This is a genomic window from Oceanibaculum indicum P24 (assembly GCF_000299935.1).
Taxonomy (GTDB): Bacteria; Pseudomonadota; Alphaproteobacteria; order Oceanibaculales; family Oceanibaculaceae; genus Oceanibaculum; species Oceanibaculum indicum.
Genome location: NZ_AMRL01000002.1, coordinates 1 through 57,041 on the forward strand (window position 1 = coordinate 1; position 57,041 = coordinate 57,041).

At 66.0% G+C, this 57,041-nt stretch carries 49 protein-coding genes and 1 other RNA gene (1 of these 50 running past the window's edge); 20 read left to right on the forward strand and 30 right to left on the reverse strand.

Annotation, left to right across the window (positions count from 1 at the left end):
• Positions 1-1,480: GumC family protein (locus P24_RS01915; RefSeq protein ID WP_008943002.1), on the reverse strand; the 1,480-nt coding region annotated here is incomplete at its 3' end.
• Between the two features lie 40 nt (positions 1,481-1,520).
• Entirely contained in the window at positions 1,521-2,066 is a 546-nt protein-coding gene (locus tag P24_RS01920) for a polysaccharide biosynthesis/export family protein (protein WP_192813218.1), read from the reverse strand.
• Between the two features lie 468 nt (positions 2,067-2,534).
• Between P24_RS01920 and P24_RS01925 the strand changes: the two genes are divergently transcribed.
• Positions 2,535-3,785 carry a hypothetical protein gene (locus P24_RS01925; protein ID WP_121221588.1) on the forward strand — a complete coding sequence of 417 codons (1,251 nt, stop codon included), beginning with the start codon at positions 2,535-2,537 and terminating at the stop codon, positions 3,783-3,785.
• Between the two features lie 22 nt (positions 3,786-3,807).
• On the opposite strand, the gene P24_RS01930 is transcribed toward P24_RS01925, so the two are convergent.
• From P24_RS01930 to P24_RS01940, 3 genes are read right to left on the reverse strand one after another with little or no spacing between them, the layout of a single operon-like run.
• Entirely contained in the window at positions 3,808-4,782 is a 975-nt protein-coding gene (locus P24_RS01930) for an NADPH:quinone reductase (protein ID WP_008943005.1), read from the reverse strand.
• Positions 4,782-6,059, reverse strand: coding sequence for an MFS transporter (locus P24_RS01935; RefSeq protein ID WP_008943006.1), 1,278 nt, complete (start codon positions 6,057-6,059; stop codon positions 4,782-4,784). The genes P24_RS01930 and P24_RS01935 overlap by 1 nt, the downstream gene beginning before the upstream one ends.
• A 7-nt stretch (positions 6,060-6,066) precedes the next feature.
• Positions 6,067-7,800 (reverse strand): IlvD/Edd family dehydratase, encoded by a 1,734-nt coding sequence (locus tag P24_RS01940; protein WP_008943007.1) that lies wholly within the window; start codon positions 7,798-7,800, stop codon positions 6,067-6,069.
• Between the two features lie 139 nt (positions 7,801-7,939).
• On the opposite strand from P24_RS01940, the gene P24_RS01945 reads away from it, so the two are divergent.
• Positions 7,940-8,617 carry a GntR family transcriptional regulator gene (locus P24_RS01945; RefSeq protein ID WP_008943008.1) on the forward strand — a complete coding sequence of 226 codons (678 nt, stop codon included), beginning with the start codon at positions 7,940-7,942 and terminating at the stop codon, positions 8,615-8,617.
• Positions 8,618-8,837: 220 nt separating this feature from the next.
• Here the strand turns inward: P24_RS01945 and P24_RS01950 are convergent, their stop codons facing one another.
• The 7 genes from P24_RS01950 to argH all read right to left on the reverse strand — a co-directional run bounded on the left by P24_RS01950 (position 8,838) and on the right by argH (position 19,043).
• Positions 8,838-10,280, reverse strand: a complete 1,443-nt coding sequence (locus tag P24_RS01950; RefSeq protein WP_008943009.1) for a multicopper oxidase family protein — start codon at positions 10,278-10,280, stop codon at positions 8,838-8,840.
• Between the two features lie 4 nt (positions 10,281-10,284).
• Positions 10,285-11,784 carry a glycerol kinase GlpK gene (gene glpK / locus P24_RS01955; RefSeq protein WP_008943010.1) on the reverse strand — a complete coding sequence of 500 codons (1,500 nt, stop codon included), beginning with the start codon at positions 11,782-11,784 and terminating at the stop codon, positions 10,285-10,287.
• Positions 11,785-11,822: 38 nt separating this feature from the next.
• Positions 11,823-13,319 (reverse strand): glycerol-3-phosphate dehydrogenase, encoded by a 1,497-nt coding sequence (gene glpD, locus P24_RS01960; RefSeq protein ID WP_008943011.1) that lies wholly within the window; start codon positions 13,317-13,319, stop codon positions 11,823-11,825.
• A 116-nt stretch (positions 13,320-13,435) separates the two neighbouring features.
• Positions 13,436-16,057, reverse strand: a complete 2,622-nt coding sequence (locus tag P24_RS01965; RefSeq protein WP_008943012.1) for a TIGR02302 family protein — start codon at positions 16,055-16,057, stop codon at positions 13,436-13,438.
• A gap of 90 nt (positions 16,058-16,147) precedes the next feature.
• The gene (lysA, locus tag P24_RS01970; RefSeq protein ID WP_008943013.1) at positions 16,148-17,446 is read right to left on the reverse strand and encodes a diaminopimelate decarboxylase; all 1,299 of its coding nucleotides are present in this window, start codon (positions 17,444-17,446) and stop codon (positions 16,148-16,150) included.
• 20 nt (positions 17,447-17,466) lie between these two features.
• Complete coding sequence (gene lptM / locus P24_RS20240; protein ID WP_192813219.1) at positions 17,467-17,619, reverse strand: LPS translocon maturation chaperone LptM; 153 nt, start codon at positions 17,617-17,619, stop codon at positions 17,467-17,469.
• Positions 17,616-19,043 (reverse strand): argininosuccinate lyase, encoded by a 1,428-nt coding sequence (argH, locus tag P24_RS01975; RefSeq protein ID WP_051013061.1) that lies wholly within the window; start codon positions 19,041-19,043, stop codon positions 17,616-17,618. The genes lptM and argH overlap by 4 nt, the downstream gene beginning before the upstream one ends.
• Before the next feature lie 39 nt (positions 19,044-19,082).
• Between argH and P24_RS01980 the strand changes: the two genes are divergently transcribed.
• Positions 19,083-19,673 carry a TlpA disulfide reductase family protein gene (locus tag P24_RS01980; protein ID WP_008943015.1) on the forward strand — a complete coding sequence of 197 codons (591 nt, stop codon included), beginning with the start codon at positions 19,083-19,085 and terminating at the stop codon, positions 19,671-19,673.
• On the opposite strand, the gene P24_RS01985 is transcribed toward P24_RS01980, so the two are convergent.
• From P24_RS01985 to P24_RS02015, 7 genes are all read right to left on the reverse strand, one after another.
• Positions 19,674-20,543: a 3-hydroxybutyryl-CoA dehydrogenase gene (locus P24_RS01985; protein ID WP_040706262.1), complete on the reverse strand. Its 870-nt coding sequence runs from the start codon at positions 20,541-20,543 to the stop codon at positions 19,674-19,676.
• A gap of 135 nt (positions 20,544-20,678) precedes the next feature.
• Complete coding sequence (locus tag P24_RS01990) at positions 20,679-21,629, reverse strand: electron transfer flavoprotein subunit alpha/FixB family protein (protein WP_008943017.1); 951 nt, start codon at positions 21,627-21,629, stop codon at positions 20,679-20,681.
• Between the two features lie 25 nt (positions 21,630-21,654).
• Positions 21,655-22,404: an electron transfer flavoprotein subunit beta/FixA family protein gene (locus P24_RS01995; RefSeq protein WP_008943018.1), complete on the reverse strand. Its 750-nt coding sequence runs from the start codon at positions 22,402-22,404 to the stop codon at positions 21,655-21,657.
• 141 nt (positions 22,405-22,545) lie between these two features.
• Positions 22,546-23,127: a cob(I)yrinic acid a,c-diamide adenosyltransferase gene (locus P24_RS02000; protein ID WP_008943019.1), complete on the reverse strand. Its 582-nt coding sequence runs from the start codon at positions 23,125-23,127 to the stop codon at positions 22,546-22,548.
• 10 nt (positions 23,128-23,137) lie between these two features.
• Complete coding sequence (locus P24_RS02005; RefSeq protein WP_040706312.1) at positions 23,138-23,329, reverse strand: twin transmembrane helix small protein; 192 nt, start codon at positions 23,327-23,329, stop codon at positions 23,138-23,140.
• Positions 23,330-23,379: 50 nt separating this feature from the next.
• Entirely contained in the window at positions 23,380-25,086 is a 1,707-nt protein-coding gene (locus P24_RS02010; protein ID WP_008943021.1) for an acyl-CoA dehydrogenase family protein, read from the reverse strand.
• 99 nt (positions 25,087-25,185) lie between these two features.
• Complete coding sequence (locus P24_RS02015; RefSeq protein ID WP_237740149.1) at positions 25,186-26,088, reverse strand: methyltransferase domain-containing protein; 903 nt, start codon at positions 26,086-26,088, stop codon at positions 25,186-25,188.
• 118 nt (positions 26,089-26,206) lie between these two features.
• Between P24_RS02015 and P24_RS02020 the strand changes: the two genes are divergently transcribed.
• Complete coding sequence (locus P24_RS02020) at positions 26,207-27,145, forward strand: AEC family transporter (RefSeq protein ID WP_008943023.1); 939 nt, start codon at positions 26,207-26,209, stop codon at positions 27,143-27,145.
• Between the two features lie 146 nt (positions 27,146-27,291).
• Here the strand turns inward: P24_RS02020 and P24_RS02025 are convergent, their stop codons facing one another.
• From P24_RS02025 to P24_RS02045, 5 genes are read right to left on the reverse strand one after another with little or no spacing between them, the layout of a single operon-like run.
• Positions 27,292-30,099 (reverse strand): ATP-dependent DNA helicase, encoded by a 2,808-nt coding sequence (locus tag P24_RS02025; protein WP_008943024.1) that lies wholly within the window; start codon positions 30,097-30,099, stop codon positions 27,292-27,294.
• A gap of 21 nt (positions 30,100-30,120) precedes the next feature.
• On the reverse strand, positions 30,121-30,903 hold the full coding sequence (locus tag P24_RS02030) for a methyltransferase domain-containing protein (RefSeq protein WP_008943025.1): 783 nt from the start codon (positions 30,901-30,903) through the stop codon (positions 30,121-30,123).
• A 12-nt stretch (positions 30,904-30,915) separates the two neighbouring features.
• Positions 30,916-32,307: a sensor histidine kinase gene (locus P24_RS02035; protein ID WP_008943026.1), complete on the reverse strand. Its 1,392-nt coding sequence runs from the start codon at positions 32,305-32,307 to the stop codon at positions 30,916-30,918.
• 9 nt (positions 32,308-32,316) lie between these two features.
• Positions 32,317-33,738, reverse strand: coding sequence for a dihydrolipoyl dehydrogenase family protein (locus tag P24_RS02040; RefSeq protein ID WP_008943027.1), 1,422 nt, complete (start codon positions 33,736-33,738; stop codon positions 32,317-32,319).
• Entirely contained in the window at positions 33,735-34,475 is a 741-nt protein-coding gene (locus tag P24_RS02045) for a TVP38/TMEM64 family protein (protein ID WP_237740150.1), read from the reverse strand. The genes P24_RS02040 and P24_RS02045 overlap by 4 nt, the downstream gene beginning before the upstream one ends.
• A gap of 202 nt (positions 34,476-34,677) precedes the next feature.
• On the opposite strand from P24_RS02045, the gene P24_RS02050 reads away from it, so the two are divergent.
• The 3 genes from P24_RS02050 to P24_RS02060 all read left to right on the forward strand — a co-directional run bounded on the left by P24_RS02050 (position 34,678) and on the right by P24_RS02060 (position 38,589).
• A complete protein-coding gene (locus tag P24_RS02050) occupies positions 34,678-36,273 on the forward strand; it encodes a lysine--tRNA ligase (RefSeq protein ID WP_008943029.1) in 1,596 nt (531 codons plus the stop codon).
• A gap of 92 nt (positions 36,274-36,365) precedes the next feature.
• A complete protein-coding gene (locus P24_RS02055) occupies positions 36,366-38,261 on the forward strand; it encodes a DNA polymerase III subunit gamma/tau (protein WP_008943030.1) in 1,896 nt (631 codons plus the stop codon).
• A 4-nt stretch (positions 38,262-38,265) separates the two neighbouring features.
• On the forward strand, positions 38,266-38,589 hold the full coding sequence (locus P24_RS02060) for a YbaB/EbfC family nucleoid-associated protein (RefSeq protein ID WP_008943031.1): 324 nt from the start codon (positions 38,266-38,268) through the stop codon (positions 38,587-38,589).
• Positions 38,590-38,816: 227 nt separating this feature from the next.
• Here the strand turns inward: P24_RS02060 and P24_RS02065 are convergent, their stop codons facing one another.
• Positions 38,817-39,992, reverse strand: coding sequence for a 2'-deoxycytidine 5'-triphosphate deaminase (locus P24_RS02065; RefSeq protein ID WP_008943032.1), 1,176 nt, complete (start codon positions 39,990-39,992; stop codon positions 38,817-38,819).
• A 189-nt stretch (positions 39,993-40,181) separates the two neighbouring features.
• Here P24_RS02065 and rpmH point away from each other — a divergent pair, with 189 nt between their 5' ends.
• Genes rpmH through argB form a run of 6 tightly spaced genes read left to right on the forward strand, consistent with a single transcriptional unit; the run spans position 40,182 to position 44,643 of the window.
• Positions 40,182-40,316, forward strand: a complete 135-nt coding sequence (gene rpmH / locus P24_RS02070) for a 50S ribosomal protein L34 (protein ID WP_008943033.1) — start codon at positions 40,182-40,184, stop codon at positions 40,314-40,316.
• Positions 40,317-40,365: 49 nt separating this feature from the next.
• The gene (gene rnpA, locus P24_RS02075; protein WP_008943034.1) at positions 40,366-40,833 is read left to right on the forward strand and encodes a ribonuclease P protein component; all 468 of its coding nucleotides are present in this window, start codon (positions 40,366-40,368) and stop codon (positions 40,831-40,833) included.
• Positions 40,830-41,147, forward strand: coding sequence for a membrane protein insertion efficiency factor YidD (gene yidD / locus P24_RS02080; protein WP_008943035.1), 318 nt, complete (start codon positions 40,830-40,832; stop codon positions 41,145-41,147). The genes rnpA and yidD overlap by 4 nt, the downstream gene beginning before the upstream one ends.
• 6 nt (positions 41,148-41,153) lie before the next feature.
• Positions 41,154-43,004 carry a membrane protein insertase YidC gene (gene yidC / locus P24_RS02085; protein WP_008943036.1) on the forward strand — a complete coding sequence of 617 codons (1,851 nt, stop codon included), beginning with the start codon at positions 41,154-41,156 and terminating at the stop codon, positions 43,002-43,004.
• A gap of 7 nt (positions 43,005-43,011) precedes the next feature.
• Positions 43,012-43,668, forward strand: coding sequence for a ribosome biogenesis GTP-binding protein YihA/YsxC (gene yihA / locus P24_RS02090; RefSeq protein WP_008943037.1), 657 nt, complete (start codon positions 43,012-43,014; stop codon positions 43,666-43,668).
• Between the two features lie 57 nt (positions 43,669-43,725).
• On the forward strand, positions 43,726-44,643 hold the full coding sequence (gene argB / locus P24_RS02095; RefSeq protein ID WP_008943038.1) for an acetylglutamate kinase: 918 nt from the start codon (positions 43,726-43,728) through the stop codon (positions 44,641-44,643).
• Between the two features lie 60 nt (positions 44,644-44,703).
• Here argB and ffs read toward each other — a convergent pair.
• The 3 genes from ffs to P24_RS19580 form a co-directional block, all read right to left on the reverse strand.
• An RNA gene (gene ffs, locus P24_RS19570) (signal recognition particle sRNA small type) lies at positions 44,704-44,794 on the reverse strand.
• Between the two features lie 47 nt (positions 44,795-44,841).
• Positions 44,842-45,474 (reverse strand): RloB family protein, encoded by a 633-nt coding sequence (locus P24_RS19575; RefSeq protein ID WP_083859460.1) that lies wholly within the window; start codon positions 45,472-45,474, stop codon positions 44,842-44,844.
• Between the two features lie 14 nt (positions 45,475-45,488).
• The gene (locus P24_RS19580) at positions 45,489-46,715 is read right to left on the reverse strand and encodes an AAA family ATPase (protein ID WP_083859461.1); all 1,227 of its coding nucleotides are present in this window, start codon (positions 46,713-46,715) and stop codon (positions 45,489-45,491) included.
• A gap of 90 nt (positions 46,716-46,805) precedes the next feature.
• Here P24_RS19580 and nudC point away from each other — a divergent pair, with 90 nt between their 5' ends.
• Positions 46,806-47,729 (forward strand): NAD(+) diphosphatase, encoded by a 924-nt coding sequence (gene nudC / locus P24_RS02100; RefSeq protein WP_008943040.1) that lies wholly within the window; start codon positions 46,806-46,808, stop codon positions 47,727-47,729.
• Positions 47,730-47,892: 163 nt separating this feature from the next.
• Here nudC and P24_RS02105 read toward each other — a convergent pair whose 3' ends face one another.
• Both P24_RS02105 and P24_RS02110 read right to left on the reverse strand, forming a co-directional pair.
• Complete coding sequence (locus P24_RS02105; protein ID WP_008943041.1) at positions 47,893-48,762, reverse strand: prephenate dehydratase; 870 nt, start codon at positions 48,760-48,762, stop codon at positions 47,893-47,895.
• Between the two features lie 26 nt (positions 48,763-48,788).
• Positions 48,789-49,556, reverse strand: coding sequence for a 3-deoxy-manno-octulosonate cytidylyltransferase (locus P24_RS02110; protein WP_051013062.1), 768 nt, complete (start codon positions 49,554-49,556; stop codon positions 48,789-48,791).
• Positions 49,557-49,807: 251 nt separating this feature from the next.
• Here P24_RS02110 and P24_RS02115 point away from each other — a divergent pair, with 251 nt between their 5' ends.
• The 6 genes from P24_RS02115 to P24_RS02140 all read left to right on the forward strand — a co-directional run.
• Positions 49,808-50,347: a c-type cytochrome gene (locus P24_RS02115; protein WP_008943043.1), complete on the forward strand. Its 540-nt coding sequence runs from the start codon at positions 49,808-49,810 to the stop codon at positions 50,345-50,347.
• Positions 50,348-50,357: 10 nt separating this feature from the next.
• Positions 50,358-51,143 carry a histidinol-phosphatase gene (gene hisN, locus P24_RS02120; RefSeq protein WP_008943044.1) on the forward strand — a complete coding sequence of 262 codons (786 nt, stop codon included), beginning with the start codon at positions 50,358-50,360 and terminating at the stop codon, positions 51,141-51,143.
• Positions 51,144-51,325: 182 nt separating this feature from the next.
• Positions 51,326-53,176 carry an extracellular solute-binding protein gene (locus tag P24_RS02125; protein ID WP_008943045.1) on the forward strand — a complete coding sequence of 617 codons (1,851 nt, stop codon included), beginning with the start codon at positions 51,326-51,328 and terminating at the stop codon, positions 53,174-53,176.
• A gap of 20 nt (positions 53,177-53,196) precedes the next feature.
• Complete coding sequence (locus P24_RS02130; RefSeq protein WP_008943046.1) at positions 53,197-54,318, forward strand: microcin C ABC transporter permease YejB; 1,122 nt, start codon at positions 53,197-53,199, stop codon at positions 54,316-54,318.
• A gap of 4 nt (positions 54,319-54,322) precedes the next feature.
• Positions 54,323-55,450, forward strand: coding sequence for an ABC transporter permease (locus P24_RS02135; protein WP_008943047.1), 1,128 nt, complete (start codon positions 54,323-54,325; stop codon positions 55,448-55,450).
• Between the two features lie 8 nt (positions 55,451-55,458).
• Positions 55,459-57,041, forward strand: partial view of an ABC transporter ATP-binding protein gene (locus tag P24_RS02140; RefSeq protein WP_156816136.1) — the 5' portion only. Its footprint extends 49 nt past the window's final position; 1,583 of the gene's 1,632 nt are visible here — the first part of the coding sequence; the start codon lies at positions 55,459-55,461; its stop codon lies off the right edge, out of view.

Here is a 57,041-nt window from a genome sequence, read left to right on the forward strand (position 1 = left end):
CCAGCACCGGCAGGCCGGTCTCCGCTTCGAGGTCCGCCGCATCGGCAAAGCGCGTCCGGCGCCGGCCGGCAAGCCCGGCGGCCAGCAGGCCCGAAAGCAGGGCCACCGCCGCCGCCAGCAACCAGCTGCCCCAACCGGCCGCCTGCGCTGCCTGGCGCGGCACGGCAGCCGCCGACACAAGCCGCGCATCGAAGCCTTGCTGGGCGCGCTGCGCCAGCTCGCTCTCATTGGCGCGGGTCAGCACCGCCTCATAGAGCTGGGTGCGGGTGCGCAGCTCCTCCTCTAGGGCACGGATCGCCGCCTCCGCCTCATTTTGGCCTTCGACCAGCGCGGTCAGACGCTCGACCTCAAGCTGCAAGGCGCGTTCGCGCACCCGCGCCACCTCGGCCTCATTCTCCAGGCTGGCAACCAGCTTGCGCACTTCCTGCGCGATGGTGCCGCGCAGCTCCTCCAGCTCCGCCTGCGCCTCGATGAGGCGCGGATGTTCCTCGCGGTACTGGGTGCGCAGCTCGGCCATGCGGCGCTGGATGGCGGCTTCCTGCAGGCGCAGTTCGCGCACCAGCTCGGTATTCAGCACGATGCTCGCACTGTCGATGGCGCCGGGCCGGTCCAGCAGGCGGCGCACCTGCTGCGCGCGCGCCTCGGCCTCGGTGCGCTGTGCCACGGCAGCGACAAGCTGGGTGCTGACCTGGGACAGCTGGTCGCGCTGCAGGGAATTGCCGCCGACCTCCACCACGCCGGAGCGGCGGCGATATTCCTCAAGCCGGCGCGCGCTTTCCAGCACGTCGGCGCGCAGGCTGTCCAGCTTCTGGCTGAGCCAGCGCCCGGCGCGTTCGGCGGCGCTGTCGCGGCGGGTCGTCCTGCCTTCGAGATAGAGCTGCGCCGTCAGGTTGGCCGCCCGCGCCGCCAGCGCCGGATCGGCAGCGGTGAAGCCCACCGTCAGCAGGCGGGCACCATCGGCGGGCGTGACGCTCAGCCGGTCGAGATAGGCGTCGGTCCCGCGCTCCAGCGGATCGGAGGTGGGGCTGGCCAGCATCGGTTCGCTCATCAGATCTGCCAAGGCGCGCCGGGCGGCGTCCATGGTCAGACCCGTCCAGTACAGCAGTGGATTGCCGTCCGCCGCCAGAGTGTCGGGATTGCCGGCCAGTCCCAGCTCTTGCACCGCCTGGCTGGCGAGATCGCGGGATCGCAGCAACCCCGCTTCGGTCAGCAGCGCGGTGCGGTCCACCGTCCCGGCGGCGAACTGATTACCCTCGCGTGGCTCCAGCACCAGTACCGCCTCGGCGCGATAGCGCGGCGGCTGGGCCAGGATCAGGCCGGCGCCCAGCGCGAAGACGACAAGGGTCACGCCGATGAGCAACCCCTTGCGCCGGCCAATGGCCGCGCCGAGCCCGCCTTGCGCAGGCCTCGCCCAGGCCGGTCCATCCTGCATACCGGACACAGGGCCATGCCCCGCCCGGTAGGGGGTCAGTTCCGTCATGCCCGCTCTCCCCCCTGTCTCATGATTGACTGTCCCATGACTATCGCCGGGACCGGCCGATTTCGATCACATCACCCGGCAGCACCACCATATCCGGGTGCCCGGCGATCTCCCGCCGTCCCTCGGTCTCCCCGCGCAGGATCGTGACCGCCGGAACTGCTGTATCCGCGCTGTAGCCACCCGCCAGGGCCACTGCGCGGCGCACATCGAGTGCCGGCTGATAATTGTAGCTGCCTGGCCTTTCGACACCGCCCAGCACGAAGACGGGCCGGTAGCGCGCGACCTCGACCGCCACCTTGGGGTTGACCAGATAGCGCGCGTCCAGCCGTTCGGCGATGGCGTCGCGCAAAGCCCCCGCCGTGCGCCCGCCAGCCTGTACCGCGCCCAGCAGCGGCATGGCGATCTGCCCCCCGGCGTCCAGCTCCGCCTCGGTCGTCAGGTCGGGCTGACCCCAGACCGTCACCCGCACCCTGTCGCCCGGCGCCAGCGCATAATCGGCGAGGCTGACCGCCTCGTCCGGTGTCGGTTCCGGGGTGCTTTCCGGTGTCACGGCGCAGCCAACCAGGGCGACCGCAAGCAGGGGCACAACCGCCCACGCCCGCAGGACGGCCGCTGCACCTTCAAACATATTGCGTTTCATCGGACGCCCACCCCAACCAATGCCCGGAATCACGGCATCATATCGCATTCGGGCGGTCAAGATGGAGGTTAGATGCGAAATCGCGAGAGCGGTACCTCTATCCGCCTGAAATACCGGGAGTAATGGCCGCACTAGCGCCATATAGGATCATGTTTTGTCTGGATATAATTAAAATTATATGTAATTATCTTGCCTCTGATCGCAACGGCTTGCGAGAGAAACACTGATTTAATGACCGAACTTTGATAAAAGACCTGGATACCTGTAGAAGTTCCGCCGCGACAGGTCGCGCAAGGAACCCGGTGTCCCACGGCCACGCGAACACGCCGTCTCGCGAGGGTTTCGACGGCAAGCAAACCACAAGGGCGCAACAGCGTCTGACGGCACAATGATCCGCAAGTTGGGGAGCGGTAGATGGCAATATTGACGCAAGCAGCACAGGGCGGGCAAACCGCCCGCGGTCCCAGCCAGGAATATATGCTGCTGGACTATCTGCAGCGCCTCAGCCGGAACAATCTGGAAGACCGCACGGCCGTGCATCTGCACCTGTCGCGGCTGCGCCCCAACAACCGGCGCGACCACCATATCCGTATCGCCGCCGCGACCTTCGAGGGCATCGTCCAGAATTACGAAGGCCAGACCTTCATCCTGTCCAATTCCGACATCTTCTTCATCTGCAAGGGCGCCACGCTGCAGGACATCGACACCGCCGTCATGAAGGTGCGGTTCCTGTTCAGCGAAGACCCGCTCGCCCAGGGCGACGAGGAAGAGGACATTCACAAATTCTGCACCTGGTACAACATGGAGAGCCAGTACGACGACGTGCTGGAAGTCGCCAAGAAGATGCACCGGGAGCGCGAACGCCAGGCCCGCATGAACGCGACCGCCGACCCCAAGGCGGGCGCCAAGCGCAGCGGCCGCCGGCCGATCGAGCCGGAGCAGCTGGGCAAGCTGGAGCAGTTCCTGGCGCGCGCCGACATGTCGAACCTGATGCGCCGCCAGTCGATCTGCGCGATCACGCCGGGCATGCCGCCGCAGCCGGTGTTTCAGGAGCTGTATATCTCCATCCCCGACCTGCAGAACACGATGCTGCCGGAGTACGATATCGGGGCCAATCCGTGGCTGTTCCAGCATCTGACCCAGACGCTGGACAGCCGCATGCTGTCGCTGCTGATGCGCAATGACGACAGTTCGATCGCCAGCTCCTTCTCGATCAACATGAATGTCTCGACGGTGCTGTCGCCGCAGTTCCTGAACTTCGATTCCAGCCTGAAAGCCGTGGCGCGCGGCACCGTTGTCGTGGAATTCCAGAAGATCGACATCTTCGGCGACATGGGCGCCTATGTCTTCGCCCGCGACTTCCTGCGCGAGCGCGGCTACCGCATCTGCCTGGACGGGCTGAACCACCTGACCATCCAGTTCATCGACCGTGAACGGCTGGGCCTCGACCTGCTGAAGGTGATCTGGACGCCGGACATGGCGGAAGACAATTCGGGCAACCGCCTGGCCGAGCTGAAACAGCATGTGGATCGCTGCGGCCGCGCCCGCATCATCCTGTGCCGCTGCGACAATGACGAGGCGGTGCGCTTCGGCCAGTCGCTCGGCCTGACCATGTTCCAGGGCCGCCACGTCGACAAGATGCTGGCCGAGGGGCGGCGTATCTGACACCGTCCCATCGCCGCGCTTTCTAGGCGATATCGATCAGCAGCGAACCCTGAATTTCGCCGGCTTCCAGCGCGGCATGCGCGGCCGGCACCTGCTCCAGCGGGAAGCGCCGGTCGATCCGGTGCTTCAGCCCGCCTTCCGTCAGGCAGCGCGTGATGTCGGCGAAGGCCTGGCGCTTTGCAGCCTCGGGCATGTCGAAGATCGCGACCATGCGGATGTTGGTGTTCTTGTACATTAGCAGGTGGAAGGGCAGCACCGGGGCTGGCATCGAGTCGGAGGCATAGGTTGCGATGGTGCCGTTCGGGCGCATTAGTACCGTGACCGCCTCGATATTCGTGCCGAACGCCACCTCCACCACATGATCGACACCCTTGGGCGCGGCCTGCTTCGCCGCCTCCAGCAACTCCTTGCCGTGCGGGATCGCGACATCGGCGCCCAGCGCCTCAGCCTCGGCGCGCTTCTCCGGCGTGGAGGCGGTGGCGATGACCCGTGCACCCGCCCACTTCGCCAGCTGCACGGCATAGCGCCCGACCCGGCCGGTCGCCCCGGTCACCAGCACGGTCTTGCCGCTGATATCGCCATCGGCGAACAGGCTGCGATGTGCGGTGACCGCCGGCACGCCAAGACAGGCACCGTCATCGAAGCCGATCCCGTCCGGCAACGCGATGGCATAGTCCGCCGGCACGCAGGTGAAATGCGCCGCCGTTCCGAAGGGGCGCTTGGCCTGCGCGGCGAACACCCAGACCCGCTGGCCGATGCGGGACGGATCGACGCCCTCGCCCACCTTGTCGATGGCGCCCGCCCCGTCCTGATGCGGGATGATCCGCGCGAACCGGTCCAGCTCCCGCCCGTTCGAGCGGCGCTTGCTGTCGGTCGGATTCACCCCGGAGACGGCGAGCCGCACCCTGACCTCGCCGGCGGCGGGGATCGGATCGGGCATCTCGCCGATTGTCAGAACCTCGGGCGTACCTTTTGCCTCGTACCAGACCGCGCGCATCAGTTTCTCCCTTGCGATAGAGGCTGAGGAACCCGGTCCTCCGCCCGTGCGTAATAGGCCAGCGCCAGCAGCGTCACCACTGCCAGCGCCGCGAACAGGAACCGGTAGGGCAGATCGGCCGCCCCCGGCACGGACGCCGCCACGAAGCCGATCAGCACGCCGCTGGCCATCTGCAGGGCGGCGGCACCGGTCTGCACCGCAATGTTCACCGTGGTGATGCCGCGCCCCACCAGATGGTCGGGGAACAGCGTGCGGCCATGGGCGACGACGATGACGTTATAGGTATTGAACAGGGTGAAGCCGATCAACAGCGCGGCCACCAGCCACAGGCTGGACTCGGCGAACATCGCAAGGCCGGCAAGGCAGGCCATGCTGCCGCCGCCACCCGCCAGCACCAGCTTGCGGCGGCTCTGGATGCGGCGGTCCAGCGGGCTGTAGATCAGCGTGCCGGCAATGATGGCGAGGCTCATCCCCAGCAGGATATTGCCCCGCTCCACCCCTTCCAGCCCGTGCACATCGTGCAGGAAGGGGGCCGCCCACAGCCCCAGCACGGTGATGGTGCAGGCATAGGTAACGAAGCCGGGCGCCAGGATGTAGGGCAGCTGCGGGTTGCGGAACACCGCCTTCAGCCCGGCCCAGATATCCGCGCCGCTCTCGCGCTTGCGGGCGAGGAACTGATGGCCGGGCGGCGCATCGCGTACCCCGGCCAGCACGGCCAGAACCACGGCCAGCGTCACCAGCCCCATGACCAGGAAGGTGCCGCGCCAGCCCAGCCATTCGGTCGCCAGCGCCATCGGCGTGGTGGCCAGCAGGTTGCCGGCATTGGACAGGGCAATCATCCAGCCCATCGTCATGGTGAAGGAGCGCGCATCGAACCAGCGCGCCAGCACCACGAACCCGCCCATCATCACGCCGGCGCAGCCAATGCCGATCAGCACCCGGGCCAGCACCACATGCCAGTAGGTCTCCGCCAGGAAAAACACGATGGAGCCCGCCACCGCGAACAGCATGGTGCCGGCGATGGTGAGGCGCGAGCCATAACGGTCGAGCAGGATGCCGGTCGGGATCTGGGTCAGCGCGAAAGTCAGGAAGAAGGCCGCCGTCAGCATGCCCATCTCGCTGGCCGACAGCGCCAGGTCGCGCATCAGCTCCGGCGCGATGACGCCGGTGGCCGAGCGGAAGAACTGGCTGAGAATCGCCGCCAGGCCGAGGCAGAGAAAGATGCGGATGACGGTGGCGCGCCAGCCTTCCGGCCGCCTCTCTCCTGCCTCGTCCATGAATGGCTCAGCCCTTCGCCAGCGGGGTCTTCGCCTTGACCGGCGGGACCAGGAAGTCGAAATCGACGCCCTTGTCGGCCTGCGTGACCGTATCCATCAGCAGCTTGCGGTAGCCGCGGTCATCCTCCGGCCGCAGCGGGCGCGGCGGCAAGGAGGCGCGGCGGCGTTCGATCTCCGCCTCGTCCACCAGCATGTCGAGCCGCCGGCCGGCAACGTCGAGGCGGATGCGGTCGCCGGTGCGGACCAGCGCCAGCGGCCCGCCATCGGCGGATTCCGGCGTCACATGCAGCACGATGGTGCCCGCCGCCGTGCCGCTCATGCGGCCGTCGGAAATCCGCACGATATCCTTCACACCCTGGCGCGCCAGCTTGCGCGGGATCGGCAGATAGCCGGCCTCCGGCATGCCGGGATGGCCCTTGGGGCCAATATTCTGCAACACCAGAATATCATCCGCCGTCACCTCCAGATCGTCGGAATCGATGCGCGCGGCAAGGTCCGCGGCATCGGCGAAAACGACGGCGCGGCCCTCATGCTGCATCAGCTTCGGATTGGCGGCGGACTGCTTGATGATCGCCCCGCCGGGACACAGATTGCCGCGCAGCACAGCGATGCCGCCCTCGGCATAAATCGGATCCTTGGCGGTGCGCACCACATTCTGCGGCCAGGGCTTGGGCGCGGCCTCAATCTCCTCGCCCAGGGTGCGGCCGGAAACGGTCAGGCAGTCGAGATTCAGCAGATGCTTCAGTTCGCGCAGGATCATCACCAGCCCGCCGGCCTTGTGCAGGTCTTCCATGTAGTAGCTGCCCGACGGCTTCAGATCGACCAGCACCGGCGTATCGGCCCCCAGCCGGTCCACCGCCTCCAGATCGACCTCGATGCCCATGCGCCCGGCCATCGCCGTCAGATGGACCAGGCCGTTGGTCGAACCGCCGATAGCCAGCAGAACGCGCAGCGCATTCTCGAACGCCTTCGGCGTCATGATCTTGTCTGGGGTCAGCCGGTCGGCAGCGATACGCACAGCGGCAGCGCCGGTTTCCTCGGCATGGCGCTGGCGCGCGGCGGAGACGGCGGGCGGACAAGCGCCGCCCGGCAGCATCATGCCCAGCGCCTCGGTCACCAGCGCCATGGTGCTGGCCGTGCCCATGACCGAGCAGGTACCGGCAGTCGGCACCAGTTGGTCGTTCACCTCGGCAATTTCCTGATCGTCGATCTCCTCGGCGCGGTAGCGGCCCCAGAAGCGGCGGCAGTCTGTGCAGGCACCCACCCGCTCGCCACGATGGCTGCCGGTCAGCATGGCGCCGGTGACCAGCTGGATCGCCGGGACATTGGCGGAGGCCGCGCCCATCAGCTGCGCCGGCACGGTCTTGTCGCAGCCGCCGATCAGCACCACCGCATCCATCGGCTGGGCGCGGATCATCTCCTCCGTGTCGATCGCCATGAGGTTGCGCAGATACATGCTGGTCGGATGCGCGAAGCTCTCATGCAGCGAGATGGTGGGGAATTCGATGGGCAGCGCGCCCTGCAGCATGGCGCCGCGCTTCACCGCCTCCACCAGGTCGGGCACGTTGCGGTGGCAGGCATTGTAGCCGCTGAAGGTGTTCACGATGCCGATGATCGGCCGGCCCAGTGCATCATCCGTATAGCCCATCGCCTTGATGAAGGCCTTGCGCAGGAACAGCGAGAACCCGTCATCGCCGTAGCTGGTCAGTCCCCGCGACATGCCGCGCTTTTCGCTGCTCATCCTTGTCCTCCCCGTTTTCTTCACGTGCCTGACAATAGACCGTCCTTGAAATTGTCAACAATCCTGTTCTACGCATGGCTTGCCTATGGTTAGCTTGAGGCTGCAAACCGCAGGCGGTTTTCACCAGGCGGACGGAAGCATGAGCGAAGCACTGGCACTCGACGGGGAGACCCCGCAGGACCGCATCGTGCAGCGGATCGAGGAGGATATCGTCTTCGGCCGGCTGCATCCGCGCGAGCGGCTGGTCGAGGAAGCGCTGGCCGAACGCTTCGGCGTGAAGCGCCATATCGTGCGCGAGGCGCTGGCCGATCTGGAGCGGCGCGGGCTGATCGAACGCTTCCGCAACCGCGGCGCCATGGTGAAGGCCTATACGCCCGAGGAAGTGGAGCAGCTCTATGCCGTGCGCGCGCTGCTGGAAACAAGCTGCGCCGAGATGCTGCCGCTGCCGATGGACCCGGCCCGCCTCGCCGAGCTGGAAGCGCTGCAGGACGAGCATGACGCGGCGGTGGCGGCGCAGGACCTGCCGCGCATCTTCCGCCTGAACGTGCAGTTCCACCGCGTGCTCTATGCCGGCTGCGGCAATCCCTATCTCGCCGGCGTCATCGACGAATTCGCGCAGAAGACCCACGCCATCCGCTTCTATTCGGTGGTGCAGCCGGAGACCATCGCCTATGCCCGCGACGACCACCGCGATATCCTGAAAGCCATCCGCGAGGGTGACCGGCAGCGCCTGATGGAAATCTGCCGGCGTCACCTGATGCCCTCGAAGGAGGCCTATATCGATGCCTACCGCCGCCGCTTCGGCCTGATCGAGTAGGGCGCCTTCCGAGCTCAGGGAAAGTCGCTGGAGCCCAGACAAACCTCCAAACCGTCACCCCCGCACTTGTTGCGGGGGTCCAGGCCTCGGCTCACTGGATCGTGTACTGAGCAGGCTGAAGCCTGGATTCCCGGCCCCTCTGGTTAAGCCAGAGGATGGCCCGGGAATGACAGTCTGAGAAAACCCGAAGATTGAGTATCACGCCGTCCAGAGAGCGCCCCTAACCCACCTCGAACAGGCCCATCATACCGCCTTCCTGATGCTCCAGCACATGGCAGTGCAGCATCCACATCCCCGGATTATCGGCCAGGAAGGCGATCTCCGCCGTCTCGCGCGGAGCCAGCAGCACGGTGTCGAGGAAGGCGTCGTCCGCGACCGGCTGGCCATTGCGGGCGATCACCCGAAAGGCGTGACCGTGCAGGTGGATCGGGTGGAACCAGGCGGTGTCGTTCTCCAGCACCATGCGGCAGCTCTGCCCCTGCTTCAGGCGGAACAGCGGATCGTGCAGATGGCCGCTGACCGCCTCGCCATTCACCGTCCAGGCAAGGCCGTGCTGGAACATCTCGCGCAGGCCTACGGTACGCCCGTCCATGCGGGCGCTGGCCATCTGGCTCATCATGCCGCCGCCGAAATGCACGCGGTGGATGACCGCATTGGCCAGATCGGGCGCCGGGACGGTATTGGCCGGCAGCCGGATCGACGCATTGAGCGGGCTGTCGCGCAGCGGCGCCTCGTCGGAATAGGCGAGATCGACGAAACGGTAGTGCATTTGCCGGTAGAACCGGTCCACCACCTGGAACTGCTCGCCCGGCCTGCCCTGCATATCGAGGATGATGTCGGCGCGCATCCCCGGCCCCAGCACGATCTGCCCGTCCTTCGGCGCGTGCGGCGTGACCGGATGACCGTCCAGCGCCACCACCTGCGGCTGGTGCCCCTGGAACTCCAGCGCGAACAGCCGCGCATTGGCGACATTGACGAGCCGCAGCCGCAGACGCTCGCCCGCCCGCACCGGCAGCTGCTCGGTCAGCCTTCCATTCAGCGTGACGGTGTTGCCGATGCGCCCGTCATGGGTGCGGTCATGCATGTCGCCGAAGCCGCCGACGATCTGCGCGTCGCGGCCCAGCCGCCAGTCATCCAGCAGCCACACCATCTCTCGGTCCACCCGGACCGGTTCGCGCTCCTCCACGATCAGCGCGCCGGACAGGCCGCGCCCGAGCTGTTCGGAGCTGCCGAGATGCGGGTGATACCAGTAGGTGCCGGCGTCGGGCAGGGCGAAGCGGTAGGTGAAGCGCCCGCCCGGCGCGATCGGGTCCTGCGTCACATGCGGCACGCCGTCCATAGCGTTGGGCAGGCGAATGCCATGCCAGTGCACGGTGGTCGCCTGCTCCAGCCCGTTCTCGACCGCGATCTCGATGGTCTCGCCCTGCAGCGCGCGGATTTCCGGGCCGGGGACGCTGCCATTATAGCCCCAGACCGACGTGTCGGGATGGCCGTTGCCCACCAGCGGGACGGTCGCCGGCATCGGCTTCAGCGCGAAGCGCCGGACGCCATCGGCCGCAGGGGTCGCCGCCAGAGAGGGCCGGGGCAGAAACGCCGCCGCCGCTCCAAGAGCCCCTCCGGCGATCAGCACATCACGGCGGGAAAGCGGCGGCAGGCGGTGCATGACCCTACTCCTCGGCAGCAAGCAGCGTGGCTTTGACGGCGCGTTTCCAGCCCGCGAATTTGCGGGCGCGGGTGGCCTCCTCCATGTCGGGCTCGAAGCGGCGGTCAAGCTTCCAGCGCTCGGCGAACTTCGCCGGCTCCGGATAGAACCCGGCCTTCAGCCCGGCCAGATAGGCGGCGCCCAGCGCCGTCGTCTCCAAGACAACTGGTCTGTCCACCGGCGCATTCAAGATGTCGGCCAGGAACTGCATGGTCCAGTCGCTGGCGACCATGCCGCCATCGACGCGCAGCACCGTGTCGCCGCTCGCTTTGCCCCAGTCGCCCTGCATTGCCTGCACGAGGTCCCGGGTCTGGTAGCACACGGATTCCAGCGCCGCGCGCGCCAGCTCCCTTGGCGTCGTGCCGCGCGTCAGGCCGAACAGCGCGCCGCGCGCATTGGCGTTCCAGTAGGGCGCGCCAAGGCCGGTGAAGGCCGGCACCAGATAGACATCCTGATTGTCGTCGGCGGCATCGGCCAGAGCCGCCGTCTCCGACGCCTTTTCGATCACGCCCAGCCCATCGCGCAGCCATTGCACGGCGGCCCCGGCGACGAAGATCGAGCCTTCCAGCGCGTAGGTCCGCTTGCCGTCCAGCTGATAGGCGATGGTGGTGAGCAGCCGGTTGCGCGAGATCACCGACTGGCTGCCGGTGTTCATCACCGCGAAACAGCCGGTGCCATAGGTCGATTTCAGCATGCCCGGCTGGAAGCAGGCCTGGCCGACCGTTGCCGCCTGCTGGTCGCCGGCCACGCCAAGGATGCGGATGGAGCCGCCCAGAATCTCCGGCGCGGTATCGCCGAAATCGGCGGCGCTGTCCTTCACCGCCGGCAGCAGCGATGCCGGCACCTGGAAAAGCGCCAGCATCTCCTCGTCCCACTGCCCGCGATGGATGTCGAACAGCAGGGTGCGCGCGGCGTTGGTGGCGTCGGTCACATGCGCGCGGCCCTGCGTCAGCCGCCAGATCAGGAAACTGTCGATGGTGCCGAAGGCGAGGTCGCCGGCCTCGGCGGCGGCGCGGGCACCGTCCACATGGTCCAGCGTCCAGGCGATCTTGCTGGCCGAGAAATAGGGGTCGAGCAGCAGGCCGGTCTTCGCCGTTACCTCCGCCTCATGGCCCTTCTGCTTCAGCGCGGCGCAGAAATCGGCGGTGCGCCGGTCCTGCCAGACGATGGCCTTGTGGATCGGCTTGCCGGTGCGGCGGTCCCAGATCACCACCGTCTCGCGCTGGTTGGTAATGCCGATGCCGGCAATGTCGGCGGCCGAAACGCCGGCCTTCTCCATCGCCTCGCGGCAGGTTGCGACCACGCTGTCCCAGATTTCCTCGGCATCGTGCTCGACCCAGCCGGAACGCGGGAAATGCTGCGTGAACTCGCGCTGGGCGGTGCCGCGCACCTCGTAATCCTTGCCGAACAGGATGGCGCGGCTGGAGGTGGTTCCCTGGTCGATGGCCAGGATGCAGGACGGCATGATGGTCCTCCCTATTTTCTTTTCTTGGTCTGACAGCCTCAGCTTGGACGGTTCCGCATCCAGCCGTCCAGTGCCTCGGCCTGTTCTTTCGTAAGCCTGAGACCGAGCTTGGAGCGCCGCCACAGCACATCGGCGGCACTCACCGCCCATTCACGGTCCATCAGATAGGCAACTTCGCGCTCATAGAGATCGGCACCGAAATGCTGGCCAAGCCCAGCCGTGTCGGTGACACCCTCCAGCAGCTCCGCCGCCTTGGTGCCATAGGCGCGGACCAGACGCCTTGCGTGGGCTTCCGCCAGATAGGGGTGGGCCGCGCGCAGCGCCGCGACCTGATCGGCAAAGCCCAGAACCGGGAAATCACCGCCGGGCAGCGTCGCCCCCTCGGTCCAGGGCTTGCCCATGCCCGGCAGATGCGGCTTCAGCAGCGCCAGTGCGGATTCCGCCAGCTTGCGATAGGTGGTGATCTTGCCGCCGAAGATGTTCAGCAGCGGCGCGGCCCCCTCCGGCGCGTCCAGCTTCAGCACATAGTCGCGCGTGGCGGCCTGCGCCTTCGACGCGCCATCGTCATAGAGCGGCCGCACCCCGGCATAGGTCCACACCACCATGTCCGGCGTGACCGGCTGTTTCAGATAGCCGCTGACCGCATCGCACAGATAGCGGGTCTCCTCCTCCGAGATCGCGACATGCGCCGGGTCGTCCCGGAAATCCTGGTCGGTGGTGCCGATCAGCGTGAAGTCGCGCTCATAGGGGATGGCGAAGACGATGCGCCCGTCGCTGTTCTGGAAGATGTAGGCCTTGTCATGGTCGAACAGGCGCGGCACCACGATGTGGCTGCCCTTCACCATGCGGATGCGCGCCGCGGCGTTCTGGCCCACACCTTCGGTCAGGAAGCGCGACACCCAGGGACCGGCGGCATTCACCAGCGATTTCGCGCGGACCGTCTCGCGGCTGCCGGCGGCATCCTCCACCGTCACCTCCCACACGCCATCGATGCGGCGCGCCCCTGTGCAGCGGGTGCGGGTACGGATTTCCGTGCCGCGCGCCGCCGCATCCATCGCGTTCAGCACGACGAGGCGGGAATCCTCGACCCAGCAATCGGAATATTCGAAGGCCTTCACGAAATCGCCGGCCAGCGGCGCGCCAGCGGCATCGCGGCTTAGATCGAGCGTCCGCGTGCCCGGCAATATCTTGCGGCCGCCCAGATGATCGTAGAGGAACAACCCCAGCCGGATCAGCCAGGCCGGGCGCAGCCCCTTGTGATGCGGCAGCACGAAGCGCAGCGGCCAGGCGATGTGCGGGGCCATGCCCAGCAGCACCTCACGCTCGATCAGCGCCTCGCGCACCAGCCGGAACTCGTAATATTCCAGATAGCGCAACCCGCCATGGATCAGCTTGGTGCTGGCCGAGGAGGTGGCGCCGGCAAGGTCCTGCTGCTCGCACAGGAAGACGGAGAGGCCCCGGCCGGCGGCATCGCGGGCAATGCCGCATCCGTTCACGCCGCCGCCAACGATGGCGATGTCGAAAATCTTGCTCATGGAAGGTGATAGCATCTGCGCGCGTTGGAGAAACGCATGATCTAGACCATCCGCCGGCACTTCGCCATGGGGTTATTGTGCCGCACCCCTGTCAGAAGCGCCCCAGAAACGGCCCATCAAAAGCGACGGAGCAGCCGGTCGATATAGTCCAGCTCGTATTCCGGGCGGCTGGTATCGCCGGAGCGGCGGCGCAGTTCGTCGAAAATCTCGCGGGCACGCTTCAGGTCGGACTGCTCGGGCACCTCGACATCGCCGGTCGCGAACTGGCCGTCATTATTGTAGGGCCGGCCGAACGGATCGCGCTCGCCCTGGCGGCGGCCCTGCTGGCCCGGCCGGTCCTGCCCCTGCTGGCCCGGCTGCTGGCCGGCCATCATCTGCTGGGCCATCTGTTCGGCCATCTGCTGCGCGCCGGAGCGCAGCTGGTCCAGCGCCTCCGTCTCGGCGGGGATCGCATCGCCCGGCTGGTTGCCGCGCAGCGCATCGCTGGAATCGCGCATGGCGCGTTCCGCCTGGCCCAGCTGGCGGGGAATCTCGCCAGCCTCGCCCATGCGCCGCATCAGGTCGCCCAGCGCACGGCGCAGCGCTTCCTGCAGTGCGGCCCCGCGTTCCGGCGTCATGCGCGAACGGCCATCGGCCTGGCCGCTGCGGCCCTCCTGCCCCATCTGCTGATTCTGGTCGCCCTGCTGCGGCCCCTGCTGGCCCTGCATGCCGGGCTGCTGGCCGCGCTGCGAGGGGCGGTCGGCATTGCCCTGCATCTGCTGCTGCATGCGGAAGGTCTCGTCCAGCAGCTGCTGCTGCCGGCGGGTCAGATCCTGCAATTCCTGCAGCGCCTGCATCTGCTGCTGCATCTGCTGGTTCTGCTGCTGCGGCATCATGCCGGCGCGCATATTCTCCATCATCTGCTGCAGCTGGGAGAGCATCTGCTGCGCCTTGTCGCGCGCGCCGGAGCGCATCATCTCGCGCATCTGGTCCATCATGCGCTGCAGATCCTGTCGGTCGATCTGCTGCATCTGCGACGGGTCGAAGGTCGGCGGCTGGATGCCCTGCTCGGCCATCTGCTGCATCTGCTCCATCATCGCTTCCATGAAGCGGTCCATGGCGCGCTCCAGCTCGTCCATCAGCCGTTCAAGCTCTTCCTCCGGCGCGTTGCGGGCCAGCGCCTCCTGCAGCCGGCGCTGAATGTCGCGCAGGTCGCGTTCGGCCAGCGACACGCCGCCATCCTCCAGCCTGAGCGCGGTATCCCAGAGCAGATCCTGCACGGCTTCGATGTCCTCAGCGCCGGCGTACAGCCGCGCGATGGCCGATTTCAGCGCGAGAAACACCACCTTGTCCTCGTTATAGGCCTGCGGCGCCGCGGCGACATCTGTCAGCTTTTCGGCGATATCCTCACGCGCCGCCGGGTCCAGCGTCAGCCGCTTGCGCTGCTCGATAATGGCGCGGGCGACCGGATGGGTGAATTCACGCTCTGGCAGGACCATGAGGAAGGGCGCGCTCAGCCCCTCCTGACCGATGGCGTCCTCCGCCTTCAGCTCAATCTGAACCGGCGTGCCGGCCCAGGGATGCGGGGTGAGGTCATGATAGGAAACGGCGCGCGCCTGCTTCGGTGACAGCGCCGGCAATACCAGCGCCAGTTCCAGGGTCGCCGTGCCGATGATGGCCGCCCCCGGCTCGATGGAGGCGGTCCGGCGGATGATCGCGGTCACCTTTTCCAGCCCGTAATCGTCGCTGGCCTCATAATCCAGCTTCAGCGCCGCGCGCTCGCCGGCGGCGGGATCGCTGTGAAAGGCGGCGATGGGCGCCTGGTCGGGCACCACAGCGATACGCCATTCCTGCAGGAGCGTGCCTTCCTGCTCGATGCGCAGCGTGCTGCCGGCAGTCAGCTCCGCCTCCAGCCGGTGATTGCTGGAATCGAGGCTCTCAAACGGCGTCTGGCTCTGGTCGATGCGCAGCACCGGCTGGCCCGTGCCGCCATGCACCTGCGCCAGCAGCTTGCTGCCGGTCGGGATGGAGAGTGTCGGCTGATCGCTCTGCGCAACGGCCGGATCGGCGGATACCGTATCGGTCTTCTTGCGCAGATAGAGCGGCGGCAGGCCGGTATAGGCCGGCGGGTTGATCCAGGCATCGACGGTCGGCGGACCGGCGGGAACCGCGCCGGCGAAGCTGGGCGTCACCGCGCGTAGCAGCCGGTCATCGGCATCGCGCCAGCCGGTGGCAACGGCAATCACCAGCAGCAGGCCCAGCGCCGCGCGCAAGCCCCAGACATCCAGCCGGGCAAGGCCGGGCGAAGGCAGGCCAACGCGCAGGCTGCGCACCAACCGGGCGAGCCGGGCCTGATGCGCCTGCCACAGCGCCTGCGCCATCGGGTCCTTTGGGTTGGAGCCCAGCGTATCCTGCAGGCCGGACAGCGGACGGTGGCCAAGGCCGCTGGCGGTTTCCAGCCGGCGCAGCGCGGCGCGGCCCTCGGGCAGGCGCAGCCGGCGCAGATTGCGCACCGTCAGGAACAGGAAGACACCGAGGAACAGGACAAGGGCCGACAGGTGCAGCGCGAAGCCGAGCGACGGCAGGACATCGAGCAGGGCCAGCGACAGGAACAGGCCGGCGACACCGACGCTGGGCCAGAGGGCGGGCCATGCCGCCTCCCAGAACAGGGCGAGCCAGGCCAGGCGCGGCTTCAGGCCGCCAGCCACATTTCCGGCAAAGGCCGGCTGTCTATCCTGTTCCAGAGGGCTCCGATCCATGTCCGCTCCTTCCAACCCCATATCAGCGAGATGGGGGCGCCATACCGGATCGGAAAGACCGTTACCCGAAACTGGGTTCCCGAAACCGGGCTAATCTTCTCCGGCTGCTGCCCGCCGGACCGGCTGCGTCGGCGAGAGCCAGTCGGGCAGGCGGTCCTGACCAATCAGCGTCTCGTAGCTGGGCCGGGGCCGCACCACTGCGAAGTCCCCGCCGCGCACCAGCACTTCGGGCGCCAGCAGGCGGGTATTGTAGCTTGATCCCATCACCGCGCCATAGGCACCGGCGGACTTCACCGCCAGCAAATCGCCCGGCGCCAGCTCCGGCAGCACCCGATCCTTGGCCAGATAATCGCCGCTCTCGCATATCGGACCGACGATATCGGCAGGATGCGGCGATTCTGGGGCGCCCGCGCGCTCCATGACGATATCATGATGTGCCTCGTACAGGGTCGGCCGGATCAGATCGTTCATCGCAGCATCGACGATGACAAAGCGCTTCGCCGTGCCCTGCTTCACATAAATCACGCTGGTCAGCAGCACGCCGGCATTGCCAACCAGCAGGCGTCCCGGCTCGCAGATCATCTCCGCCCCCAGCGGCGCTATCTCCTCGCGCACGATGGCGGCATAGCCTGCCAGATCGACAGTATGATCGCCGCGATAATCGATGCCGATGCCGCCGCCCAGATCGACGCGGCGGATGTCATGCCCCTCGGCGCGCAGGGCCTTCACCAGATCGGCCATGCGGCGGTAGGCGGCGCGGTAGGGTGCCAGATCCGTCAGCTGCGAGCCGATATGCATCGCCACGCCGACCGGATCGATATGCGGCAGGGCGGCGGCACGGGCATAGACGGACTTTGCCTGCTCGATCTCGATGCCGAACTTGTTTTCCTTCTTGCCGGTGGTGATCTTGGCGTGGGTCTTGGCATCCACATCCGGATTCACACGGATGGCGACCGGCGCCACCAGCCCCAGCCGGCCGGCGACCTCGTTCAGCAGCTCCAGCTCCGGCCCGGATTCCAGGTTGAACTGGTGGATGCCGGCCTTCAGCGCGAATGCCATCTCCTCCGCCGTCTTGCCGACCCCGGCGAAGACGATCTTCGAGGGGTGCACGCCGGCGGCCAGTGCCCGGCGCAGCTCGCCCTCCGACACCACATCGGCGCCGGCACCGCGCGCCGCCAGCGTGGCGATCACGGCCTGGTTGGAATTGGCCTTCAGCGCGTAGCAGATGCCGACCTTCATGTCGGCCAGCGCGGAGGCGAGCGCATCGTACTGCGCCTCGATGGATGTGGCCGAATAGACGAAGACCGGCGTGCCGACCTGCTCCGCGATACGCGCCAGCGGCACATCCTCGGCATACAGCCGGCCATCGCGATGGGTGAATGCGTCCATGATCCTGATTCCCGAACCGGTCAGCGCGCCGGATAGGTGCGCGGGTACTTGTTTTCCTTCTGGCCCTCGCCGGAAGGCGGCGGTTCCAGCCCGCCCTTCTTGCCGCAGGCCGACAGGCCGCCAGCCAGCAGCAGCGCAACGAGCAGAGTAATGCAGAACGAGCGTGCCTTCATCCCAGCCGCTCCTTCCACAGCTTCGCCTGCTCCAGCACGCGCGCCGGCGCGGTGCCGCCATAGCTGACCCGGCTCCTCACCGAATTGTCGATGCCCAGCACCTCGAACACCTCCTGGGTGATGCGCGGCTCGACCTCATGCATCTGTTCCAGGCTCAGCTCCGACAGATCGACGCCATTGTCCTCGGCCAGCTTCACCATATGGCCGGTGATGTGGTGCGCCTCGCGGAACGGAATGTTCAGATTCTGCACCAGCCAGTCGGCAAGGTCGGTGGCGGTGGCGAAGCCGGGCAAGGTGGCGTCGCGCATTGCCTGCCGGTTGGCGGTCAGGTCGCGAACCATGCCGGTCATGGCGGAGATGCACAGGTCCAGCGTGTCGCGGACCATGAACACCGGCTCCTTGTCCTCCTGCATATCCTTGCCATAGGTCATCGGCAGGCCCTTCATGACGATCAGCAGCGTGTTCAGCGCGCCAATCACCCGGCCGGCCTTGCCGCGCACCAGCTCCGCCGCGTCGGGATTGCGCTTCTGTGGCATGATCGAGGAGCCGGTGGAGAAGGCGTCCGTCAAGCGGATGAAGCGGAACTGCGCGCTGCACCAGATCACGATCTCCTCGGCCAGGCGCGACAGATGGGTCGCCAGGATCGACGCGGCAGCCAGATATTCCAGCGCGAAATCGCGGTCGGCCACGGCATCCATCGAATTGCCCATCGGCCGGTCGAAGCCCAGATCCTTCGCCGTCATGTGCCGATCGATCGGGAAGGAGGTGCCGGCGAGCGCAGCACCGCCCAGCGGCGATTCGTTCATCCGCCGCCGCGCATCCTGGAAGCGGCCCCGGTCGCGCCCGAACATTTCGACATAGGCCATCAGATGATGGCCGAAGGTGACCGGCTGCGCGGTCTGCAGGTGGGTGAAGCCCGGCATCACCGCATCGGCATATTCCTCGGCCCGCGACACCAGGGCCGACTGCAGGTCGGCGATCTGTATATCGGCGCGGTCGGCGGCATCGCGCACCCACAGGCGCACATCCAGGGCCACCTGGTCGTTGCGCGAGCGCGCGGTGTGCAGGCGGCCCGCCGCCGGGCCGATGATCTCGGTCAGCCGTGCCTCCACATTCATGTGGATGTCTTCCAGCGAGCGCCTGAAGGTGAATTGACCGGCTTCGATCTCGGCCAATATCTGGTCGAGGCCGGTCAAAATCTTGCCGCCATCCTCTGCGGTAATGACGCCGGTGGCGACCAGCATGCGGCAATGCGCCTTGGAGCCTTCGATGTCCTGGGCGTACATGCGCTTGTCGAAATCGATGGAGGCGTTGATCTTCTCCATGATTTCGGCAGGGCCGGTGGTGTAGCGTCCACCCCACATGCTATTGCCGGCATCGGCGCCAGTGTTGTTGGTATCGGCGTTCTTGGTTTCAGCGGTCATCTTGGCTCGCAACTCGGACAGGCTACCGGGATTGATGGAATGTTCAGCGTAACGACAAAGCACACGGCCTTCGCAGCCGCCTTGTTCTGCCTCGGCCTTCTCGCCGGTCCTGCGCAGGCGCAGCCGCCGCTGGGGCCGGAAATGGCGGACTTTACCCCCATCCAGCCGCCGCGACCAGCGCCGGAAACGGGCTTCACGGACGAATCCGGAAAAAGCCTGGCGCTGGCCGACCTGCGCGGCACGGTACTGCTGGTGAATCTCTGGGCGACCTGGTGCGCGCCCTGTGTCGAGGAGATGCCGGCGCTGGATGCGCTGCAGGCAAAGCTCGGCGGCCGAGGCTTCCAGGTGCTGGCGGTGTCTACCGACCGCGGCGGGGCGAAGCAGGTGCGCCCCTTCTACGAGAAGCACGGGCTGAAGAAGCTCGCCATCTATCTCGACCCGAAGACGGCGCTGACCCGCGCGCTGGGCGCCAAGGGCCTGCCGACTAGCATCCTGATCGACCGCGACGGGAACATGGTCGGGCAGCTGGTGGGCGCGGCGGCCTGGGATTCGCCGGACGCCATCGCCCTCATCCGCTACTACATGGACAAGCCTGTCCCCGCCAGCCTGCAACGTGCGGCGGCGGATTGATCAGCGCGTGGGGACGGGCTTCTCGCCGCTATAGTCGTAGAAGCCGCGGTTGGTCTTGCGGCCGAGCCAGCCGGCCTCGACATATTTCACCAGCAGCGGGCAGGGGCGGTATTTGCTGTCGGCCAGCCCGTCATACAGCACATGCATGACCGCGAGGCAGGTATCCAGCCCGATGAAGTCGGCCAGCTCCAGCGGGCCCATCGGATGGTTGGCGCCCAGCTTCAGCGCGGTGTCGATGGCCTCGACCGAGCCCACGCCCTCATAGAGCGTATAGACCGCCTCGTTGATCATCGGCAGCAGGATGCGGTTCACGATGAAGGCTGGGAAATCCTCCGACACGGCGACCGTCTTGCCAAGATCGAGCGCCAGCTTGCGCACCGCCTCGAAGGTCTGCTCCCCGGTCGCGATGCCGCGGATCAGCTCGACCAGCTGCATGACCGGCACCGGGTTCATGAAATGCATCCCGATGAACTTCTCCGGCCGGTCGGTGGTGGCGGCCAGCCGTGTGATCGAGATGGAAGAGGTGTTGGAGGCGATGATCGCATCGGCCTTCAGCGCCGGGACCAGCGTGCGGAAGATCGACCGCTTGATCTCCTCATTCTCGGTCGCCGCCTCGATGACCATGTCGCAATCGCCGAAGATGGCGTAGTCGGTGCCGGTCGAAATCCGCTTCATCGCGGCCTCGGCGGTGGCGGCCTCGATCTTGTCGCGCGCCACCATGCGCTTCAGGTTCTGGTCGATCTTCTCGACCGCCGCGTCGAGGCGTGACTGTTCGATGTCGGACAGCTTCACGTCATAGCCGGCCGTGGCACAGATCTGGGCGATACCGCTGCCCATCTGCCCGGCGCCGATGATGCCGATGATCTTCATATTGCCCACCCTTGCGCCTGTGTTGCCCGGCATCCGCGTAAAATCGCGGCCCGGCCATCCCTCACCGGCCCCGTTCGACGGGGCGTTCGGCGCACCGCTCCCGAGGGTTTCCCCCGGAGGGTGCGCCTTTTCTTGTTATTTGCCGAGTTCGGCTTCCAGTTCCGGCACGATCTTGAACAGGTCGCCCACCAGGCCGTAATCGGCTACCTGGAAGATCGGCGCCTCCTCGTCCTTGTTGATGGCGACGATCACCTTGGAATCCTTCATGCCCGCCAGATGCTGGATGGCACCCGAGATGCCGACGGCGATGTAGAGTTCCGGCGCCACGATCTTGCCGGTCTGGCCGACCTGGTAGTCGTTCGGAACGAAGCCGGCATCGACCGCCGCGCGGCTGGCGCCAACGGCGGCACCCAGCTTGTCGGCGATCTTGTCGAGCATGTGGAAATTGTCGCCCGACTGCATGCCGCGACCGCCCGAGACGATGACGCGGGCGCTGGTCAGCTCCGGCCGCTCCGACTTGGAGAGTTCCTGGCCGACGAAGCTGGAGGTGCCGGCATCGCCGGTCGAGTCCACCTTCTCCACGCTGGCCGAACCGCCCTCGGCAGCAGCCGCGTCGAAGCCGGTCGCGCGCACGGTGATGATCTTCAGCGCATCGCTGGACTTCACGGTGGCCAGCGCATTGCCGGCATAGATCGGGCGCACGAAGGTGTCGGCGCCCTCGACCGCGACGATCTCGGATATCTGCTGTACGTCCAGCAGCGCTGCGACGCGCGGCATGACGTTCTTGCCCGAGGTCGTGGCCGGCGCCAGCACATGGCTGTAGCCGCTGGCCAGCTTCACCACCAGCGGGGCCAGATTTTCAGCCAGCGCATTGGCGAATTCAGCCCCGTCGGCGACCAGCACCTTGGCAATGCCGGCGATCTTGGCGGCGGCCTGCGCGGCGGCATCGCAGCCGGAGCCAGCCACCAGCACATGGATATCCCCGCCCCCGTTGTACTGGGCAATCTGCTGGGCGGCCGCAATGGTGTTCAGAGTCGCCGGCTTCAGCGACGCGTTGTCATGTTCTGCAACGACAAGAATGCTCATGTTCTTTTCCTCGCGTCCTGCGGCCTTAGATGACCTTGGCTTCGTTGCGCAGCTTGTCCACCAGCTCGGCGACGCTGCCCACCTTCACACCTGCCGAACGCTTCGGCGGCTCGCTGACCTTCAGCGTGGTCAGGCGGGGCGCGGTATCGACGCCGAGATCGGCCGGGGTCATCTGGTCGATCGGCTTCTTCTTCGCCTTCATGATGTTCGGCAGCGACGCATAGCGCGGCTCGTTCAGGCGCAGGTCGGTGGTGACGATGGCCGGCAGCTTCAGCGAGACGGTCTCAAGGCCGCCATCGATTTCGCGCGTGACCTGCACCTTGTCGCCTTCCGGCGCGACCTTGGAGGCGAAGGTGCCCTGCGGCCAGCCCAGCAGCGCGGCCAGCATCTGGCCGGTCTGGTTGCAATCATCGTCAATCGCCTGCTTGCCGAGGATGACCAGCTGCGGCTGCTCCTTCTCGACGACGGCCTTCAGCATCTTGGCGACCGCCAGCGGCTGCAGCTCGTCATCGGTCTGCACATGGATGCCGCGGTCGGCCCCCATGGCGAGCGCGGTACGGATCGTCTCCTGCGCCTGCTGGACACCCAGCGACACAGCGACAATCTCTTCGGCCTTGCCGGCCTCCTTCAGACGGACGGCCTCCTCGACGGCGATTTCGTCGAAGGGGTTCATGGACATCTTCACATTGGCCGTCTCAACGCCCGAACCGTCCGCCTTCACACGGACCTTGACGTTGTAATCGACGACACGCTTAACGGCGACGAGAACCTTCATGATGACTCGGTTCCTTCAGGAAATTCCTCCGATAGAGCCGCCTGTGTTAGGGGAGGCGGCTTTTTGTGTCAAGCGACCCTAGCCGATTCCTTCGGCAATGCACAATAAACCCTGCCATGCGGAAACATCCTTTCCGCCGGCCTATTGCGCCTCGCGCGTCGCGCCCGGAATCCACAGCACGTCCCCGGCTCCCTTGTCATTCAGGAACCGCCCCAGGACGAACAGATGGTCGGACAGCCGGTTCACATATTGCAGCGCAGCAGGACTGACCGGCTCACGCCGTGACAGGCGGGTGATGGCGCGCTCGGCGCGGCGGGCCAGCGTGCGCGCCAGATGCAGATGCGCGGAGGCCGGCGTGCCGCCCGGCAGCACGAAGGAGGAGAGCGGCGCCAGCTCGACGTTCATCGCGTCGATCTCCCGCTCCAGCCGCTGTACCTGGCTGTCGAGAATGCGCAGCGGCTCGTAGCCCAGATCCTTCCCATCGTCGGGCGTGCAGAGATCGGCGCCAAGGTCGAACAGATCGTTCTGGATGCGCCCCAGCATGGCATCGGCGTCGGGCAGGCTGGCCGTCTGTAGCCGGGCGATGCCGATGGCGGCATTCGCCTCGTCCACCGCGCCATAGGCGGCGACACGCAGCGCGTGCTTGTCCACCCGCTTGCCATTGCCCAGCGAGGTTTTGCCCTTGTCGCCGCCACGCGTGTAGATGCGGGTCAGCTTCACCATGCGGGATGCCTCAGCGCATCAGCATGGCGATGGCGAACAGCGCCAGCGCCACGGCCTGCGCGATGATGCGCAGGCGCATCAGCTTGTTGGAATTGCGCCGGTTGAAGTCGCCGCCGCGCGCCATCGCGAACAGGCCGGTTCCCAGCACCGCCAGCGTGATCAGCATGGCGATGACGGTCAGGATGAAGAAAATATCGCTCATGCCATCCATATAAGCCGCCCCGATGGGAAGTCACAACGCCGGGAGTGCGCTCAGTTGCGTCCTTCCATGCGCCGCGACAACAGGCCGCGCCCCACGACATGGGCCTGAATCTCGGCCGCACCCTCGAAGATGTTCAGGATGCGGGCATCGCACAGCACCCGGCTGACCGGATATTCATGGGCATAGCCATTGCCGCCATGCACCTGCAGCGCATTGTCGGCGTTCGACCAGGCGACACGGGCGGCCAGCAGCTTGGCCATGCCGGCCTCGATGTCGCAGCGCCGGTCGCTGTCCTTCTCGCGCGCCGCGAAATAGGTCAGCTGCCGGGCGATCATGGTCTCCACCGCCATCCAGGCCAGCTTGCCGAACACGCGCGGGAAGTCGTAGATCGGCCGCCCGAACTGGATGCGCTCGCGGGCATAGGCGAGGCCCAGCTCCAGCGCGTTCTGCGCCACGCCAACGGCGCGCGCGGCGGTCTGGATGCGGGCACTCTCGAAGGTCGCCATCAGCTGCTTGAAGCCCTGGCCCTCGATGCCACCCAGCAGATTCTCCGCCTTTACCTGGAAGCCATCGAAGCCCAGCTCGTATTCCTTCATGCCGCGATAGCCAAGCACATGGATTTCGCCGCCGGTCATGCCCTCGGCCGGGAACGGATTCTCATCCGTGCCGCGCGGCTTTTCCGCCAGGAACATGGACAGGCCCTTATAGCCGCTGTCCGGCGAGCCGGTGCGCGCCAGGATGGTCATCATGTCAGTGCGTGCGGCATGGGTGATCCAGGTCTTGTTGCCATGGATCGCGTAGTGATCGCCCTCGCGCACGGCGCGGGTGCGCAGGTTTGCGAGGTCGGAACCGGTATTGGGTTCAGTGAACACGGCGGTCGGCAGGATCTCGCCGCTGGCCAGCTTCGGCAGCCAGTGTTCCTTTTGCTGCGGCGTGCCGCCCAGGCGGATCAGCTCGCCGGCGATCTCCGAACGGGTGCCCAGCGAGCCAACGCCGATATAGGCGCGGGACAGTTCCTCCGTCACCACGCACATCGCCATCTTGCCGAGGCCGAGGCCGCCATTCTCCTCCGGGATGGTCAGGCCGAACACGCCCAGCTCCGCCATCTGCTCGACCACGGCGATGGGGATCAGTTCGTCCTTCAGATGCCAGTCATTGCAGAAGGGCGCGACTTTCTCCGCGCCGAAGCGGCGGAACTGGTCGCGCATCATCTCCAGCATCTCGTCATCAAGGCCCGGCGCGCCGAAATCGCCGCTGGTCAGCCCGTCCGCCATCAGCTCGGCAAGCCGCAGCCGCACCGCATTGGTGTAACCGCCGGCGATCAGTCTTTCGACCGCCGGTATGCGGAAGGAAGCGACATCCGCCGCCTCCAGCCCGAAATCGCGCGGCCGCACCATCTCCACCTGCGAGATCGCGATTCCGCCCGCGATCTGCGCCAGATATTCGCCGAACGCGGCCTGCAGGATCAGCGCCTCGAACTCGCGCAACGCGCCCTGTGCCTCCAGCCGTTCCGCCCAGCCCAGCATCTGGCGCAGCGATTCGGTGTAGGTGGCGAGCCAGGAAACGCCATGCACCGCCAGCTGTTCGCGGTCGAGCAGGGCGCTGCTGATCTTGCCGTCCGGCGCCACCAGCGCGCCGACATTGCGCAGCGCCGAATCGGTCAGCCGGTCGGCGGCCTCGACCGCGTCGCGGCAGGCCGGCAGCAGATCGGCAATCACGATATCGGCGGGGTCGGTCTTCAGGGCTGCGCTGGACATGGCGGTTCCTCGATATCTCGGTTCTTGGCGTTGTCGGTTACTAATTTGCACAAATCGGGCGCTTTGCCACCCGCGCCCGGCGCAAGGCACCCCCTCGCGTCAGTTCGGCTTCACCCCGGTGGAGACTTCCACCCCGCCCAGCGCCTCAGCCAGGCGGGCGGCAGCACTGCCCGGTTTCAGCGGCTTCTGCTGGGTCGCCGCATCCGGTACCCAGCCGGTCAGATAGAGTACCTGGAAGGTTGCCGGGATGCGCCCATCCGGGCCGGCGAACCGTTCCTGATACAGTTCTGCTGCGCGCAGCAGGGTAGCCCGCTTGGTGAATCCCTTGCGGCGCTCCAGATGCGCGTTGGTCTCGCCCATGCCGCGCAGATCGCGCATCAGCGCCAGCGCATTGTCGTAGGTCACTTCCAGCCAGTCGCTGTCCACTACCGGCAGTGCGAAACCGGCGCGCTGCAGCAGCCCGCCGGCATCGCGCACATCGGCGAAGGGGGAGAGGCGCGGCGACAGCCCGCCTTCCACATCGATCTCCGCCTGCGCCATCACCTCGCGCAGCTCGACCAGCGTGGTGCCGCCCAGCATGGCGGCGAGGAACAGCCCGTCCGGCTTCAGCGCCTGGCGGATCTGCAGGAAGGTGCCCGGCAGATCATTCACCCAGTGCAGCGACAGGCAGGAGGCGACGAGGTCGAGCGACCCGGCGGCGAAGGGCAGCGCCTCCTCATCCAGCGCCAGCGCCGGATGGCCCGCCGCGCGCGCCGCAGCGGCCATGCCGGGCGACAGATCGGCGGCGATCACCCGCTCGATGCCGTTGCGGCCGGCCAGTTCCGCCGCCAGTTCGCCATGATGGCTGCCGAGGTCGAGCGCCAGCGGGAAGCGCCGGTTGATGCCGTCCAGCCGGTCGGCAAGCCGTGCCGCCACCTCCCGCTTCAGGAAGGAAAAGCCGGAAAAGCCGGCAGCCGCGCGGTCGCGGCGGGCACGGACGGAGGGGCGATCAAAGACGAGCATGCTATCGGACATGCCGGGAATATGGCGCGCCGCCCCGGCCCTGCCAATGACGCATGTGAAACAGGCATGCATGCGAAGTCTCGACCCCTGCGCGCCGGGCTTGTAAGGTCGCGACGCCATGCAAGCCGTCTTCAACGTCGCCCTGCCCGTTTTCGGGATCATGTTCGCCGGATACATGTCCGGGCGGCTGGGCCTGCTGGGCGAAAGCGCCTCGCAGGCGCTGAACAATTTCGTCTATTACTTCGCCCTGCCGCCGCTGCTGTTCCTGTCGATGGCGCAGGTGCCGCTGGAGCAGATTTTCAACTGGCCCTATCTCGCGGCCTATACGGGCGGCGTGCTGGCGGTGTTCGCCATGGCGATGATCGCCGGGCTGATGCTGTTCCCCGGCCGTCCGGCGCTGCACTGCATGCAGGGCATGGCGGCGACCTTCTCCAACACCGGCTATATGGGCGTGCCGCTGTTCATCGCCGCCTTCGGCGAGCAGATGCTGCTGCCGGCGCTGATCGCCACCGTCTATAACGGCGCGCTGGTGGTCGGCGTTATGGTGGTGTTGATCGAACTGGACATGAAGGCCGGCAGCCGGCCGCTGCTGATCCTGCGCGGCGTGGCCGTGGCCATCGCGAAGAACCCGCTGGTGATGTCCACCGCCATCGGCATCCTGTTCTCCGCCTGGCAGATCGCGGTGCCGGTGCCGATCGAGAATTTCTCCAAGATACTGGGCGCCGCCGCCGGGCCGGCGGCCTTGTTCTCGATGGGGCTGTTCCTCTATGGCAAGCCGATGACGGCGGGCCTTGGCGAGGTCGGCATCATGACCTTCCTGAAGCTGATCGTGCAGCCGCTGATCACCTGGTGGCTGGCCGTGCCGGTGATGAATCTCGACCCGTTCTGGGCCGCCTCGGCGGTCATCATGGCGGCGCTGCCGACCGGCGGCCTCGCCTTCGTGCTGTCGCTGCGCTATGGCATCTACACCCAGCGCATGAGCGGCACGATCCTGATGTCCACCGTGCTGTCGGTGGTCACCGTCTCCTTCGTGCTGGTGTATTTCGGCATCGAGTAGGGGATTTCGAGCGTGCCGCCCCCCTCAGACGCCACACCCGGCCTTGTGCCGGGGGTCCATGCCTCCGCTTACTGGATGCCTATCGAGTAGGCTGAACCCTGGATTCCCGGGACAAGCCCGGGAATGACGGTTCGTATTATGGCCCCTCACCCCCGGGCCTGGCCCGCCTGTTCGGCCGCCTCGTCCGCCGTCCCGAAGAATTCCCTGACACCGGCTACCGCCTCGGCGAGGCCGACGCGCTGCACCGCCACCCCTTCCGGGAAGGCGCCGGCAAGCCGGGAGGGCATCATCGGGTCGAGCAGCACGAACACGCCGTGATCGTCGCCGCGCCGCACCAGCCGCCCGAAGGCCTGCTTCAGGCGCAGCCGCGTGATCATGTCGTCATAGGCGCGCTTGCCGAAATGCTCCCGCCTTGCGCGGTGCAGGATATCCGGGCGCGGCCAGGGCACCCGGTCGAACACCAGCAGCCTGAGCGAGCGGCCCGGCACATCGACGCCGTCGCGCACTGCATCGGTGCCCAGCAGGCAGGCCGCCTCCTCCGCCCGGAAAATGTCGATCAGGGTGGAAGTGTCCAGCCCATCGACGTGCTGGGCATAGAGCGGGATGCCGGCCTGATCCAGCGGGGCGGCGATGCGGCCATGCACGGCGCGCAGCCGGCTGATCGCGGTGAACAGGCCAAGCCCGCCGCCGCCCGAGGCCTGGAACAGCGACCGATAGGCGGCGGCCACCTGGCCGAGATCGTCCTTGCGCACATCGGTGACGACATAGACCCGGGTCTGGTTCGGATAATCGAAGGGCGAGGGCACGGCGACGCGCACGGCGGGGGCCGGCAGATGGCGGCTACCGGTGCGCGCCTCGGCAGCGGCCCAGTCGCGTTCCACCTCGCCGGAGCCGTCGCGCAGCGTGGCCGAGGTCACCAGCACGCCCTGCGCCGGCTCCACGACGGAGCGGATGAAGGGCAGCGTCGGATCGACCCAGTGCCGGTGCATGCCGTAATCCATGTCGCGCCCGTCGAACCGGTCCACCGCGAACCAGTCCACGAATTCGTCAGGCGTGCCCTCGGGCAGCGCCTTCAGCATGCCGCGCCAGCCGCCAATCTGCACCTCGCCGCGCCGGGTCAGGCTGCGCAGCACCGCCTCCATGCGCTGGCGGGCGGCGGTATCGAGCTGATCCGCCTCGGTCTCCAGCTTGGCCGATATCCGTTTCTTCAATTCCTGAATCGGCTGCAGCAACGCGCCCAGCGCGCCCTCCAGCGTTGCTGCCGCGTCGAGCAGCCCGTCGAGCGGCGGGTGCGCGTCGGTCTCCATGCCATAGGGGCTGGAGCGGTCAGGCTGGCGGGCGTAGGTCTGCTTGCGCACCAGCGCCAGCAGCGCCTCCGCCGGCCCGTCCGGCTGGCCCTCGCCGATGCGGCTGTTCCAGCCCTCGCCGGGCAAGCAACGCGCGGCATGCAGCACCCGGCGCAGCGCCTCCTCCGCCCGGTCTTCACCGGCGATCATGTCCTCGACGCGGGTCTTCAGCCCGCGCGCCCGGCTGGTGCCGCGCCCTTCCGCGCCGAGCAGCCAGCGCCGCAGCTCCACCATCTCCAGCGCCGTCAGATGGCCGGAGAAGGCGCCGTCGGCGGCATCGAACACATGATGCCCCTCATCGAACACATAGCGGGTCGGCAGGCTGGCGGCATTCTCCCCGCCGCCATCGCCGCCGCCCAGCGCGGCCTGGATCATCACCAGCGCGTGGTTGGCGATAACGATCTCGGCGCGCCGCGCGCGGCGGATCGACTTTTCGACGAAGCATTTGTGGTAGTGCTGGCAGGCGGCGTAGATGCACTCCCCGCGCCGGTCGGACAGGCCGCTGGTCCGGGGCCGCCCCAGCAGATGGGCAAGCCAGGCCGGGAAATCGCCGCCGACCAGATCCCCGGCACGGGTCGCCGCCGCCCAGCGCGCCATCAGGCCCAGCGCCACGCCATCCTGCGGACGCATCGGCAGGGCGCGCACCGCCTCTTCCAGATTCAGCAGGCAGAGGTAGTTCTCGCGCCCCTTGCGCACCACCACCTTCTGCGCCTTCAGCGCGGGGTCGGGAAAAAGCCGGTCCAGCTCGCCATCAATCTGGTGCTGCAGATTGCGGGTGTAGGTCGATATCCAGACCGTGCCCTTGTTCTTCTCCGCCCAGACGCTGGCCGGCGCAACATAGCCCAGCGTCTTACCCACGCCGGTACCGGCCTCGGCGAGCACCAGGGCCGGCGCATCCTCCTCCTCGCGCGGGGCGAAAGCGGCGCTGGCGGCAGACGCATAATCGGCCTGGCTGGGCCGGGCTTCGGCAGACCCGCCCAGAAGTTCCGCCAGCCGGGCGCGCGCCTCGGCGGGATCGACCGGGAAATGGCTGGGGTTCGGCGGCGGCGCATCCTCCGACCATTCCGGCAGGTCGCGCCAGATATCCATGCCGACCGGGCGCACCGGGCCGGACTGCTCCGGCACCGCCTCGCCCAGCGCCGTCAGCGCGTAGGGCGCCCAGCGCCAGCCACAGGCATGCATGGCGCGCGCAACCGGCCGGGCATATCGGTCATAGTCGATGCCACCGGGACCGCGCGCCGGATCGGCAAGGTCGGCCAGCAGACGCTGCGCCGCCGCGATCAGTCCGGCGGCCTGCCCGGCAAGATCACCCGGCGCCGGCAGCTCCAGCGCCGCGATCAACCCGCGCGGTGTCGGCAGGCAGAAGCGCGCCGGATGCACGAAGGCGAACAGCTCCAGAAGGTCATAGGCGGCGAAGCCCTGCTGGCCCAGCCGCTCCGCCGTAGCGCGGGCATGGCAAAGGATCGGCGGTTCCAGCACGACACGCTTTGCCGCCTCGGCGAGGCTCAGCGTCTCGATCTCGCCGTCGGAATCGATCCAGGCGGCCTCGGTACGTCCGGCGACCAGCACCGGTGCTTTCGGCAGAAGAAGGGTAGGGGCGGCATTCATCCGCCGGACTATAAACGCGGCTCAGCGCCGCGCGGTCAGGAAAATCCGCCGGAACGGAAACAACGTCCTGCCATCCGGCTGTTTCGGGTAGGCGATGCGCAGCGCGGCCCCGTATTCGGCGACGAAATCGGCGCGCTCCTGCCCGTCGATCAGGGCGAAGACGGGGGTCAGCGCCGTGCCCTTCACCCATTCCAGCACCGGGTCGTCGCCTTCCAGCACATGCAGATATTCGGTCTCCCAGATGTCGATATGGGAAAAGCCGAGATCGCCCAACAGCCGGTAATAGACATCGGGATCGGCCACCGGGTCGCGCAGCAGCGCGCTGCCGATCCTGTCCTTCCAGCGCGGGCCGGCCGCCGTCTCGCGCGCCAGTACATGGGACGGGGCATTGAAATTGCGCGGCATCTGGATGGCAAGGCCGCCGGTCGCACTCACCATGCCGGCGACATGGCGCAGCACGGTCGGATGGTCGGGAACCCATTGCAGCACGGCGTTGGAATAGACCAGATCGGCGGGAGTCTTCGGCGTCCAGCGCATCAGGTCGGCCTCGACCCAGTCGATGTCGGCACCATGCTTGCGCGCCTTCGCCAGCATGTCCGGCGAATTATCCATGCCGGTGATGCGCGCCTTCAGGAAGCGCGCCTGGATGGCCAGCGTCAGGTCGCCGGTGCCGCAGCCCAGATCGACGATGCTAGCCGGGTCGGCGACCGGCGCCTGGGCCAGCAGGTCGAGGCCGGGCCGGAAGCGCGGGCCGGAGAATTTCAGATACTGGTCGGCATTCCAGCGATCCCCGTCACGCGCCATCGCCCTATCCCCCTATCGCTTTCGCTTTTCCGCCGGCAGCAGGATGCGGAAGCAGCTGCCCTCCGGCCCGGTATGCGCCAGTTCTACCGTGCCGCCATGGGCCAGCACCAGATCCTTCACGATGGCGAGGCCGAGACCCGTTCCCGCCGCCTTGGTGGAGCCGGCGAAGGGCCGGAACAGCGTCACCCGCACCGTCTCCGGCATGCCCGGCCCGTCATCCTCCACCAGTATTTCCGTGCCCATGTCATCGCGCCGGGCCGAGATGCGAATCCGTTCCGCCCCCGCCTCGGCGGCATTGCGCGCCAGATTGGCGATAACCCGGTGGAACTGGTGGCGGTCGATCTCCACCGTCAGCGCCTCCGGGATGTCGGGCACCAGCTCGGCCTGGCGCTCGGCGGGGAAGAAGCCGGTATCGATCTCCTCCGCGATCTCGGCGACGAACTCCCGCAGCCGCACCGGCGCCTTGCTGACCGGCGGATGTTCCTGGGTGAAGTTCAGCGTCTGGGTACAGATGTTGATGGCCCGGTCGATGGTGCGGTACAGCGTCGGCACCACCCGCTTCACATGCGGGTCCTCGCTGCGCGACAGCGTGTCATAGACCAGCGAGGCAGTGGCCAGCATGTTGCGCAGATCGTGATTCACCTTGGACACCGTGGCGCCCAGCGTCGCCAGCCGCGTCTTCTGGCGCAGCGCCGCCTTCAGGTCGCTCTGCATCGAGGCCAGCTCGCGCGCCGCCGTGCCGATCTCGTCGCGCCGGCTGCTGGCGGGGAAGACCGGCGTTTCCTCCGGGTCGCGGCGGAATTCGGTCATGCTCTGGGTGAGGCGCTGCATCGGCCGCACCAGCATGCTGCGCAGGCTGAAGAAGACCAGCGCCGCGGTGATGAAGGAGATGATGAGCGACAGCGCCAGGATGCGCTCGGAGAAGGCCAGCATCTCGGCGCGCATCGGCTTTTCGTCGAAGATCACGGAGACCACGACCTCGGCATCCTTGGGCGAGGTTCCGGTCGCCTGGATGAGGCGGTCCTCGGTGCGCAGCAGCACGGCGAAGGCATCCATGATGAGGTCGCTCGCCATCGCTGTCCGGAGGTCGAAGGCTTCCGCCGGCCGCAGCGAATCCTCGCTGCCCAGCATGTGCGTCATCTGCCCGTCCTTGAACAGGTCGATGGCATGCGCGCCGACATGGGCCAGCAGCGCCTGTTCCAGATCCTGCGTCACCATGCGGTCGGGGGCGGCATCGATGGTCAGCGCCGCCAGATGGGCCGAGGCCAGCTTCTCCTCCATGTAGGTCTCGCGGTAGCGCGCGATGGAGGGGGTGTAGATCAGCACCTCGGCCAGCATGACGAAGCCGATGGTCAGCACCAGCAGCCGGGCGGACAGCGAACGGGTAAAGGCGTCGAAGGGCATGAACCGGTTTTAGCCGAACTTCAGCAGGAAGCGCACGATCTTCCGTGTGCGCTCGCCGAACAGCTTCGGCGTGTAGAAGCTGCCGGCGGCGCGCTTGCCGACCTCGCCCAGCGTCGGATAGGGCAGGATCAGCGAGGCGATGGCGCCGATCTTCATCTTGCTAGAGACCGCCAGCGCCCACAGCGCGATCAACTCACCCGCCTGCGGGCCCAGGATCGTTGCCCCCAGGATACGGCCATTCGGCAGGGTAACGATCTTGGCATAACCTTCCGTCTCGCGCTCGGCCTGCGCCCGGTCATTCTCGTGGAAGCCCCAGCGCAGGATGCGGATATCGCCATGCTGCTGCCGCGCCGCCTCCTCATTCAGGCCGACCTGCGCCAGTTCCGGATCGGTATAGGTGACCCAGGGCACGGCCGAATAATCGACCTTGGCCGGCAGGCGGAACAGCGCGTTGCGGATGACGATGCCGGCGTGATAACCGGCCATGTGGGTGAACTGATACGGCCCGGCGACATCGCCGATGGCGAAGATGTGCCTGTTGCTGGTGCGCAGGCGGGCATCGACCTCGATGCCCTTCTTGCCGTAGCGGACGCCGGCAGCCTCCAGCCCCAGCCCCTCGACAGACGGTGCGCGGCCGGTCGCCACCAGCAGATGGCTGCCCGAAACCTCCTCGGCGATGCCATCCTTCTCCACCATCACAGACACACCGCCCTGCTTCGCGGCGACGCCCAGCGCCTTGGTGCGCTCCAGCAGCCGGATACCATCGGCGCACAGCCGCTTGCGCAGCTGCTCGACCAGCTCCGGATCGTCCTTGCCGGCGACAGTGGCCATCTCGATCACCGTCACCTCGCAGCCGAGGTAGCGGTGCGCCTGCGCCATCTCCAGCCCGATCGGCCCGCCGCCGAGGATCAGCAGATGCGCGGGCTTTTCCGGCATCCCGAAGATCGTCTCGTTGGTGAGGTACGACACGCTCTCCAGCCCCGGTACCGGCGGAATGGCGGCGCGCGACCCGGTGGCGATGACGAAGCGCTTCGCGCGGATGAGTGTATCGCCGGCAACCAGCTCTGCCGGGCCGGTGAAACGGGCATCGGCCTGGATCACCGTGACACCCAGCCCTTCGAACCGCTCCACCGAATCATGCGGCGCGATGGCGGCGATCACGCCAGCGACATGCGCCTGCACCCGGGCGAAATCTATGCTCGCCTGGCCGTCGATGCCGAATTCGGCGCTGTGATTGGCGATGCGGGCGCGGCGGCCGGCGGCCAGCAGCGCCTTCGACGGCACGCAGCCATAGTTCAGGCAGTCGCCGCCCATCTTCGCGCGCTCCACCAGCACGGTGCGGGCGCCCATCTGCGACGCCCCGGCGGCCACCGACAGCCCGGCCGAACCGCCGCCGATGACGCAGATATCGGTCTCGATACGCTGGCTCATCGGTGCGCCCGCTTCCAGGCCTTGTAGCCCACCGGCAGCAGCGACAGCGCCGCGAGGCCCAGCAGCGGCAGCAGGATTTCCATATCGAAAATGAGGCCGAGATCCGGCGTGCCGCCGCGCTCGAACAGCGCGCCCAGCCCGTTGCCGACACTGACATAGACCAGGCTGCCGGGAATGATGCCGACCAGCGTGGTCAGGGCAAAGACACGCAAGGAAACACCCAGCAGGGCCGGGACGATGTTCACCACGAAGAAGGGGAAGAGCGGCACCAGACGCAGCACCAGCATGTAGGAGACGGCATTCTCGTTGAAGCCGCCCTGCATCCTGCCCAGCCAAGGTCCGGCGCGGCGGCGCAGCGCATCCTGGCACATGTGCCGGGCGGCGAGGAACACCGCGACCGCGCCTGTCGTCGCCCCGGCCACCACGATCAGCGTACCCGACGCCGTGCCGAACAGGAAACCGGCCAGCAGGGTCAGCACCGTCGCCGCCGGCAGCGAAAAGGCGACGAACAGCGCATAAAGGACGGCATAGGCCAGCGCCGCGAGCAGACCATATTCCGCGACCAGCGCCATCAGCGCATCGCGGTTGTCGCGCACCGCATCGATGGTGCAGTACCGGTTGAGGTCGAGCGCGAAGAACAGGGTCAGCGCGACAGCCAGGACGAGCAGCGGCCAGAATCGGCGCAGCAAAAGCCCCGCGCCAGCCTCCCTGCCGTCCTGTCCGTGCGTCTGCGCCACCTGATCGCTCCATGCCATATCGTTCGAGCCGTATATAAACACATGGCCGGGACACGGCCACTCACCATGCCGTGAACCGGGCCGTGAACCGGGCCATGAAGGGCGCCGTGAGCTACCGCGCGGGGCGGATACGCTGCATGGTTGACCCGAACCAGACTCCGGCCTAGCTTCCGGCGCTCAAATTAGCGGAAAGTTACGCGCCATGACCTCCATCCAGCCCTTCGAGCGAGAACTCGCCCCCGCCGCCCGCGCCTGGCCCTTCGAGGAGGCGCGCAAACTGCTGGACCGCATCGGGGGAAAAGTCCCGGAGAAGGGGTATGTGCTGCTGGAGACCGGCTATGGCCCGTCCGGCCTGCCGCATATCGGCACCTTCGGCGAGGTGGCGCGCACCACGATGGTGCGCCAGGCCTTCCAGCGCCTGTCCGACATCCCGACCAAGCTGTTCTGCTTCTCCGACGATATGGACGGCTTCCGCAAGGTGCCGGACAATGTGCCGAACAAGGACATGCTGGCCGCCCATCTGGGCAAGCCGCTGACCTCCGTGCCGGACCCGTTCTCGAACGAATATCCGAGCTTTGGCGCGGCCAACAATGCGCGGCTGCGCGCCTTCCTCGATTCCTTCGGCTTCGAGTACGAGTTCCAGTCGGCGACCGACTGGTACAAGTCCGGCCGGTTCGACCCGATGCTGCTGGCGATGCTGCGGCATTACGAGGAAATCCAGGCGGTCATGCTGCCGACGCTGGGCGAGGAGCGGCAGCAGACCTATTCCATCTTCCTGCCGATCTGCCAGAAGACCGGCCGCGTACTGCAGGTGCCGGTGGTCGAGACCAAGCCGGACGACGGCACCATCGTCTATCGCGGCGAGGATGGCGCGCTGGTCGAGACGCCGGTGACCGGCGGCAATGTGAAGCTGCAATGGAAGGCCGACTGGGCCGGCCGCTGGTTCGCGCTGGGCGTCGATTACGAGATGTACGGCAAGGATCTGATTCCGTCGGCGGAGCTGTCGGCGAAGATCGTCCGCATCCTGGCCGGCAAGGCGCCGGAAGGCTTCGCCTACGAGCTGTTCCTGGACGAGAAGGGGCAGAAGATTTCCAAGTCCAAGGGCAATGGCCTGTCGGTCGAGGAATGGCTGACCTATGCCCCGCCGGAGAGCCTGGCACTGTACATGTTCCAGTCGCCGCGCAAGGCGAAAAGGCTGTATTTCGACGTCATCCCGCGCGCCGTGGACGATTACCGCACCTTCGTCGGCAAGTTCGCCGAGGAGGAGGAGGCGAAGAAGCTGGAGAACCCGGCCTGGCACATCCATGGCGGCAAGCCGCCGGCGCCGGACAGCACCGGCCTGACCTTCGGCATCCTGCTGAACCTCGCCAGCGCCTGCCATGCCGAGAGCAAGGAGGTGCTGTGGGGCTTCATCCGGTCCTACGCGCCGGGGGCAACGCCGGAGGGCGACCCGCAGCTCGACCGGCTGGTCGGCTATGCGCTGAACTACTACCGGGACTTCGTCGCCGCCAATAAGGCCTACCGTGCGCCGACCGAGGCGGAGCGCGGCGCCTTCGAAGCGCTGGCTGCCCAGCTGGAAGCCGCCCCTGCGGACGCCAGCGCGGAGGATATCCAGAACCTCTTCTACGAGGTCGGCAAGACCATCATGGCCGAGGATCTGCGCGGCTGGTTCAAGACCGTCTATGAGGTGCTGCTGGGGCAGGAGCAGGGGCCGCGCATGGGCTCCTTCGTGCAGCTCTATGGCCGCGACAACATGGTGGCGCTGATCCGCAAGGCGCTGGACGGCAAGCTCGCCTGAGCAGGCCGGAGCGGCGGGCGCAAGGCATTGTTCCCGCCGTCCCGCTGTCGTAGCTTAACGGCGTTTCTCCCGCACCGTCGCCGAACAGGACGATGACAGAGCAGACGACGCCAACCGCCGAGGCAACACCGGCCCCGCAAGCGCCCTACCGGGTGCTGGCGCGCAAATACCGGCCGCAGACCTTCGCCGAGATGATCGGCCAGGAGGCGCTGGTGCGCACGCTGCGCAACGCCATCGCGTCGGGCCGGCTGGCGCATGCCTTCATGCTGACCGGCGTGCGCGGCGTCGGCAAGACGACCACGGCGCGCATCCTGGCCCGCGCGCTGAACTGCACCGGCCAGGACGGGCAGGGCGGCCCCACCGTCAGCCCCTGCGGCGTGTGCGAGGCCTGCCGCGGCATCGCCGAGGACCGCCACCCCGACGTGCTGGAGATGGACGCCGCCAGCCGCACCGGCGTGAACGATATCCGCGAGCTGATCGAAGGCGTGCGTTACCGCCCGGTCTCGGCGCGCTACAAGATCTACATCATCGACGAAGTGCACATGCTCTCCACCGCCGCCTTCAACGCGCTGTTGAAGACGCTGGAGGAGCCGCCCTCGGACGTGAAATTCATCTTCGCCACCACGGAAATCCGCAAGGTGCCGGTGACCGTGCTATCGCGCTGCCAGCGCTTCGACCTGCGCCGGGTCGATCTCGACGTGCTGTCCGGCCATTTCGCCGCCATCGCGCAGAAGGAAGGCATCGGCATCGAGGAGGGCGCGCTGCGCCTGGTGGCCCGCGCCGCCGACGGATCGGTGCGCGACGGGCTGTCGATCCTCGACCAGGCCATCGCGCTCGCCGGCAACGACGCCGAAAGTGCGACGGTCACGGAAGAGTCGGTGAAGGGCATGCTGGGCCTCGCCGACCGCGACCAGGCGCTCGACCTGTTCGACGCGGTGATGCGCGGCGACCCGACGGCAGCGCTGGAACGGCTGGCCGGCCTGCATGGCGTCGGCGCCGACCCGGTGGTGATCGTCCAGGATTTGCTGGAGCTGACGCATTTCCTGACCCGGCTGAAGGTCGCCCCCGCGGCGGTCGCGGCCAGTGGCCTGTCCGACGCCGAGCTGGCGCGCGGCAGGGATATCTCCTCGCGGCTGGGCGTGGCCGCGCTGGCCCGTGCCTGGCAGGGGCTGCTGAAGGGGCTGCAGGAAGTACAGACCGCGCCGCAGCCGCTGCAGGCCGCCGAGATGGTGCTGATCCGCCTCGCCCACATGGCGGAGCTGCCGCCGCCGGCCGAGCTGATCCGGCAGGCAAAGGAGGGCGGCGGGAGTGTTGCCCCGGCGGGTGCCCCGATGCCCGCGCCACATTCGCCACCCTCTGGATCAGCATCGCGGCCTTCGGCAGCGCCACAAGCCGCCCCGCCCGCCGATGCGGTTGGGACCAGCGCGGGCGGCACCGACGACATGCCGCCCTGGGTAACTGGTGAAAGTGGTGGCGGGCCGCAGGCGATGCGCCAGCCCGCGCCGCAGCCAGCGGTTCAGGTGGAACCGGCCCTGCCCGACCCGCGCAGCTTCGCCGAGGTGGTAGCGCTGTTCCGCGATAATCGCGAGGTGCTGCTGCAGAGCGAGCTGGAAATGAAGGTGCACCTTGTGCATTTCGAGCCTGGCCGCATCGAGTTCCATCCCGGCCCCGGCACACGGCCGGACCTCGCCAGCCAGATCGGGCGCTATCTGGGCGAATGGACCGGGCGGCGCTGGCTCGTCTCGGTCTCGCGCGAGCCGGGCCAGCCGACCATCGCCGAACAGCGCCACGCGGCGGAGAACGAACAGCGCGACCGCGCCAGCCGCCACCCGCTGGTGCTGGCCGTGCAGGACCATTTCCCCGGCGCCGCCATCGCCGATGTGCGAGCGCTACAGCCGGCCGAGACGCCGGTTGCCGGGGTATCAGACACGCTCGACGGCACGATGGACGATGGCATCGCCGGCGAGGACCAGAGCGAAGAGGATTGATGCGATGAAGAATCTGGCAAGCATGATGAAGCAGGCGCAGCAGATGCAGGCCCGCATGACCGAGATGCAGGCCGAGCTGGAGCGCCACGAGATGACCGGCCAGTCCGGCGGCGGCATGGTGACCGTCACGCTGAACGGCAAGGGCGAGATGCGGGCGATCAAGATCGACCCGACGCTGGCCACGCCCGAGGATGTCGAGGTGCTGGAAGACCTGATCGTTGCCGCCACCAACGACGCCAAGGCCAAGGTCGAGGCGCACATGGCCGAGCAGATGCAGAAGCTGACCGGGGGCATGAAACTGCCCGAAGGCATGAAGCTGCCGTTCTGAGGATGGCCGGCGCCGGCACTGCTCTTTTCCCCGGCGGCCTTCCAGTTCCCGCTTTTACGACGACCGTCACCCCCGGCCTTGTGCCGGGGGTCCAGGCTTCCGCTTGCTGGATGCCCGCTCGAGTAAACTGAACCCTGGATTCCCGGGACAAGCCCGGGAATGACGGCTGGAGGAAGCGAAAGCGAGGTTAGGTGGAGCTGGGTGAGGGGGAGCCCCCCGAAGCCCCCCTATCGGCGGAACTGCTTGCCCAGCGTCAGCCCCTGGCGCTGGTAGGAGGAGCCGATGCCCTGCCCGTACAGCTTGTCAGGCGCGGCCGACAGCTTCTCGTAGATCAGCCGGCCGACGCGCTGGCCATCCTCGATCAGGAAGGGCACGTCGTGCGAGCGCACTTCCAGAACGCCGCGCGAGCCGATGCCGTCGCCGTCGCGCCCGCCGGCCGCACCATGGCCGAAGCCGGGATCGAAGAAGCCGGCATAATGCACGCGGAACTCACCGACCGAGGTATCGTAGGCCACCATCTCGGCGGCATGGTCGGGCGGCACCGCCACGCTTTCCTTGGACGCCAGGATGTAGAAATCGTCCGGGTCGAGCACCAGCCCGTCCTTGGCGGCGCGCAGCGGCTCCCAGAAGTCTTCAATGGCATAAGCACCGATATTGTCGAAATCGATGAGGCCGGCATTGCGCCGGGCGCGATAGCCGATGACGCCGCCGGCAAAGCCGGGGGCCGCCGTCTCGCCCGACAGATCGACGCTGAACGGCACGCCGCCGCGCAGATCGGCGCGTTCCAGCGCCCGGTCGGTCAGCTGCTGGGCCGCGTGCAGCGCATGCAACTCGGAGGCGCTGAGGCCGGGCTGCCCCTTGCGCAGGCGCAGCTGGTTCAGCCGCGTGCCCTGACGCACCAGCACCGAAAAGGTGCGCGGCGCGATCTCGGCATAGAGCGGCCCTTCATAGCCGGCGGGGATCGCCTCGAACGCCTCGCCGCCATCGGTGATGACGCGGGTGAAGATGTCGAGCCGCCCGGCCGAGCTTTTCGGATTGGCGAGCCCGGCGATGCCGGCGCGCAGCCGCAGCCGTTCCATCAGCGGCACGATATAGACACAGCCACGCTCCAGCACCGCGCCGCGCGACAGATCGATCTCGTGCATGCCGAACTGCTCGATCTTCTGCCGCACCGCCACACCCTGCCCCGGCAGGAAGCTGGCGCGCACGCGGTAGGCGATGGCCCCCAGCCGCAGGTCGAGGCTGGCCGGCTGCACCTGATCCTCCCCAATCGGCACATCGGCCAGGATATCGCCCTGCTCGATCAGATAGCGCAGCATCTGGGAGGGCAGGATGCCGGTGCCGCGCACCGGCTGGGCCGGAGCACCTGAGGCGGAGGCGGTCTGCGGGGCGCTGTCGGCCATGGGCTGTCGCGGTCCTTCGTTCGCGGCTAATGCAGCCGTCATACCGTCGCAATGGTTTCCGTGGCAAGATGCCAGCATGTGCCGATTAGTGCTTTGCCGCACGGCTCACATTGACTCCGGCGGGCGTTGCGCTTATACACCGGCGCTCGATTTTCAGAAATTCTCGACGTTGGCCAACGGAGAAAACCCGTGAAGCGTACTTTTCAGCCCAGCAAGATCGTTCGTGCCCGCCGGCACGGTTTCCGCGCCCGCATGGCGACTGTCGGCGGCCGCAAGGTGATCGCCAACCGCCGGTCGCGCGGCCGCAAGCGCCTGTCGGCCTAAGACCATTTCCTATCACGCTGCCGCCCCAGTCGAACGGCCGGCGGCAGCGATGGCCGAGGTGGCGATGGCCGAGCCCCAGCGGACCAGTCCCGAGCGGGCCGAACCACAGCGGAAAGACGGGTCTTCGCTCGCCCGCCTGAAGCGCCGTGCCGACTTCCTGCGCGTCGCCGGGGTGCGCCGCAAATGGGTCACGCCCGGCGTGATGCTGCAGGTCGCCAACGCGCAACCGGACGCCCAGCAGGCTGGGCCTGATGGAACCACGATCCAGATCGGCTTCACCGCCAGCCGCAAGGTCGGCAACGCCGTGGTGCGCAACCGGGCCATACGCCGCCTGAAAGCCGTTGTGGACGAGGTCATGCCGCTCTACGCCAAGCCCGGTCTCGACTATGTGCTGATCGCGCGCCGCGACACCGCGACGCGCCCCTATGCGCTGCTGGTCGAGGATCTGAAGCTGGCCCTGCGCAAGACCGGTGCCCTCAGGGCCGATGCCCCGCGCACCGAAGGGGAGGCGTCATGAGTCCCCTCGTCCATATTCTGCGCTTGCCGATCCATCTCTATCGCTACGGTATCTCGCCCCTGCTGGGCGTGAATTGCCGTTTTGCGCCAAGCTGTTCGGAGTATGCGCTGGAAGCGCTGGCGACGCATGGCGCGCTGAAGGGCGGCTATCTTGCCGCACGCCGCATTCTGCGCTGCCATCCCTGGGGCGGATCGGGCTATGATCCCGTGCCCTCCGCCGGGGCAGCCGGACAGGACGGCAAGACGGCCACCAATTCCTGCACACATCCTTCCCACACGCGCGCCCATGGCGGGCATGAAACGGTTACGGGCTGATTTGCGATGACCGATCAGAAGAACCTCATCCTCGCCATTGGCGTCTCGCTGGCGATCCTGCTGGGCTTCCAGTACTTCTTCGAATTCCCGAAGATGCAGGAGCAGCAGCAGGCGCAGACGAGCGAGCAGATCGCCCAGCAGGCGCGCGAGCTGGATGCCTCGCGCCCCAGCCCGGCGGCGCCCGGCGCCGATGTGACGGCGGGTACGGTGACCGCGGCCAACCAGCCGCAGACCCGCGAGCAGGTGATCGCCGCCAGCCCGCGCATCCGCATCGATTCGCCCCGGCTGCGCGGCAGCCTGTCGCTGACCGGCGGGCGGCTCGACGACATCACCCTGCGCGACTACCACGTCAACCCGGACAAGAGCAGCCCGAACATCACGCTGCTGACCCCGCGCGGCCTGCCGCAGCCCTATTATGCCGAACTGGGCTGGGTCGCCGGCGCCGGCAGCAGTGGCATCGCCGTGCCCGGCCCGGACACGGTCTGGCAGGCCGACCGCGACGTGCTGTCGCCCGGCCAGCCGGTGACGCTGACCTGGGACAATGGCCAGGGGCTGCGCTTCGAAAAGCGCGTGGCGCTGGACAGCGACTACATGTTCACGGTCACCCAGCGCGTCACGAACGAAAGCGGCCAGCCGGTGAACCTGCACAGCTACGCGCTGGCCTCGCGCGGCGGCACGCCGCAGACCTCTGGCTTCTTCATCCTGCATGAAGGCCTGCTGGGCGTGTTCGACGGCACGCTGAAGGAAGTCGATTACGACGACATCCAGGAAGACAAGCAGGTCGAGATGCCCTCGACCGGCGGCTGGATCGGCATTACCGACAAATACTGGCTGGTGGCCCTGGTCCCCGACCAGCAGGAGCAGGTGAAGGCGCGCTTCCTGCACACCACGCGCAACAATGACGACCGCTACCAGGTGGATTATCTGGATGCGGGCCGCGAGATCGCCGCCGGTGCCACGCTGGAAAGCGTGAACCGGCTGTTCGTCGGCGCGAAGGAAGTGCGCACCCTCGACCGCTACGAGGAACAGTACGGCATTGCCAATTTCGACCTCGCCATCGATTTCGGCTGGTTCTACTTCCTGACCAAGCCGATCTTCTACGCCATCGACTGGCTATACCATTTCCTGGGCAATTTCGGCCTCGCCATCCTGGCGCTGACCGTCGTCATCAAGCTGCTGTTCTTCCCGCTCGCCAACAAGTCCTACAAGGCGATGAGCAAGCTGAAGGAGCTGCAGCCCAAGATGATGGAGCTGCGCGAGCGGATCGGCGATGACCGCCAGCGCCTGAACCAGGAAATGATGACGCTGTACAAGAAGGAGAAGGTCAATCCGGCCGCCGGCTGCCTGCCGATCCTGGTCCAGATTCCGGTGTTCTTCGCGCTCTACAAGGTGCTGTTCGTCACCATCGAGATGCGCCATGCCCCGTTCTATGGCTGGATCAAGGACCTGTCGGCGCCCGACCCGACGACGATCTTCAACCTGTTCGGCCTGATCCCGTGGGACCCGCCGCAGATGCTGATGATCGGCGTGTGGCCCATCATCATGGGCGTCAGCATGTTCCTGCAGCAGAAGCTGAACCCGCAGCCGGCCGACCCGCTGCAGGCGAAGATCTTCATGTTCCTGCCGATCGTGTTCACAGTCATGCTGGCCAGCTTCCCGGCCGGCCTGGTGATCTACTGGGCGTGGAACAACACGCTGTCCATGGCGCAGCAGTACGTCATCATGCGCCGCATGGGCGTGAAGATCGGCGGCGGCAAGGACAAGAGCGTCACCGCGCCGGCCGCCAAGCCCAAGGCCGAGGACAAGAAGCCGGCCGAGTCCGCTGGCAAGACCAAGCCGGCCAAGAAGAAGTCCTGACGGCGGGATGGACAGCACCCTGCAGGACGAGGCCGAACGGAAAGCCGCGCTTGAGGCCGGCCGCCTGCTGTTCGCGCAGGAATGCGGCTTCGTGGCGGCAACGACGACGCTGGACCGGTTGCCGCCCGACAGCCTGCCGGAGATCGCCTTCGCCGGCCGCTCCAACGTCGGCAAGTCCAGCCTGATCAACGCGCTGACCGGCCGCAAGACGCTGGCCCGCACCTCCAACACGCCGGGCCGCACCCAGCAGCTGAACTTCTTCGATCTCGGCCACCGGCTGCTGCTGGTCGATCTGCCAGGCCATGGCTTCGCCAAGGTCTCCAAGACCCAGGTGCGGGACTGGACGAGGCTGGTGAAGGATTACCTGCGCGGCCGGGTCTCGCTGCGCCGGGTCTGCCTGCTGGTCGATGCGCGGCACGGGCTGAAGGATAATGACCGCGAGGTGATGGCCCTGATGGACCAGGCCGCCGTGGTCTATCAGGTGGTGCTGACCAAGACCGACAAGACCAAGCCGGCCGAGCTGCAGGCCACGCTGGACAAGCTGTCCGCCGAGCTGTCGAAGCGGGTTGCGGCCTATCCCGTGCTGTTCCCGACCAGCGCGGTCAACGGAGAGGGTATTCCCGAACTGCGCGCGGAACTGGCCACGCTCGCCTTGCAGCCGTAACCGAGCGCTGGTAGCCATTTATCGAAGCGAAAACGCCACCAGAGGGATCGCAGCGCCATGACCAGCAAGACTCCGTCCACCCCCAGCATCAGCCCGCGCGACTGGCTGTCCACGGCCAAGGTGTTGTCGGAGGCGCTGCCCTATATGCGCCGCTATGCCGGCCGCACCGTGGTCGTGAAGTATGGCGGCCATGCCATGGGCGACGAAAGGCTGGCCGCGCTGTTCGCCGCCGACATGGTGCTGCTGAAGCAGGTCGGCATCCACCCGGTGGTGGTGCATGGCGGCGGTCCGCAGATCGGCGAGATGCTGAAGAAGCTGCAGATCCAGAGCGAATTCATCGACGGGCTGCGCGTCACCGACAAGGCCACCGTCGAGGTGGTGGAGATGGTGCTGGCCGGCGCCATCAACAAGCAGATCGTCAGCGCCATCCAGGCTGCCGGCGGTCAGGCCGTGGGCCTGTGCGGCAAGGACGGCAACCTCATTCAGGCGCGCAAGCTGGAACACCGGCAGAAGACCGATTCCAACATCGAGAAGGTGCTGGATCTGGGCTTCGTCGGCGAGCCGATGAAGGTGAATACCGAGGTGCTGCGCGTCTTCAACGACACCAAGTTCATCCCGGTCATCGCCCCGGTCGGCATCGGCGAGGACGGCCAGACCTACAACATCAACGCCGACACCGCCGCCGGCGCCATCGCCGGCGCGCTGAACGCCAGCCGCCTGCTGATGCTGACCGACGTGTCCGGCGTGCTGGACAAGGACAAGAAGCTGATCGACGAGCTGACGCTGGCCGATGTGGACCGGCTGATCCGCGAGGGCACCATTTCCGGCGGCATGATCCCGAAGGTGGAGACCTGCGTGCAGGCAGTCGAGGGCGGGGTGGACGCCGCCGTCATCCTGGACGGGCGCGGCGAGCATGCGGTGCTGCTGGAAATCTTCACCGAACACGGCGCCGGCACGCTGATCCGCAGGGGATAAGCCGCACAGGCCGCCGGTTTTCGGCAGCCGGTTTGGGGCCGCTGGTTTTCTTTCCTGAAAAGGAGACTGGCAACGACCCGAAGCGAAACTCGTTACGGCTGCTTCCTTCCGGACCTGACCGGGTTGGCGAGGACTCCGTCCGCGCCAGCCTCCCGGCCCCTATATCGCGCCAAAATAAACAGAATGCAAGAGGACATATCAAGAACTAGAGTCAGAAGCTGCCCTGATTTCAGAAGTTAGAAGGTGGACAGTTGTTGAAACAACGCCATAAGGACAGCGCTCATTCTCTCTTCTTCTTATTAACTCTGCAGATCTTTTTTCTGCAACAATTACATTCTTTACTATGTTGTCACAATTCAACGTCTTTCTTCCACTAACTTTATAATCTTTGTCAATTTTTTCCAAGTGTCTTTGAATTTCATGTCGATTCCCAGGTTTATCAAAATCACAAAAATGCAGTAAAAGCCAAACTTCAAAACAGGGATTAGAGCGGGCAATTTTAATTTTTTTACGCTCACATAATCTTATTGCCTCATCAAAATTTGGGTGTTCATCGCGATCAAAAACAACCCAAATTTGATCTGCTGCCTCATATGAATCTTTCTTTCGTCGGTTTCTAATGTCCGCAGAACTCTCAATTGCTGACTCTGCCATAGTCATTGGAACCCCGGCCGCCTTAATTATACGAAATTCAATTAAGGAACCCGTGTATAATCTCTTTATTGCTTCAAAATACTCTGGCTCTGTAAGCGCCCCTTCACAAAATATAATAAACCTTGCCCTTGGCTCTCTTTTGAATTTATCGCGCCGTAAATCGAATTTGCGAGTCATAATCAGACAGTTTCCTAGATATAAGGCACTGCTCCATATCTTCCCTGCAGATATCCTCGCTCAAGATTATCTCCTTTTCGAGTCCTGAAATCTGTCAACGGATATATATGTGCGCTGCCGTCGTAGGCCTTCTGAACAAACCATAGTTGGTCTCTCCTGAAGAACTTTGATTTTAGAATATTAGTGTCGTGTGTGGTGGCAATTAGCTGAGAATTATTCTTATTAATCGTATTATTAGAAAATAAATTAACTATAGATTCAACAATCTGCGTATGAAGACTCGCATCCAATTCATCTATAATTAAGACGCCGCCTTTATCCAATACGGAGTATATGCGTCCCAATAGTACCAATAGCCTTCTGGTTCCAGAGCTCTCCTTAACAAGATCAAAGAACACTTCTTCACCTGATTCATGCAAGTGAGCTAGCCTAATTTCGTTAGATGGAAGTAAGTTAGCTTTTATTTCCACTTCGTTCGTGGAGAGTTTGGTAACAGCGTCATAAATTACCTTCTCCAAACTCTTCACTTCTTCAGGAAATTCGGCAGGTACTCGCATATACCCCACGACGCCTGTTCCAATTTCCTTCAAAAACTCAATAATGCGAGGATCCAGCTCATCCGAATCAAAGGCGCGCACAGATACAGCAGAAACTGTTCTGATTCCTTCAAAAAATCTCGCGATTTCTGACAACAAGCCATGACCCGCCTGAGCTGCAGCAGAAATATACAAAGAGTTTTTTCTAGTGATTTCTGAGATAGTTTTATTTTTTCCCTTTAAATTTCTTCCAAAAGAAAATTTACCTTCGCTTCTATGGTATAATTTTCTTTTCCTATTCTTTGGATAATCATACAGCTCTTCGAAAATAACCTCTTTGTCAGAGACGGCAAATGAAAAATGATATCTATTTTTATTTAAAATAAAATCGATGGAAAATTTTGATGGAAGAATCAAGCAATCATTGCAAAGAGCAAAGACCTCCCTACCAATTTCTTCGTCAGCTTTTTTCTTGTTATATGACGAAATAACCATGTATTTCATAAAATTAATAGAATTAATTATTGCTGTTTTGCCAGATGCGTTGGCGCCATATATCATTATAGAAGGGAGGATTTTCACATCCTCTCTGCCTGGGTAATCTAACAACCCTGCTTTGGCATCACTCAGATCTGAAGCGACGAGCGACACGCTTTGTGAGTTTTTTATTGCAAGAAAATTTGAGACGCTGAATTGCAAGAGCATAGATGCCTCTAGATAACACTTTAAGTGGCCATCCTAACAAAATCTTGCGATATTCACACGTAAAATACACAAAGGAATCATACTGCCCCCATGCCGCGAATGAACTATTACGCCTATGGCGGGCTGGACCGCGCCGCCGCCCTGCGCCAGCGCGAGGAATGGCTGGAACACACGCTGATGGAGCCGGAGACGCGGCTGGTGCCGGTCTGGCGCAGCCGCAATCTGGTGGCCGAGGGCGACGAGCCGAAGCCGGTGCTGCTGGAACCGGAGGCCGCGCGCGACCTGATGGATGGCAAGCGGCACACCGCCCTGCTGGGCGTGCGCGATGGCGTCACCTATGTCGCACTCGACGTCTCCGACCTGGATGAGGAGGAGGCGCAACGCCGCATCGCCAGTGCCGGTCCGCGCGCCAACTTCGTCGATCTGCGCGCGGTGGGGCCGCTGATGGTGCGCGAGGAGGGCTCGCTGCTGGCCTATGCGCGCGGCCTGATGTACTGGCATCTGCGCCACCGCTTCTGCGGGCTGTGCGGCCACCCGACCCTCGCGAAGAAGGCCGGGCATGTGCTGAAATGCAGCAATCCCGATTGCGCCACCGAGCATTTCCCGCGCACCGACCCCGCCGTCATCATGCTGGTGGAGCAGGGTGACCGTGCGCTGCTCGGCCGCTCCCCGCGTTTTGCCGAGGGCATGTATTCGACGCTGGCCGGCTTCGTGGAGCCCGGCGAAAGCCTGGAGGAGGCCGTCGCCCGCGAGGTCGAGGAGGAGACCGGCGTGAAGGTCTCCGACGTGCGCTATCACTCCTCCCAGCCATGGCCGTTCCCCTCCTCGATCATGTTGGGCTTCTATGCCACGGCGGAGAGTACGGAGATCACCATCGATACGGAGGAACTGGCCGACGCGCGCTGGTTCACCCGCACCGAGATGAAGGCGTTCGACGGGGTGAGCCGACGCCTGCCGCGCACGGATTCCATCGCCCGCCGGCTGATCGACGACTGGCTGGCCGAAAAGGCGTAGGCGTCAACGCGGCGGATTCAGATGTTCTGTCAATACCGACCTACCCTAAATCGTCACCCTCGGGCTTGACCCGAGGGCCCAGGGGCGGCGCCTTGCCTGGGACGCCATGCCCTGCGTCCCTGGATTGCCGGGTCAAGCCCGGCAATGACAAGGAGTAATTAGTCTAGCGCCCGTTCTGCTTGGCGATCTGCCGGTAGGGGTTGGCTGGATAGGTTCCGAGGATCTTCACGGCCCCTTTGGGACAGAAGAATTTCAGCTCCTCCAGCGCGTGCTGCATCGACTGGCTTTCCGGGTGCCCCTCGGCATCGACATAGAATTGGGCCGCCTCGAACGAGCCGCCGACCATGTAGCTTTCCAGCTTGGTCAGGTTCACGCCGTTGGTGGCGAAGCCGCCCAGCGCCTTGTACAGCGCCGCCGGCACGCTGCGCACGGCGAACACGATGGTGGTGACCACCGGCTGGTCATCCAGCGGCGGGACGATGCCCTGCCGCGCCATGATGAGGAAGCGCGTGGTATTGTGCGCGGCATCCTCGACATTGGCGCGCAGCACCTTCAGCCCATAGATCTCGGCGGCCAGCGGCGAGGCCAGGGCGGCGATCTCCGGATCGTTCAGCTCCGCGATCTCGGCGGCAGCACCCGCCGTGTCGGGATGGACGACGGGCTTCAGCTTCAGCTCGCGGATCAGCTTGCGGCACTGCGCCAGCGCCATGGCATGGCTGCGCACCTGGCTCAGGCCCTCGATGCTGGCATCCTTCGCGGCCAGCAGCGTCAGTTCGACGCGCTGGAAATGCTCGCCGATGATATGCAGGCCGGATTCCGGCAGCAGATGGTGGATGTCGGCGACCCGGCCGGCGACGGAATTCTCCACCGGCACCATGGCCAGCTCCGCGGCACCGCTGGAGACCGCTTCCAGCATGTCCTCAAAGCTGGCACAGGGCATCACTTCCATATCCGGACGGGCAGCGCGGCAGGCCATGTGCGAGAAGGCGCCGGGCAGGCCCTGGAAGGCGATGATGTTCTTCGGATCGGTCATGAGAGGCCCCTGGAGATGCCCCCGATTTAGCGGCCAGAGGCAAGGAGTTGCCGGGCCCGGTCGAGGTCGGCGGGAGTATCGACGCCGAGCGGAACCGTGTCAACGCGCGCCACCTCGATGCGCATGCCGGCTTCCAGCGCGCGCAGCTGCTCCAGCTTCTCGCGCAGCTCCAGCGGGCTCGGTGGCAATGAGACGAAGCGGCGCAGCGCGTCCCGGCGATAGGCGTAGAGGCCGATATGGTGGAACAGCTCGCCCTCGCCCCAGGGCGCCGTGGCGCGGGTGAAGTAGAGCGCATGGCCGACATCGCCCGTCTCACGCCAGGCCACCACCGGCTTCACCACCTGGCTGGCAGTGCGCTCCTCCGCAATCGTGATCGACGCGGCCAGCGTGCCGATATCGACCGCCGGGTCGGCCAGCAGATCGAAGGCCTTGGCGACAATGGCCGGGTCCAGCGTCGGCAGGTCGCCCTGCACATTCACCACCGCATCATAGGCGCCCTCCGGGTCGATGCGTTCCAGCGCCTGCCAGATGCGGTCGGAACCCGAGGGTAAATCCGGGTCGGTCAGCACCGCCTGACCACCCGCTGCCGCCACCGCCGCCACGATCTCCGGCTCGGCGGCCGCGACCCAGACCGGGCCGATGCGGGCCTCCATCGCGCGGCGCCAGACTTGCACGATCATCGGCGCGCCGCCGATATCGGCCAGCGGCTTGCCGGGCAGCCGGGTCGAGGCCATGCGCGCCGGGATGATGATCACGGGCCGGGTTGCAGCGGGGGAAACGGGGGCGTGAGCCATGATTCCGAACAGCTTTCTGTAACGAATGACTGACAGTGCGCGACAGAATGCCGCACCGAAATCGCCGATGCGAGGACGCTTTTGCGTCGCGCCGGCGGCGAAAGACGATATATCGGTGCCTTCAGGGACAGCACGACGCCGGATTTCCCTCGGATTACCCGGCGCCGCGCCTTTCCTTTGGACACGCGCGCCGGGAATCACTAATCTCCCGCGCTCTGGAAAAGCAATACGGGACGTGACGAGGTCTCTCCATGTCGACATTTGAACTGAACAAGGTTGCTGCCGGTGTCCTCATTGGCGCCCTGCTGTTCATGGTGACCGGTTTCCTGGGGCACATGCTGGTGGCGCCCAAGCCGCTGCAGGAAAATGCCTACAAGGTCGAGGTCGCCGAGGAAGCCACCGCCACGGCCGCCGCTCCGCAGGAATTCCAGTGGCCGGAGCCGATCGCGCCGCTGCTGGCCTCCGCCGACGCCTCGGCTGGCGAGGCGCTGGTGAAGCGCTGCACCGCCTGCCACACCTTCGAGAAGGGCGGCCCGAACCGCGTTGGCCCGAACCTCTACAACATCGTGAATGCCGACAAGGCGCATCTCGGCGATTTCGCCTATTCCGACGCGATGGCCTCGGCCGAGGGCGAGTGGGGCTACGAGAATCTCAGCCGCTTCATCTTCAATCCGAAGGAATATATCCCGGGCACGAAGATGAATTTTGCCGGGCTGAAGAAGGATACGGACCGCGCCAACCTGATCGCCTATCTTCGCTCGCTGTCCGACAATCCGGCTCCGCTGCCGTAAGCAGCTCTCCGTGACCGAGACTTGCCCCGACTCGCTCGTCCGCTTCGCCGGCCATCTGGCCGACGCGGCGGGCGAAGTCGCGCAACGCTACTTCCGCAGTGGCGTGCAGGCGGAGGACAAGGCCGACGAAAGCCCGGTCACCATCGCCGACCGCACCGCCGAGGCGGCGATGCGCGCCCTGATCGAGAAGGAATTTCCCGACCACGGCATCATCGGCGAGGAACATGGCAGCGTGCGCCGCGACGCCGAATGGGTCTGGGTCCTGGACCCGATCGACGGCACCAAGGCCTTCCTTACCGGCAAGCCGCTGTTCGGCACGCTGATCGGGCTGCTGCACAAGGGCGAGCCGGTGCTGGGCGTCATCAACCAGCCGATCATCAATGACCGCTGGATCGGCGGCGCCGGCCACCCTACCACGCTGAACGGCATTCCGGCCCGTACCCGCCCCGCCGAGAAGGGCCTGGGCGGTGCTGTGCTGCAGACCACCTCCCCCGACATGTTCAAGGACGGCAAGTTCGCCGCCTTCGAGCGAGTCGGCAAGGCCTGCAAATTCATCCACTGGGGCGGCGACTGCTACGGCTTCGGCCTGCTGGCCAGCGGCTTCATCGATATCGCCATCGAATCCTCGCTGCAGCTCTATGACTGGGCGGCGCTGGCCCCCATCATCGAACAGGCCGGCGGCAGCCTGACCGACTGGCAGGGCAAGAAGCTGGAAATCCGCGATGGCAGCTTCGACGTGGTGGCCTGCGGCGACCGCCGGATGCTGCCTGCTGTCCTCGACCTGCTGAACGCCTGAATTTGCACGGCTGAGCCGGCGCCTCCAGCGGCGCCTGGCGGCTTTTTTTGCGCGAAGTAAGTACGCGCCTCTCCTTTATCCCGCGCGATCTGCCATTATATCGCCGTTAAGCACGGTTACCCGGATACCCGTTCCGGCCCCGAATTTTCGGCCCGCCTTCGGAGAGGAGACACGAAAAGCCCATGCGACAGACGCTCGCCCGCTTCCTGCTCCTGCTGCTGTCCTTTCTTGCGCTGCCCGCCCTGACGGTACCGGCCACGGCGCAGGAGGTGACGACCAGCCACGCGCTGATCCTGCACGGCACGCCGAAATACCCGGCGGACTTCAAACATTTCGAGTATGTGAACCCGGACGCGCCGAAGGGCGGCGAGGTCATTCAGGCCGCCATCGGCACCTTCGACAGCCTGAACCCCTTCATCCTGCGCGGCGTCTCGGCGGCGGCGCTCGGGCTGACCTTCGACACGCTGCTTCAGAGCAGCTCGGACGAGGCCTTCACCGAATACGGCCTGCTGGCGGAAAGTATCGAGCTGCCGGCCGACCGCAAATGGGTCGCCTTCACGCTGCGACCGGAAGCCCGCTTCCACGACGGCAAGCCGGTCACGGCAGAGGATGTGGTGTGGAGCTTCGAGACGCTGAAGGCCAAGGGCGCCCCATTCTACCGGGCCTATTACGCCGATGTGCTGAAGGCCGAAGCGCTGGGCGAGCGCAAGGTGCGGTTCAGCTTCGGCGACACGGTGAATATGGAGCTGCCGCTGATCATCGGGCAGATGCCGGTGCTGCCGAAGCACTACTTCGCCGATAAGGAATTCGACCGCACCTCGCTGGAGCCGATCACCGGCAGCGGCCCCTACAAGGTGGCCAGCTTCGAGCCCGGGCGCACCATCACCTATGAGCGGGTAGCGGACTACTGGGCCAAGGATCTGCCGATCATGCGCGGCCGCTATAATTACGACCGCATCCGCTACGATTATTACCGGGACGCCACCGTCGCCATCGAGGCCTTCAAGGCTGGCGCCTACGATTTCCGGCTGGAGAACAGCGCCAAGGAATGGGCGACCGCCTATGATTTCCCGGCCCAGCGCCAGGGGCTGGCGGTGCAGCGCGAAATCCCCCACGAGCTGCCGACCGGCATGCAGGGCTTCGCAATGAACACCCGCCGCGCGATCTTCAGCGATCCGCGCGTGCGTCTGGCGATGAACTATGCCTTCGACTTCGAATGGTCGAACAAGGCGCTGTTCTACGGCGCCTATACGCGGACCGAGAGCTATTTCTCCAATTCGGAGTTGGCCTCGCGCGGCCTGCCGGAAGGGGAGGAGCTGAAGATCCTGGAACAGTTCCGCGGCAAGATTCCAGACGAGGTCTTCACCACCGAATACAAGAACCCCACCACCGACGGGTCGGGCAACAACCGCGCCAATCTGCGCAAGGCGCTGGAGCTGCTGCAATCCGCCGGCTGGCAGGTGAAGGGCGGCAAGCTGGTGAATGCGGCGGGCGAGCCCTTCGCCTTCGAAATTCTGCTCTCCAGCCCGACCTTCGAGCGGATTGCCCTGCCCTATGCGAAGAATCTGGAGCGGCTGGGCATCGAGGCCAGCGTGCGCACGGTGGACACCGCGCAGTACCAGAACCGCATCGATGGCTTCGATTTCGACATGACCGTCGATGTCTGGGGCCAGTCGCTGTCGCCCGGTAACGAGCAGCGCGATTTCTGGGGCTCCAGCCGCCGCGACGAGCAAGGCAGCCGCAACACTGCCGGCATCGCCGACCCGGTGATCGACCAGCTAATCGACATGGTGATCCAGGCGCCGGACCGCGACAGCCTGATCGCCCGCACCCGCGCGCTGGACCGGGTGCTGCTGTGGGGCCATTACGTGGTGCCGCACTGGCATATCCGCGCCTTCCGCACGGTCTATTGGGACAAGTTCGCGCAGCCCGACATCACGCCGAAATACGCGCTGGGCTTCAGCGATACCTGGTGGATCGACCCGGCCAAGGCGGAGAAGGTGAACGCCTTCCGCCGTCGGTCCAGCAACTGACCGGAAACCGGTAGCGCCCCGTGCTGGCCTATATCGTCCGCCGCCTGCTGCTGATCGTCCCGACCCTGTTCGGGATCATGGTGCTGAACTTCGTCATCGTGCAGGCCGCCCCCGGCGGGCCGGTCGAACGCATGATCGCGGAGATCCGGGGCACGGCGGTGGATGCCACGGCGCGCATCACCGGCGGTGGCGGCGAGCAGGCACCTGGCGGCGGCACCGAGTCGCGGTCCTCCAGCCGCAGCGGCGACGAGTCCGCCAGCCAGTATCGCGGCGCGCGCGGCCTGCCGCCCGAGCTCATCAAGGATCTGGAGCGCCAGTTCGGCTTCGACAAACCGCCGCTGGAACGCTTCACGCTGATGATCGGCAATTATCTCGCCTTCGATTTCGGCGAGAGCTTCTTCCGCAACCAGCGCGTCGTCGATCTGGTGCTGGACAAGATGCCGGTGTCGATCTCGCTGGGGCTGTGGACCACGCTGCTGGTCTATCTGATCTCCATCCCGCTCGGCGTGCGCAAGGCGGTGCGCGACGGCAGCGCCTTCGATGTCTGGACCTCCGCCGTTGTCATTGTCGGCTACGCCATACCGGGCTTCCTGTTCGCCATTCTGCTGGTGGTGCTGTTCGCCGGCGGCAGCTTCCTCGACTGGTTCCCCTTGCGCGGCCTGACCAGCGCCAACTGGGAGCAGCTGTCCTGGCCGGCCCGCATCGTCGATTATTTCTGGCATCTGGTGCTGCCGATCACCGCCATGGTCATCGGCGGCTTCGCCGGCCTGACCATGCTGACCAAGAACTCCTTCCTGGAGGAGATCAACAAGCAGTACGTCATGACCGCGCGAGCCAAGGGGCTGACCGAGAACCGCGTGCTGTACGGCCATGTGTTCCGCAACGCCATGCTGATCGTGGTCGCCGGCTTTCCCAGCGCCTTCATCGGCATCCTGTTCACCGGCGCGCTGCTGATCGAGGTGATCTTCTCGCTGGACGGGCTGGGGCTGCTGGGCTTCGAGGCGGCGATCAACCGTGACTATCCGATCATGTTCGGCACGCTGTATTTCTTCACCCTGCTGGGGCTGCTGCTGAACCTGGTGGGCGACCTGATGTATGTCGCCATCGACCCGCGCATCGATTTCGAGAGCCGGGAGGTCTAGGGCGATGACCGATACCCCCAGCACTCCTGGCAGCACTCCTGGCAGCGCCCCTGGCGGCACCGGCTTCGCGCCCGTCATCGCCACCCCCCAGGACCGTTTCCTGGGGCTGCGCATCACCCCGCTGACGCGGCGGCGGCTGCAGAATTTCCGGGCCAACCGGCGCGGTTTCTGGTCTTTGTGGATATTCCTCTTCCTGTTCTTCGTCAGCCTGTTCGCCGAGTTCATCGCCAACGACCGGCCGATCCTGGTCTATTACGATGGCGGCCTTTACGCGCCAGTGGTGAAGGCCTATCCGGAAACCACCTTTGGCGGCTTCTTCCCGACCGAGGCGGACTACACCGACCCCGAGGTGATGGCGTTGATCGAGGAGAAGGGCTGGGCGATCTGGCCGCTGATCCCCTACAGCTATGACACGGTGGCGACCGACCTGCCCGGCCCCGCGCCCTCGCCGCCGGACGCCAGGCACTGGCTCGGTACCGACGATCAGGCGCGCGACGTCGCTGCCCGGCTGATCTATGGCTTCCGCCTTTCCGTGCTGTTCGGCCTGACGCTGACCCTGTTCAGCTCCCTGATCGGTATTGCCGCCGGCGCGGTGCAGGGCTTCTTCGGCGGCTGGCTGGACCTGATCTTCCAGCGCTTCATCGAAATCTGGTCGGGCCTGCCGGTGCTCTATCTGCTGATCATCCTGGCCAGCGTGGTGGAGCCGAACTTCTGGTGGCTGCTGATCCTGATGCTGGCCTTTTCCTGGATGGCGCTGGTTGGTGTAGTGCGCGCCGAATTCCTGCGCGCGCGCAATTTCGACTATATCCGCGCTGCCCGCGCGCTGGGCGTGTCCAACGCCGTCATCATGATCCGCCACATGCTGCCCAACGCAATGGTGGCGACGCTGACCTTCATGCCCTTCATCTTGAATGGCTCGATCACCACGCTGACCTCGCTGGACTTCCTGGGCTTCGGCCTGCCGCCGGGATCGGCCTCGCTGGGCGAGCTGCTGGCGCAGGGCAAGGCGAATTTGCAGGCGCCCTGGCTCGGCATCACCGGCTTCATGGTGCTGGCGGTGATGCTGAGCCTGCTGATCTTCGTCGGCGAGGCGGTGCGCGATGCCTTCGACCCGCGGAAGACTCTCCGATGACCGGGCCGATGACCGATAAGCCGCTGCTCCAGGTACATAACCTGTCGGTCGATTTCGCCGTGCAGGGCCGCCGGGTACAGGCGGTAAAGCACATCGCCTTCGAGATCGGCCAGGGCGAGACGGTGGCGCTGGTCGGCGAATCCGGTTCCGGCAAGTCGGTCTCCGCCCTGTCGATCCTGCAGCTGCTGCCCTATCCCACCGCGCAGCATCCCGGCGGCAGCATCCGCTTCGACGGGGTGGAGCTGCTGGGCCAGGACCAGGCGGCGCTGCGCCGGGTGCGCGGCAACGACATTTCGATCATCTTCCAGGAGCCGATGACCTCGCTCAATCCGCTGCACACGGTGGAAAAGCAGATCGGCGAAATCCTGTTCGTGCATCGCGGCCTGACGCGCGACGCCGCCCGGCTGCGCACGCTGGAACTGCTGCGCCAGGTCGGCCTCGACCGCGCGGAGGAGCGGCTGGCCAGCTACACGCCCCAGCTGTCCGGCGGGCAGCGCCAGCGCGGGATGATCGCCATGGCGCTGGCGAACGAGCCGAAGCTCCTGATCGCCGACGAGCCGACGACTGCGCTGGATGTCACCATCCAGGCCCAGATTCTGGCGCTGCTGAAGAAGCTGCAGCGCGAGACCGGCATGTCGATGCTGTTTATCACCCATGACCTTGGCGTGGTGCGCAAGATCGCCGACCGGGTCTATGTGATGACGCAAGGCGAGGTGGTCGAGGAAGGGCCGGTCGCCAGCGTGTTCGACGATCCACAACACGCCTACACAAGGAAGCTGATGGGTGCCGTGCCGAAGGGCGCGCCGCCGCCGGTGCCCGACGGCGCGCCGCTGGTGCTGGAAGGGCGGGATATCCGCGTCTGGTTCCCGGTGAAGCGCGGGCTGCTGCGCCGGACCGTCGGCCATGTGAAGGCGGTGGACGGCGTCGATCTCGATATCCGGCAGGGCGAGACGCTGGGGCTGGTCGGCGAATCCGGCTCCGGCAAGACCACGCTGGGGCTGGCGCTGCTGCGGCTGGAGCGCAGCCAGGGCGCCATCCGCTTCAAGGGGCAGGATATCGCCGGACAGGGCAATGCCGGGATGCGCCCGCTGCGGCGGGAGATGCAGATCGTCTTCCAGGACCCGTTCTCCGCACTCAGCCCGCGCCTGTCGGTCGCCGAGATCGTCGGCGAGGGGTTGTCGGTGCACCGGCTGGCCGATAACGCGGCCGAGCGCGAACGGATGATCTGCCAGGCGCTGGAGGAGGTTGGCCTCGACCCGGCCTGGCGGCACCGCTATCCGCACGAATTTTCCGGTGGGCAGCGCCAGCGCATCGCCATCGCCCGCGCCATGGTGCTGAAGCCGCGCCTGGTGGTGCTGGACGAGCCGACCAGCGCGCTGGACATGAGCGTGCAGGGCCAGATCGTCGATCTGCTGCGCGGGCTGCAGGAACGCCACCGGCTGGCCTATCTGTTCATCAGCCACGATCTGCGCGTGGTGCGCGCCATGGCGCACCGGGTCATCGTGCTGCGCAACGGCAAGGCGGTGGAAACCGGACCGGCGGAGGCGATTTTCGAGACACCGCGCGAAGCCTATACGAAAGCGCTGCTGAA

What these genes read in the sequence shown, in the direction of transcription:
- P24_RS01925 (WP_121221588.1), top strand. Translation starts at nt 2,535, where the DNA reads ATGGCAATATTGACGCAAGCAGCACAGGGCGGGCAAACCGCCCGCGGT.
- P24_RS01930 (WP_008943005.1), bottom strand. Translation starts at nt 4,782, where the DNA reads ATGCGCGCGGTCTGGTACGAGGCAAAAGGTACGCCCGAGGTTCTGACA.
- P24_RS01935 (WP_008943006.1), bottom strand. Translation starts at nt 6,059, where the DNA reads ATGGACGAGGCAGGAGAGAGGCGGCCGGAAGGCTGGCGCGCCACCGTC.
- P24_RS01940 (WP_008943007.1), bottom strand. Translation starts at nt 7,800, where the DNA reads ATGAGCAGCGAAAAGCGCGGCATGTCGCGGGGACTGACCAGCTACGGC.
- P24_RS01945 (WP_008943008.1), top strand. Translation starts at nt 7,940, where the DNA reads ATGAGCGAAGCACTGGCACTCGACGGGGAGACCCCGCAGGACCGCATC.
- P24_RS01950 (WP_008943009.1), bottom strand. Translation starts at nt 10,280, where the DNA reads ATGCACCGCCTGCCGCCGCTTTCCCGCCGTGATGTGCTGATCGCCGGA.
- glpK (WP_008943010.1), bottom strand. Translation starts at nt 11,784, where the DNA reads ATGCCGTCCTGCATCCTGGCCATCGACCAGGGAACCACCTCCAGCCGC.
- glpD (WP_008943011.1), bottom strand. Translation starts at nt 13,319, where the DNA reads ATGAGCAAGATTTTCGACATCGCCATCGTTGGCGGCGGCGTGAACGGA.
- P24_RS01965 (WP_008943012.1), bottom strand. Translation starts at nt 16,057, where the DNA reads ATGGATCGGAGCCCTCTGGAACAGGATAGACAGCCGGCCTTTGCCGGA.
- lysA (WP_008943013.1), bottom strand. Translation starts at nt 17,446, where the DNA reads ATGGACGCATTCACCCATCGCGATGGCCGGCTGTATGCCGAGGATGTG.
- lptM (WP_192813219.1), bottom strand. Translation starts at nt 17,619, where the DNA reads ATGAAGGCACGCTCGTTCTGCATTACTCTGCTCGTTGCGCTGCTGCTG.
- argH (WP_051013061.1), bottom strand. Translation starts at nt 19,043, where the DNA reads ATGACCGCTGAAACCAAGAACGCCGATACCAACAACACTGGCGCCGAT.
- P24_RS01980 (WP_008943015.1), top strand. Translation starts at nt 19,083, where the DNA reads ATGTTCAGCGTAACGACAAAGCACACGGCCTTCGCAGCCGCCTTGTTC.
- P24_RS01985 (WP_040706262.1), bottom strand. Translation starts at nt 20,543, where the DNA reads ATGAAGATCATCGGCATCATCGGCGCCGGGCAGATGGGCAGCGGTATC.
- P24_RS01990 (WP_008943017.1), bottom strand. Translation starts at nt 21,629, where the DNA reads ATGAGCATTCTTGTCGTTGCAGAACATGACAACGCGTCGCTGAAGCCG.
- P24_RS01995 (WP_008943018.1), bottom strand. Translation starts at nt 22,404, where the DNA reads ATGAAGGTTCTCGTCGCCGTTAAGCGTGTCGTCGATTACAACGTCAAG.
- P24_RS02000 (WP_008943019.1), bottom strand. Translation starts at nt 23,127, where the DNA reads ATGGTGAAGCTGACCCGCATCTACACGCGTGGCGGCGACAAGGGCAAA.
- P24_RS02005 (WP_040706312.1), bottom strand. Translation starts at nt 23,329, where the DNA reads ATGAGCGATATTTTCTTCATCCTGACCGTCATCGCCATGCTGATCACG.
- P24_RS02010 (WP_008943021.1), bottom strand. Translation starts at nt 25,086, where the DNA reads ATGTCCAGCGCAGCCCTGAAGACCGACCCCGCCGATATCGTGATTGCC.
- P24_RS02015 (WP_237740149.1), bottom strand. Translation starts at nt 26,088, where the DNA reads ATGCTCGTCTTTGATCGCCCCTCCGTCCGTGCCCGCCGCGACCGCGCG.
- P24_RS02020 (WP_008943023.1), top strand. Translation starts at nt 26,207, where the DNA reads ATGCAAGCCGTCTTCAACGTCGCCCTGCCCGTTTTCGGGATCATGTTC.
- P24_RS02025 (WP_008943024.1), bottom strand. Translation starts at nt 30,099, where the DNA reads ATGAATGCCGCCCCTACCCTTCTTCTGCCGAAAGCACCGGTGCTGGTC.
- P24_RS02030 (WP_008943025.1), bottom strand. Translation starts at nt 30,903, where the DNA reads ATGGCGCGTGACGGGGATCGCTGGAATGCCGACCAGTATCTGAAATTC.
- P24_RS02035 (WP_008943026.1), bottom strand. Translation starts at nt 32,307, where the DNA reads ATGCCCTTCGACGCCTTTACCCGTTCGCTGTCCGCCCGGCTGCTGGTG.
- P24_RS02040 (WP_008943027.1), bottom strand. Translation starts at nt 33,738, where the DNA reads ATGAGCCAGCGTATCGAGACCGATATCTGCGTCATCGGCGGCGGTTCG.
- P24_RS02050 (WP_008943029.1), top strand. Translation starts at nt 34,678, where the DNA reads ATGACCTCCATCCAGCCCTTCGAGCGAGAACTCGCCCCCGCCGCCCGC.
- P24_RS02055 (WP_008943030.1), top strand. Translation starts at nt 36,366, where the DNA reads ATGACAGAGCAGACGACGCCAACCGCCGAGGCAACACCGGCCCCGCAA.
- P24_RS02060 (WP_008943031.1), top strand. Translation starts at nt 38,266, where the DNA reads ATGAAGAATCTGGCAAGCATGATGAAGCAGGCGCAGCAGATGCAGGCC.
- P24_RS02065 (WP_008943032.1), bottom strand. Translation starts at nt 39,992, where the DNA reads ATGGCCGACAGCGCCCCGCAGACCGCCTCCGCCTCAGGTGCTCCGGCC.
- rnpA (WP_008943034.1), top strand. Translation starts at nt 40,366, where the DNA reads ATGGCCGAGGTGGCGATGGCCGAGCCCCAGCGGACCAGTCCCGAGCGG.
- yidD (WP_008943035.1), top strand. Translation starts at nt 40,830, where the DNA reads ATGAGTCCCCTCGTCCATATTCTGCGCTTGCCGATCCATCTCTATCGC.
- yidC (WP_008943036.1), top strand. Translation starts at nt 41,154, where the DNA reads ATGACCGATCAGAAGAACCTCATCCTCGCCATTGGCGTCTCGCTGGCG.
- yihA (WP_008943037.1), top strand. Translation starts at nt 43,012, where the DNA reads ATGGACAGCACCCTGCAGGACGAGGCCGAACGGAAAGCCGCGCTTGAG.
- argB (WP_008943038.1), top strand. Translation starts at nt 43,726, where the DNA reads ATGACCAGCAAGACTCCGTCCACCCCCAGCATCAGCCCGCGCGACTGG.
- P24_RS19575 (WP_083859460.1), bottom strand. Translation starts at nt 45,474, where the DNA reads ATGACTCGCAAATTCGATTTACGGCGCGATAAATTCAAAAGAGAGCCA.
- P24_RS19580 (WP_083859461.1), bottom strand. Translation starts at nt 46,715, where the DNA reads ATGCTCTTGCAATTCAGCGTCTCAAATTTTCTTGCAATAAAAAACTCA.
- nudC (WP_008943040.1), top strand. Translation starts at nt 46,806, where the DNA reads ATGCCGCGAATGAACTATTACGCCTATGGCGGGCTGGACCGCGCCGCC.
- P24_RS02105 (WP_008943041.1), bottom strand. Translation starts at nt 48,762, where the DNA reads ATGACCGATCCGAAGAACATCATCGCCTTCCAGGGCCTGCCCGGCGCC.
- P24_RS02110 (WP_051013062.1), bottom strand. Translation starts at nt 49,556, where the DNA reads ATGGCTCACGCCCCCGTTTCCCCCGCTGCAACCCGGCCCGTGATCATC.
- P24_RS02115 (WP_008943043.1), top strand. Translation starts at nt 49,808, where the DNA reads ATGTCGACATTTGAACTGAACAAGGTTGCTGCCGGTGTCCTCATTGGC.
- P24_RS02125 (WP_008943045.1), top strand. Translation starts at nt 51,326, where the DNA reads ATGCGACAGACGCTCGCCCGCTTCCTGCTCCTGCTGCTGTCCTTTCTT.
- P24_RS02135 (WP_008943047.1), top strand. Translation starts at nt 54,323, where the DNA reads ATGACCGATACCCCCAGCACTCCTGGCAGCACTCCTGGCAGCGCCCCT.